This is a genomic window from Taklimakanibacter lacteus (genome assembly GCA_003576695.1).
Lineage (GTDB): Bacteria > Pseudomonadota > Alphaproteobacteria > Rhizobiales > Aestuariivirgaceae > Taklimakanibacter > Taklimakanibacter lacteus.
In genome coordinates, this window is sequence record QOZQ01000005.1 from 111806 (window position 1) to 168046 (window position 56241).

Sequence of the window (56241 nt, forward strand, 5' to 3'; positions counted from 1 at the left end):
CGGCATGATCTTCAATTTCGGCGGCACGGCGATCAACAGCCTGGTCGCCGTCTTCTCCGGCGGCATCGGCGCCAAGCTCAGCCAAAGTCCACGCATCGCCCGCGGCTTCGCCATCGCTTCGGCGTCGCTCTTCCTGGTGCTCGCGGCGCGCCTCGCCTTCGAAAGACGCTGAGATGAGCGAAACCCCGGCAAGCCGTTCCTTTATCCCGGTGCGCATCGCGGTGCTCACGGTTTCCGATACGCGCACGCTCGAAACCGACAAATCTGGCGACACACTGGCAGGACGGATCGCCGAGGCGGGCCACAAGCTCTCCGACCGCCAGATCGTCAAGGACGATGTGCGCGCCATCCGCGCGCAAGTGCGCAAGTGGCTGAAACGCGACGATGTCGATGTCATCATCTCGACCGGCGGGACCGGGCTGACCGGCCGCGACGTGACGGTCGAGGCGATGCGGGCGCTGTTCGAGAAGGAAATGGAAGGCTTCGGTGTTGCCTTCCACATGATCTCCTTCCAGAAGATCGGCGTCTCGACGGTGCAGTCGCGTGCCACCGCGGGCGTCGCCAAGGGCAAATACATCTTCTGCCTGCCGGGCTCGCCCGGCGCCTGCCGCGACGGCTGGGACGGCATCCTCAGGAGCCAGCTCGACTACCGGCACATGCCGTGCAACTTCGTCGAGATCATGCCGCGCCTTGACGAGCACCTGCAGCGGCGCAAGGGCTGACCGCTCGCGACCGCGTCTGCCGCAATATTTTCATCCGCCCGCATCTCGGCCGGGCCGCGGCATCAAGGACCGGAGGCAAGCGGAACTGAGCGTCTTGCTCTCGGGCGCCATCCTGCGCGGCCACAACGCCTGCAACTGATCATCCGTTCGAAACGATCATCGCAAAGGCTCGCCACTCGATCATGGTCAATGAATTCTGAAGGCTTCGATTTAACCACCCGTACAGATACTGCCATATACAAGCGCGCATATGGCCTATGATGAACCCCGATCACCGGGAAACGCGTGATCGGGGCGGCCAATCTCCTGACCAGATCGCGCGGAGTCGATGATGCAGAAGTTGTTGAAAGCCCTGGTCCTGGCGTTAGGCCTCACGGCCCTGCAGGCCGGACTTGCCCAAGCCGATCTCAAGATCGGGTTCGCGGCCGAGCCTTTCCCGCCCTTCAGCTCGAAGGATGCATCGGGCAAATGGGTCGGCTGGGAGGTCGATGCCATCGACGCCGTCTGCAAGGCCATGAACGAGAAATGCGAATATGTCGAAGTGGCCTGGGACGGCATCATCCCGGCGCTGCAGTCGAACACGATCGATGTGATCTGGAGCGCCATGTCGATCACGCCAAAGCGCCGCGAGGTCATCGATTTCTCCGACACTTACTACCGCACCACCTTGTGGGTCGTCGGCCCCAAGGACGGCGACCTCGATGTCGGTCCTCAGCATCTCGCCAGCAAGTCGATCGGCGTCCAGGGTGCCACCGTCTCGGCCAAGCATGTCGAGGACACCTACGCTCCGGCAGGCTCGCAAATCAAAACCTATGCCACGCAGGATGAAGCCAACCAGGACCTGGCTTCCGGCCGCATCGACTACACGATCGGGAGTGCGGCAGTGATGAGCGGCTTCCTGGCGACGGACAACGGCAAGGCCTGCTGCGAATACAAAGCGAGCATCACCGACGCCAAGGTGCTGGGTGAAGGCATCGGTGCGGGCATACGCAAGGGCGATGCGGCGCTCAAGGCCAAGCTCGATGCCGCTATCAAGGAAGTGGCTAAATCAGGCGGATTTGACGCCATCACCGCCAAATATCCCGAGCTCAAGGACGCGATCACGACGCCCAAGCCATAGGGAATTTCTCAAAAACTGTTCTTGATTTGTTCATGGAGAACGACTAGATTTTCTCCATGACCACGTTGATCGACAGGCGCCAGGCGAGCGGGCTTGACCCGTCTGCGCTCGGAGCAGGCCGCTACGCGACCCTGCCCCAGCAGCAGCGCGGCCGCGGCGCCCGTCTCAACATGCCGGGCCGCTATGAGCGGCATGGCACGGCGCTGTTCGACGATGGCTGGCAGACGCTGGAAGACCTGCCGCCGCTCAAGACGACGGTATTCGAAGAGACGCCGAAGAAGATCATCACCACCAACGACTCGCCCGATATCTCCTTCCGGCAGTCGATCAATCCCTATCGCGGCTGCGAGCATGGCTGCTCCTACTGCTATGCCAGGCCCACCCACGCCTATATGGGCCTGTCGCCCGGCCTCGATTTCGAAAGCAAGCTGTTCGCCAAGACCAATGCGGCGGAGCTGCTGCGGGCGGAATTGTCGAGCCCGCATTATGAGCCGATGACCATCGCGCTCGGCGCCAATACCGATCCCTATCAGCCGATCGAGCGCGACTACCGCATCACGCGCCAGGTGCTGGAAGTGCTGGCCGAGTACGGCCATCCGGTCGGCATCGTCACCAAATCAGCGCTGGTGCTGCGCGACATCGACATCCTCAAGGACATGGCAAAACGCAACCTGGTGAAGGTGGCGGTCTCGGTGACGACGCTCGATCCGAAGCTGGCGCGCGCGATGGAGCCTCGGGCGGCGACGCCGACGAAGCGGCTCGGCGCGCTCGAAGGGCTTTCGGCCGCCGGCATTCCCACCGTCGTGATGTCGGCGCCGATCATTCCCGGCCTCAATGACAGCGAGATCGATAGTATCCTGAAGACCGCCTATGCCGCGGGAGCGCGCGAGGCAGGCTATGTGGTGCTGCGTCTGCCGCTCGAGGTGAAGGATATCTTCCGCGAATGGCTCACAACCCATTTCCCCGACCGCGCCGCAAAGGTCATGTCGCTGATCCGGCAAGTACGTCAGGGCAAGGAGAACGACGCGACCTTCGGGCGTCGTTTCACCGGCACCGGGCCCTATGCCTGGTCGATCGGGCGGCGCTTCGAAATGGCGGCGCAGCGCCTGGGCTTCAACCGGGAGCGGCTCCAGCTCGCTACTGACGCGTTCCGGCGCCCGCCCATGCCAGGAGAGCAGCTCAAGCTGTTTTGAGAGGGGGAACCATGATCTCGCAGAAAGAAAAAGGAAAGGCGTTCGCCGCGCTCCACGAAGAGCAAGGTGCCTTCGTCATCCCCAATGCCTGGGATGCGGGCAGCGCGCGGCTTCTGCAGCATCTGGGCTTCCAGGCGCTGGCGACGACCAGTGCCGGCTTTGCCTTTTCCATCGGCAGGCCCGACGGCGCCGATGCCGTCACGCGCGAAGAAACGCTCGGCAATGCCGGAGCCATTGCCGATGCTTCGAGCCTGCCGGTCTCGGCCGATCTCGAGGGCGGTTTCGGCGATGCGCCGGAAGAATGCGCCAAGACCATCAAGCTCGCCGGGCAAGCGGGCCTCGTCGGCGGATCGATCGAGGATGCGACGGGACGCAAGGACAATCCGATCTATGAGTTCGAGGCGGCGGTCGAGCGGGTTGCCGCTGCCGCCGAAGCGGCGAAGAGCCTGCCTTTCCGTTTCATGCTGACGGCGCGCGCGGAGAATTTCCTGCACGGCCGACCCAATCTCGCCGATACGATCATGCGGCTGCAGGCCTTCCAGAATGCCGGCGCCGATGTGCTCTTCGCACCGGGCCTCACCAGTTCCGAAGATATCGCAGCAGTCGTTCGGGAAGTCGACCGGCCGGTCAATGTGGTAATGGGCCTGAAAGGAAACCTGCTCACGGTCGAGGAGCTGAGCCGCCTCGGCGTCAGGCGCATCAGTGTCGGCGGCGCTTTTGCCCGCGCGGCGGTCGGCGCCTTCCTCGCCGCAGCGCGCGAGGTGCAGAGCAAGGGAACCTTCACCTTCGCCAAAGACGCCGTGCCGCATGGCGAACTCAATGCAATCTTCTCGGCCTGGCCGAAGAATTGACGAAACTTCTCCCTCCCCGCTTGCGGGGAGGGTGGCCGCCGAAGGCGGACGGGTGGGGTTCATGAGTGATCCTATTTCTTTCGCACGCGCGCTTCGCAAGCGCATGACGCCAGAGGAAGTAAAACTTTGGGTCAGACTGAGAACCTGGTGCAGCAAAGGCTATCATTTTCGCCGACAAGCTCCGATCGATGGATATGTTCTCGACTTCCTATGTAAAACTCACAAGCTGATCGTCGAAGTGGACGGTAGCCAGCACGGCGAGAAGCGGGGCCTCGCCCATGACGAGAGGCGCGATGCGCATTTCCGCGCCAAGGGTTACCGAATTGCGCGTTTGTGGAATACAGATATCAATCGCGATCCTGACGCTTCTGCTGATACGATCTGGGCCGTGCTGCAAGGCGAAGACCCTTTTGTGAAACCAATACCCCACCCGGTCACGGCAAAGCCGTGACGTCCCTCCCCGCAAGCGGGGAGGGAGGAATTGGAATATTGACCCCCACGGACTGAAGCCGCCACACTGGCGGCATGAGACGTGCTGATTCGGACCTGCCGCATTTCAACTTCGAACGCGATGCCTTTGCGCGCGGGTTCTCGCTCGTGGCGGGCGTCGATGAAGCGGGGCGTGGGCCCCTGGCAGGACCCGTGGTCGCTGCCGCCGTGATCCTCGATCCCGCCGCGCTGCCGGATGGTCTCAACGATTCGAAGAAGCTGACGCATGAGCGGCGCGTAGAGCTCTATGACGTAATCTATGCACGGGCCGAGGTCGGCGTCGGTATTGTCGATGTCGAGGTGATCGACCGCGATAATATTCTTCAGGCGACTTATGCGGCGATGATCCAGGCAGTCTCAGGCCTGAAGCGCATGCCGGTGCTCGCTCTCATCGACGGCAATCGCGCGCCCAAGCTCTCCTGCTCGACCCAGACGATCATCGAAGGCGACGGAAAATGCCTTTCGATCGCGGCAGCCTCGATCATCGCCAAGGTGACGCGTGACCGGATCATGATCGCTCTCGACCAGCAATGCCCCGGCTATGGCTTCGCCCAGCACAAGGGCTATGGCACGCCCGATCACCAGGCGGCGCTTACGCGTCTTGGACCTTCGGCGCATCACCGGCGCTCCTTCGAGCCCGTTCGCGCCTTGTGCGAAAACGCTGCAAATCGAGCCGCTTAACGGCACCCGTTAACCATTTCCCCAGAAGCCGATTCACCCGTGAATCCCTTTGATTCATAAAGGATTCGTAAGTTCGTTGCGTAGGCGTTGGGGTGTTTCATGGGGTTCGAGTCGCGGCCTGATCTTAAGCCGCTTTACGATACGATTCTGATCGGCGACTGCCTTGAGCAGCTGGCCAAGGTGTCGGCCGGATCTGTCGATCTCGTCTTCGCCGACCCGCCCTATAACCTGCAGCTCAATGGCGACCTGCACCGGCCCGACCAGAGCAAGGTCGATGCGGTCGATGACGACTGGGACAAGTTCGCCTCCTTCACCGACTATGACAGCTTCACCCGCGCCTGGCTGAAGGAATGCCGGCGCATCCTCAAGCCCGATGGCGCCTTGTGGGTGATCGGCTCCTATCACAACATCTTCCGCGTCGGCGCGCTGCTGCAGGATCTGGGCTACTGGATCCTCAATGATGTGATCTGGCGCAAGACCAACCCGATGCCGAATTTCCGTGGCCGGCGTTTCACCAATGCGCATGAGACGCTGATCTGGGCGGGCCGCGATCAGGACTCGCGCTACACTTTCAACTATGACGCGATGAAGGCGCTCAATGAGGAACTGCAGATGCGCTCCGACTGGCTGCTCCCCATCTGCTCGGGCGGCGAGCGGCTGAAGGACGGCAAGGGCGACAAGCTGCATCCGACGCAGAAGCCGGAAGCGCTGCTCAGGCGCGTGCTGCTGTCGTCATCCAAGCCGGGCGACCTCGTGCTCGATCCCTTCTTCGGCTCGGGCACCACCGGTGTCGTCGCCAAGCAGCTCGGGCGGCATTTCATCGGCATCGAGCGTGACAAGACCTATGCCAAGGCGGCCAAGGCCCGCATCGGCGCCACCGAAACCTTAGCCCCCGAGGCGCTCAAGGTCTCGACCGGCAAGCGCGCCGAACCCCGCATCCCCTTCGGCTCGCTGATCGAGCGCGGCCTTGTGAAGGCGGGCGACACGCTTTACGACCCGGCCCAGCGGATCGCCGCCAAAGTGCGCGCCGACGGCTCGATCGCCTGCCGCGACGCCTCGGGCTCGATCCACAAGATCGGCGCCCATGTGCAAGGCGCGGAAGCCTGCAACGGCTGGACCTTCTGGCACATGCGCAAGGGCAAGGCCCTCATCCCCATCGACCTCCTGCGCCAGCAAGTGCGCCAGGAAATGGGCAGCGCGGACTAAGCCCCCTGTTCCCAAATCGGGAACGTCCTATATGTTGGACGATGCAGGTCATTGCCAAGCGACCCCTGAAACAGTTCTGGGAGCGACACCCGCGGGCGGAAATTCCCCTGAAGAACTGGTATCAGGTCGTAGACAAGGCAAGCCGGAACACACCCGCCGATGTCAAACGGATGTTCGGCACGACAGTTGACTTCATCGGAGACAACCGCCGCATCTTCGATATAGGCGGCAACAAGTACAGACTGGCGGTGCATGTCGCTTATGCTTTCAAACGTGTCCTGATCAAATTTGTCGGCAAGCATGTACAAGTATGACGCCATTGACCCGGAGACCGTGTGATGAGGAATATCCGTGCCATACGCAACGAGGCCGATTACGATTGGGCGCTTGCCGAGATCGCGCACTACTTCGAAAATCAACCAGCCCCTGGGACCGAGGCTGCAAATCGCTTTGATGTTCTGGCCAGCCTGATCGAAACCTATGAAAGCAGGCATTGGCCCATAGAGGCGACCGATCCAATCGAGGCAATCGAGTACCGGATGGAGATATCGGGATATACGCAGAAAGATCTCAGCGAGCTCATCGGGTCGCGATCACGCGCATCGGAAATACTGGGGCGAAAACGACCTTTAACGATGCAGATGGCGCACAAGCTCTCAGTAGAGTGGAACATTCCCGCCGAGGTGCTGTTGAGACCGTACCATCTCGACAGCCGGTAATCAGCTCATCACCGCGACGATCTTGCGCATGACGCTGGGCAGCGCCTCGCCGGCAAGATCTTCGCGCTTCACCCAGCGCGCCCTTCGATCCGGAACATCGGCATGTGCCGGTACCTGCGCCGACCAGATGTCGAGCTCGACATGGAAATGGGTGAAAGTGTGCTCGATCCTCCGGCCGGTCCTGCGCCATGCCGCCTTGAGCGGCGCTTCGGCCGCGGGATCGGACGGACTCCCGGTGGTCCATCCGGTCGAGGGCACTTCCATCATGCCGCCCAACAGGCCCTTGTCGGGGCGTTCGCGCAGCAATACGGCGCCATCGTCGCGCTCCACCCAGAAGGCGACACCCTTGCGGTGAGGCCGTTCGGCCTTCTCCCGCTTGCGCGGCAGCTCGTCGGCAATGCCGGCCCGCCGTCCGGCGCACTCATCCGTCCACGGACAGATCATGCAGTTGAGGCGCTTCGGCGTGCAGATGGTGGCACCCAGATCCATCAGCGCCTGGGCGAAATCGCCGGCGCGCTCCTGCGGCACGAGAGCCAGCGTCTTTTCCCGGATCTCCGGCTTGGCGTCGGGCAAGGGCGCCTCAATGGCATAGAGCCTCGCCATGACCCGCTCGACATTGCCGTCGACGGCTGCCGCCCGCCGGTCGAAAGCGATGGCGGCAATGGCGCCCGCGGTATAGGGGCCGACGCCCGGCAGAGCACGCAACCCCTCTTCGGTATCGGGAAACCTCCCGCCCAGCTCTTCCGCCACCATCCTGGCGCAGGCATGGAGATTGCGCGCCCGTGCATAGTAGCCAAGCCCGGCCCAGGCCTTCAGCACATCCTCGCGCGGGGCGGCCGCCAGAGCCTCGACCGTCGGCCAGAGATCCAGGAACTTGCGGTAATAGGTTCCGACCGTCGCCACCGTCGTCTGCTGCAGCATGATCTCGGACAGCCAGACATGATAGGGATTGGGTGACTCGCCCGGCGCCGCCCGCCAGGGCAAGGCGCGGCGATGACGGTCATACCAGGCGAGAAGCCGACCAGATTCCGGTTCACGCTTCGGTGAAAGCCCTTGTTCCGCCATGGTTCGCGGCGACATGATCCCTCATATGAAAACGCTCGACAAAGACTTCCGCGCCCTGACGCGCGCTGCCTTTGCGCGCTATGGTTTTGCCTATGCCGACCTCATCACGCAATGGCCGGCCATCGTTGGCGACGGCCTGGCGCAATGGAGCGAGCCCGAGCGGATCAGATGGCCGCGCGGCCAGGACGATGAGCGCAAGCAGGGCGGAACCCTGGTGATCCGGGCGGTTCCCGGGCGCGGCCTGGACCTCCAGCATGAGACACCCCGGATCATCGACCGGATCAACAGTTTCTATGGCTATGGCGCCATTTCCTCGGTCAAGATCACGCAGGGCCGGCTGAGCGGCCGGAAACCCGAGCCCCGCTTGGCCCCCGAACTCGCTCCCGAGCAGGCCCGGGCGCTCGATTCCCGCCTCGAAGCGGTCGCCGACCCCGCCCTCAAGGAGGCCCTGCGCCGGCTGGGAACCGGGGTCCTAAGCCCCCGTTCTCCACAGGCAAAATGACCTCTTGGTCACAACCCCCAATATCTAGTAGTCAGGAGCCAATATGTACCTAGATCGCCGCCAACTGATTCTCGGGGCCACTAGCCTGGCTGCCGCGACGGGATTTGCCTCGACCGGCCAAGCCGCCGTCGATATTGCCGCACTGCATGCGCCGCCGGCCGAAGGCGACATGGCCATGGGACCCGAGACCGCCAAGGTCGTCGTGGTCGAATATGCCTCAGCGTCATGTCCGCATTGCGCCAACTTCCACAACACGACCTTCAAGGACCTCAAGAAGGAATATATCGACACCGGCAAGATCCGCTTCATCTTCCGTGAGTTCCCACTCAACCAGCCGGCACTTGCGGCTTTCATGCTGGCGCGCTGTGCGCCCAAGGAAAAGTATTTCCCGCTGCTCGATATGTTTTTCGAACAGCAGGACGCGTGGCTTCAGGCGCCAAAAGACGGATTGGAGAAGATCGCGAAGCTCGCTGGCTTCACGAAAGAGAGCTTTGAGGCCTGCCTAAAGAATGAGGACGTTAGGAAGGGCATCATCGAGGTGGCAGAGAAGGCCAACAAAGACTTCGGTGTTGATTCCACTCCGACTTTTTTCGTGAATGGCGAGCAACTGCAGGGTGAGACATCAATCGAGGAATTCCGCAAGGCGATCGATCCGCTCCTCTAGGAACGGACATCGCCTTGCGCTTTTTGGACTGCAAGGGGTGGGGTTATGAAGTTCTCGCGACTCAGGCTTTCGGGCTTCAAGTCGTTCGTCGAGCCGACGGAGCTGGTCATCGAAAAGGGACTGACCGGTGTCGTCGGGCCCAATGGCTGCGGCAAATCCAACCTGCTCGAAGCGCTGCGCTGGGTGATGGGCGAAAACTCATACAAGAGCATGCGCGCTTCCGGCATGGACGACGTCATCTTCTCCGGCACCGCCCATCGCCCGGCGCGCAACATGGCGGAAGTGCTCGTCACCATGGACAATGCCGAGCGCACCGCCCCTGCGCAGTTCAACGACAATGAGACACTTGAAATCTCGCGCCGCATCGAGCGTGAAGCGGGCTCGGCCTATCGCATCAATGGCCGCGACGTGCGCGCCCGCGACGTGCAACTGCTGTTCGCCGATGCCTCGACCGGCGCCCGCTCGCCCGCCCTGGTCCGGCAAGGCCAGATCGGCGAGATCATCAGCGCCAAACCGCAGGCGCGCCGGCTGATCCTCGAAGAGGCGGCCGGGATCACCGGCCTCCATACCCGTCGCCACGAGGCCGAACTCAAGCTCAAGGCGGCCGAGCAGAATGTGGCGCGGCTCGAGGACGTCATCGGGCAATTGCAGGCGCAGCTGTCGAGCCTCAAGCGCCAGGCGCGCCAGGCGGCGAAATACAAGTCGCTCTCGGCCGAGATCCGCAGGCTCGAAGCGGCCGGCCTCTATCTCACCTGGAAGGACGCCGCCGACCACGCCGAGCGCGACGCCAAGGCGCTTGATGAGGCAACCCGCCTCCTCGCCGAACATACGCAGGCGGCATCGGAAGCGCTGCGCCATCGTGACGATCTCGGCGACAAATTGCCGGGCCTGCGCGAGCAGGAGACGGTGCGCGCCGCGGTGCTGCAGCGCCTCTCGATCGAGCGCTCCAGTCTCGACGAGGAAGAGAAGCGCGCCGAGGCGCGGCGCAAGGAATTCGAAGCCCGCCTGGTGCAGGCGGTGGCCGATCTCGGCCGCGAGGAAGAAACGATCCGCGATACGACCAGCGTGCTGGAAAGGCTTGGCGGCGAAGATGCCGAGCTGCGGATGGCCGAGGAGAGCGATGCCGAACATCGCGCCGAGGCAGCCCTCAAGCTGCAGGAGGCCGCCGAAGCCCTCGCCCGCGCGCAGGAGGTGCTGGACGAAGCAAATATGCGGCTCTCGGATCTCACCGCCAAGCGCAATGCCGCGCAGCGCGTCATCGACGAGCAGCGCCAGCGCATTTCCCGCTTCGAGCGTGAGGCCCAGGATATCGGACAGCGCTTCCAGGCGCTCATTGCGCAGATGGCTCCGCCATCTGAAGGAGAAAGATTGGTTCAGGCGGTGGAGACCGCCCTTCTGGTCGTCGCCGAAGCCGAGCAGGCGAGCAACGAGGCGGAAGCGCAATTGCGCCAGGCCCGGCAGAACGAGACCGACAGCCGGCAGGCCTATGACGACGCACGGCGCGCGTCGGAAAGCCTGACCACCGAGGTTCGCACGCTCAGCAATCTGCTGCGCGCCAATGACGGCGACCTGTGGCCGCCGCTGGTCGATGCCCTGAAAGTTCAGCGCGGCTATGAAACCGCTTTGGGCGCCGCCCTGGGCGAAGACATCGATGCGTCGGCCGATGAGGCCGCGCCGGTGCACTGGCGCGGATTGCCGCCTCTTTCCGAAACTCATCCCTTGCCCGATGGCGCCGAGCCTCTCACCCGCTTCGTCGATGCGCCGCCGGCTTTGGCGCGCCGGCTCTCGCATATCGGCATCGTCAGCCGGGCACTGGGCCAGGCACTGCAGAGCGAATTGAAGCCCGGCCAGCGCCTCGTCAGCGTCGAGGGCGATGTGTGGCGCTGGGACGGCTTCACCGCCGCCGCCGATGCACCAAGTGCCGCGGCAAAGCGGCTCGCCGAACGCAATCGCCTGGTGGCGCTCGAGGCCGAGATGGTCGACGCGCAGCAGGCGATGGAGCGCGGCAAGAGCCTGTTCGATCAGGCCAAGGGCGCCGTCGAAGCCTCGGTGCGCGCCGAGCGCGAGCGTCGCGAAGCCTGGCGCGCCGCCACATCGGCGGTCGAGGTGGCGAGGCGGGCGCTCAGCCAGCATGAGCGGCAGGTGGCCGAGCGCCTGCAGCAGACGGGCGCCCTCGATGAAGCCAAGCGGCGCGTCGAAGCGACTTTGGCCGAGGCGCAATCGCGCCTCATGGCCGCCGAAACCGAGCTTGCCGACCTGCCGGCGCTCGACGGGCTCACCCAGGAAATCGGGGGCTTGCGCGACAGCGTCAATCGTGAGCGCGCCGTCTATGCCGAAGCCCGCGCCCGCCATGACGGCGTCGAGCGCGAGGCGCAAAACCGCGCCGATCGCCTTAAGACCATCGCGGCGGAGCAGGCGCAGTGGCAGGAGCGCGCCCGGCGCGCCGCCACCCAGATCGAGGCCCTGACCAAGCGTGCCGACGAGACGCGGGCGGCCATTGCCGAAATGTCCGACCTGCCGCAGCTCTTCGCCGACAAGCGCCTGAAGCTGTTGAACACGCTTCAGCAGGCCGAAGGCGAACGCAAGGCGGCGGCCGATGCCCTCGCCGAAGCCGAGAACAATGTGCGCGCCGCCGATCAGGCCCTGCGCGCCGCGCAGGATCAGGCGTCGAATTCGCGCGAGGAACATGCGCGGCTCGAGGCGCGGCTCGAATCATCGCGCGAGCGCCATGCCGAGGTCGAGCGACGCATCGCCGAGACGCTCAATTGCGCGCCGCAGGAGATCGCACAGACCGCGGGCCTCGAAGACGACAAGATGCCGCCGCTCGAGGATGTCGAGCGCAAGCTCATAGCACTCCGCGACGACCGCGAGAGGCTGGGCGGCGTCAATCTCAGGGCCGAGGAAGAGGCCGAGGAGGTGGCCAAGCAGCTCGAAGGCCTCACCAAGGAGCGCGACGACGTCGTGCAGGCCATCGCCAAATTGCGCGGCGGCATCCAGAGCCTCAACCGCGAAGGCCGCCAGCGCCTGCTCGATGCCTTCGGCACGGTGAACGAGAATTTCGGCCAGCTGTTCACCACTTTGTTCGGCGGCGGCAAGGCGGAATTGCAGCTCATCGAATCGGAAGACCCGCTGGAAGCGGGCCTCGAGATTCTCGCCCATCCACCCGGCAAGAAGCCGACCGTCCTGTCGCTGCTCTCGGGCGGCGAGCAGACGCTCACGGCCATGTCGCTCATCTTTGCGGTGTTCCTCACCAATCCCTCGCCGATCTGCGTGCTGGACGAGGTCGATGCGCCATTGGACGACCACAATGTCGAGCGCTTCTGCAACCTGCTCGATGCAATGCTGGATCGCACCGAGACGCGCTTCCTCATCATCACCCACCACCCGCTCACCATGGCGCGCATGAACCGCCTGTTCGGCGTCACCATGATGGAGCGCGGCGTGTCGCAGCTGGTGTCGGTCGATCTCGAAACCGCCGAGCAGCTGGTGGCGGAAGCGGGCTGATCGGCAATCCGATCAATGCCGGTTACCGTTCCGCCATTCATCCTGCCGAGCGGTGTTACGGGGTTCAGTGGCCAGAAGCCGCATGATCTGTTCAAAGGGCTCAAGGCGCTGAGTCATGAGGTTGCGCGCAGCGTTCACGGTGCTATCACCGGCAGCGCGGCGGATGACCTCGTCGGACGGAATTTCCATTCGTTTCGTCTCGAGGGGCGCGGATTGCGCGTTGTCATTCTTCTAAACGCGTTTCACCCGCTTGTCGGCTTCGCCGAGACGGAAGCACACGAGCCCATTTTCGCGGACATACCTGACAGCTTCCACGGCCAGAATCGTGGAGCATTCACCTTCCTCGGCAAGGAGATCCTGACGTCGCCTCCGGACCACGCGTCAGTGCGGGAATTGGCCTCGACCGAAATGGAGCAGATGGGCTATTGGCGCCCGCGCCGCCTCGGCGACATCATCTTCAATCACTGGGACTAGGCGCTGCTGCGCTTAACCACCGCGCCCGACGGATAGAGTCGCATGATCCGCAGCAGGAGCAGCAATCCCGGAATGGCCAGCAGAGCGGTCAGGCTCCAGAAGGTGAACCAGTCGGTGTGGTCGGCGAGCCAGCCGCTGCCCGATGACAGCCAGGTGCGGCCAAGCGCCATGAAAGATGTCAGCAGGGCATATTGCGTCGCAGTGAAGGCGACATTGCACAGGCCCGACAAATAGGCGACGAGTGCTGCGCCCGCGGCGCCGCCGGCGATATTGTCGGCCGTGATGGCGAGCGTCAGAGCGGGAGGAAAGGCCGTGCATAGAGTGCTGGCGGCTTCCCCGGCGCACAGAGCACTGTCGCCTCCGGCTCCCTTCAGCGCGACATAGGCGAAGGCGAAATTGGTGAGGGCCTGCAGGACGCCGCCGATCAACAGGGCCTTGAACACGCCCCAGCGGGCCACCGCGATGCCGCCGATCAGCGCGCCGACGATGGTCATCCATATGCCCCACACTTTGCTGACGCTGGCGATCTGGACGCCGGTATAGCCCATCTCGATATAGAAGGGGTTAGCCATGGTGCCGCCGAGCGCGTCGCCGAATTTGTAGAACAGGACGAAGAGCAGGATGATGAACCAGCCGCGGCGGCTAATGAAATCGGCAAAAGGATCGATGATGGATTCCTTGATCCATTGGATGTAATCGCGCTTGCCGTGCACGATGGCGACCTTGGGCTCGGGCACGAACAAGGTCAGCAGCGCACAGACGAGCATCGCCGCGGCCAGCACGGCAAATACCACCGACCAGGGATAGAAATCCGACAGCCCGACCGCGCCGGCGCCGGCGAGCAGAAGACCGAAGCGATAGCCGATCTGCGTGGCGGCGGCGCCATGGCCCTGTTCGTCCTGGGGCAGAAACTCGATGCGATAGGCATCGATGACGATGTCCTGGCTGGCGGACAGGAAGGCGACGATGACGGCGATGAGGGCCGTCATCCACGGTTCGACGGTCGGATCGACCTGGCCCATGGCGAAAATGGCGGCCGCCAGCAGCAGTTGCGTCAGGAGGAGCCAGCTGCGCCGCCGTCCCAGTAGCCGGGTGAGAATCGGTAGCGGCACCTGGTCCATGATGGGCGACCACAGGAACTTGAAGGTGTAGGGCGTGCCGACCAAAGCGAAGAGGCCGATGGTGGTCTTGTCGACGCCGAGCTTGGACAGCCAGTAGGAGAGGGTCGAGAGCGTCAGCAGCAGCGGAAGCCCCGAGGCGAAGCCCATCGCCAGGATGATGAGCATGCGAGGGGTGAGATAGGCCGAGACCGCCGACCACCAATCCTTCTTCACGGCAACAGATTCAGCCATTGCGGGCCCTCATTGCATCCGCCGACTCAGGAATCGATCGACGCAGCAAGCGCCATGGTTACGCACTCAGCCGAACCGCGTCAGCCTATTTTTCACCCACCGAACCAGCCACATCGGGTGCCTGGAGAATCTCATTTTCCCCAGCGCTTCGCGCAATCCGCCGCGCGAATCGCCGCATCGTTACAGGAGCGCTGAAAACCAAAGCAAATCAAAGGCTTGAATCGCACAGGCGTTGCTTGACACGTTTTTGCCCAAACTCTATGGTGCGCGCGATTTTTGAGGGGCGTTTACGTCGCATCAGCCATTTTTTCGAGCGGGATCATGAACTCATCTGGTGATGATCGGCTCAAGGATCTGGAAAAGCGGCTGGACACCAGTCTGAGCCAGCGCAAGGGGGTTGGGCCCGACACGACCGAAGGGTCGGCCGCGGGTCTTGCGATGCGCGCGGTGACCGAGCTTATGGTCGGTCTCCTCGTATGCATGGGCCTGGGCTGGATGGCGGACAAATATTTCGGCACGGCGCCGTGGGTCATGCTGGCCCTCATGCCGTTCGGGATCGCTGCGGGGGTCGTCAATGTGATGCGGCTCTCAAAGAGCAAACAGGCCGAGGAAGTGCTGGGCGGCAAGGGCCCGGTGGCGCCGTCGGTCAAAGACGATGACGAGGATTGAACGTGTCAACGAGCACAACGGAAGCGGCAGCGGGTGCGGCGCCTGAGCATGGCGAGAAGATCATCGACCCGATCCATCAGTTCCAGATCAACAACATCATCGATCTCGGCCCCTTCTCGCTCACCAATTCCGGCCTCTGGGCCATCATCGCGGTGGTGTGCGTCGCCCTCCTCTTCCTGCTCGCGCCCAAGAACCTCATCCCGACCCGCCTGCAATCGGCCGCCGAGAGCATCTACGAATTCATCGAGAACATGACGAAGGAAGTGCTGCATGAGAATGCCCGCACCTATTTCCCCTTCGTGCTGACGCTCTTCACCTTCATCCTGTTCTGCAACGTCCTCGGCCTCATCCCCTATTCCTTCACGGTGACGAGCCACATCATCGTCACCCTGGCGCTGGCGCTCGTCGTCTTCATCGGCGCCACCATCATCGGCTTCATCCGCAACGGCTTCGGCTATCTCAAGCTGTTCGTGCCGTCCGGCGTTCCGGTCTATCTGCTGCCGCTGGTCGTCATCATCGAGATCGTATCCTATTTCATCCGCCCGCTCAGCCTCTCGATCCGTCTCTTCGCCAATATGATGGCCGGCCACATGATGCTGAAAGTCATGGGCGGCTTCGTCGTCATGCTCGGCGTCACCGCCGGCTGGCTGCCGCTCATCGCCATGGTCGGCCTCTATGGCCTCGAGCTGCTGGTGGCGGCGCTGCAGGCCTATGTCTTCGCCCTTCTCACCTGCATGTATCTCAGCGATGCCATGCATGTGGACCACTAATTATTAATCCATCCATTCAACAGGAGAAGTCAGATGGAAGTTGAAGCAGCAAAGATGATCGGTGCGGGTATCGCGGCCATCGCTCTCGGTGGCGCCGGCGTCGGTATCGGCCACATCTTCGGCAATTATCTCGCGGGTGCGCTCCGCAACCCGGCGGCTGCCGCCGGCCAGCGCGGCACGCTGTTCCTCGGCTTCGCCTTCGCCGAAGCGACGGGTCTCATCGGCTTCGCCGTCGCCATGCTCATCCTCTTCGGCTGATCCTCAGCCGAAGCCTCGCCAAAGGCAGGGCTCAAGCCTTGCCGGCGGCCGGATACCAATAAGGCGCTGGAGCCATGCCGCAACTCGACGTCAACACCTGGCCGCCGCAGCTCTTCTGGCTCGCGGTGACCTTCCTTGTCCTCTATTTCATCATCTCGAAGATCGTGATCCCGCGCACCGGCGGCGTCATCGAGGGCCGCAAGAACCAGATCGACAGCGATCTCAATGCCGCCCAGCGCTTCAAGGCGGATACGGACAAGGCAGTCGCCGACTATGAGAAGGCGCTGGCCGATGCGCGCGGCAGGGCGCAGGCAATCGCCAAGGAGACGCGCGACAAGCTCAATGCCGAGGTGGACAAGGAGCGCAGCAAGCTCGACGGCGAACTCGCCGCCAAGATCGCCGCGGCCGAGAAGACCATCCAGGAGACGCGCAGCAAGGCTTTGGCCAGCGTCACCGAGCTTGCCACCGATATCGCGACCGATATCGTCGGCCAGCTCACCGGAACCAAGGTGACGAAGGCCGATGCCGCCAAGGCCGTCGCCAAGGCGCAGGGGAACTGAGCATGTTCGGAAACAACGCGGAAACCTGGGTTGCGGTCGCCTTCGTCCTCTTCGTGGCGCTGCTGATCTATCTGAAGGCGCCGGCCAAGATCGCCGCCATGCTGGATGAGCGCGCGGCGCGCATCGCCAAGGAGCTGGCGGAAGCCAAGAAGCTGCGCGAGGAAGCGCAGGCGCTTCTCGACGAATACAAGAAGAAGCGCGCCCAGGCCGAGAAGGACGCCGAGGACATCGTGGCGCTGGCGCGCAAGGAGGCGGAAGCCTTCGCGCATGAGACGCGCGCCAAGCTGGCCGAGACGCTGGAGCGCCGCACCCGGCAGGCCGAGCAGAAGATCGCCCAGGCCGAGCAGCAGGCGGTCAAGGATGTGCGAACCGCTGCGACCGATGTCGCCATCAGTGCCGCTTCCGAGCTTCTCGCTTCGGCCTCGGAAGGGGCGAAGGGCGCCGCGCTGATCGAGGAATCGATCGCTGCGGTCAAATCGCGCCTCAACTGAGCGGACACCCATTCGACATTCAAAAGCCCGGCCAAGCGCCGGGCTTTTTGTTTCAGCCCTGACGGTAAGTTGATCCGCCTGCTATTCCAGCGACGCTACGGAAGCCGCTAAGCTCGGGCCATGAGCACCCTGCGGCTGCTTGCAATCCTGCTGGCCCTCCTTATGCCTCTGACGGCGGCGCGCGCCCAGACGGCGGTGAGCGAATGTCTCGCCATGGCGCAAGCGCCCGCCCGCTATCAACCGGCACAAGCCTTGGCCGAAGCCCTGGAAGCCGATCAGGTGCGGTTCACCTTTGTCGGCCATTCCACCTTCCTGATCGAAAGCCCGGGCGGCGTGCGGATCGCCACGGATTATTCAGGCTATGCCAACGGCATCATCCCCGATGTCGTCACCATGAACCGCGCCCACAGCACCCACTACACCGAGTTTCCCGACCCCGCCATCAAGCATATGCTGCGCGGCTGGAATCCGGATGGCGGTCCGGCGCGCCATGACCTCACGGTGGGCGATGTGCGCATCCGCAATGTCACCACCGACATACGCGGCGGGGCCATGGGACGGATCCCGGATGGCAATTCCATTTTCATCTTCGAGATTGCCGGCCTGTGCATCGGCCATCTGGGCCATCTGCATCACGAACTCAGCCCAGAGCAAATGGGCGCCATCGGCCGGCTCGACATCGTGCTGGTGCCGGTCGACGGCACCTATACGATGGCGCAAGCCAATATGCTGAATGTCCTGAAAGAGCTCAAAGCGCGTGTGGTCCTGCCGATGCATTATTTCAGGCCGGAGACGCTGGCGCGCTTCATCAGGGGCATGAGCGGCTCGCTCGATGCCGAATTCAACAAGGATGCCACAATCGTCCTGTCGGCCGCCAAATTGCCGGACAAGCCCAAGCTCATCGTGCTGCCCGGGTACTAGATATCTGTTGTAGCCTGCCAACATTTCGTCATTGATCCGCCGGCGCCTGACATGCTACGCCTTCCCATTGAGCGACACAGAATTACAACCACAGGTTAATGGGACGGACAAATGGCACTTCATCTCCTTCGTGTCCTGACGACGCTTGCCTTGCTTGCGGCAAGCGGGACTTCCGGCGCGCTGGCGCAGACGGATCAATCCACCACGCCGAGCGAACTGCAACTGGCCTATGAGACCGCCATCAAGGCGGCGACCAACGGCCCGGCCGACGTCGCCTTGCGCGACCTAGCGACCATCCGGCTCGATGACCCCTACAGCTTCATCCCGGTCAAGGAAGGTGCGGCACTCATGCGCGCCTTCGGCAACTCGACCCATGAGAGCTTTATCGGCCTGATTATTCCGAAGCAGGACCCCTTCTGGTTCGTGACGATCAACTACACCGACAGCGGCCACATCGCCGATAGCGAAGCCAAGACCTGGAATGCCGATGAACTTCTGCAATCGCTGAAGGATGGCACCGAAGCCGCGAACAAGGAACGGATGGAGCGCGGCGTTCCGGCGTTCGATGTCGTCGGCTGGGCCGAGAAGCCCACATATGACGAGGCAACCCATCGCCTCGTCTGGTCCATCATCGGCAAGGATCGCGGCGTGCCCCAGAATGGATCGACGATCAACTACAACACCTATGCGCTGGGCCGGCAGGGCTATTTCGAGCTCAACCTGGTGACGAGCGAAGAGGCCATCGCCACGGACAAGAAGCATGCCGGCGTGCTGCTGGCCGCGCTCGACTACAAGCCGGGCCAGCGCTATTCGGACTTCGATGCCTCGACCGACCGGGTTGCCGAATATGGCATCGCGGCGCTGATCGGCGGTATCGCCGCCAAGAAGCTCGGCCTCCTCGCCGTCATCGGCGTGGCGCTGGCGAAATTCTGGAAGATCATCCTGATCGCCGTCGCGGTTGCCGGCGGCGGCGTGTTCAAGCTGTTCGGCCGCAGGAAATCGACTCCCGAGGCCTGATCATTCCGACAAGGAGAGTGAGGCGGCAGACGCGTCACCCTATTCCGCCGCCTCCTGATAGGCCTCCATCGGCGGGCAGGTGCATACCAGGTTGCGGTCGCCGAAGACATTGTCGACGCGCCCCACCGGCGGCCAGTATTTGTCGGCATTGATGTATTTGAGCGGGAAGAAAGCCTTCTCCTTGGAATAAGGATGGGTCCAGTCGCCGAGCAGCAGCTGATGGGTGTGCGGCGAGTTCTTCAGCACATTGTTGATGCGGTCGGCCTTGCCCTCCTCGACCTCGGCGATCTCGCGCCGGATCTCGATCATGGCGTCGCAGAAGCGGTCGAGCTCACGCTTGCCCTCCGATTCGGTGGGCTCGATCATCAGCGTGTCGACCACCGGGAAAGACATGGTCGGCGCATGGAAGCCGTAATCGACGAGGCGCTTGGCCACGTCCTCGACGGCAAGGCCGGTACGCTCCTTGAGCCAGCGCAGATCGATGATGCATTCATGCGCGATGAAGCCGCCCGGTCCTGAATAGACGATGGGAAAGTGCGGCGCGAGGCGCCTGGCGATATAATTGGCGTTGAGGATCGCCATGATCGTCGCTTCGGTCAGGCCTTCGCCGCCCATCATCGCGATATAGGTCCACGAGATCGGCAGGATCGAAGCCGAGCCCCAAGGCGCGGATGAGACCTGGCCCTGCGACTGGTCGCGCCCGGCCGCCGGATTGACGCCATGCACCACCTTGTGGCCCGGCAGATAGGGGGCGAGATGCGCCCTGACGCCGATCGGTCCCATGCCGGGGCCACCGCCGCCATGCGGGATGCAGAAGGTCTTGTGCAGGTTCATGTGGCAGACATCGGCGCCGAGCTCGGCCGGCCTGACGAGGCCGACCTGCGCGTTGAGATTGGCGCCGTCGAGATAAACCTGGCCGCCATTCCTGTGGATGATCTCGCAGATGTCCTTGATGCTCTCCTCGAACACGCCGTGGGTCGAGGGATAGGTGATCATCAGCGCCGCCAGGTTGTCGGCATGCTGCCTGGCCTTGGTTTCGAGATCGCCGACATCGACATTGCCCTTGTCGTCGCAGGCGACGACGACGACCTTCATGCCGGCCATCACGGCGGAAGCCGGATTGGTGCCATGCGCCGAGACGGGGATGAGGCAGACATCGCGATTGATGTCGCCCTTCGCATGATGGTAGCCGCGAATGGCGAGCAGCCCCGCATATTCGCCCTGGCTGCCGGCATTGGGCTGCAGCGAGACCGTGTCGAAGCCGGTGATCTCGGCCAGCATCTCCTCAAGTTCCTCGAAGAGCTGCTGATAGCCCTGCGCCTGCTCGAGCGGCGCGAAGGGATGCATCATGGCGAATTCCCGCCAGGTGACCGGGATCATCTCGGTCGTGGCATTGAGCTTCATGGTGCAGGAGCCGAGCGGGATCATCGAGCGGTCGAGCGCCACGTCCTTGGCCTGCAGGCGGCGCAAATAGCGCAGCATCTCGGTCTCCGAATGATACATCTCGAAGACGGGATGGGTGAGATAGGGCGACTTTCGGATAAGGGCCGCAGGGATCGCCTCGGCGGCCGTCCGGTCGAGCTTGTCGATATCGACCTTGTCCAGCGCATCGGTCTTGAAGACCGTGAGCAGGCGCTCAAGCTCCTGGCGGCGCGTCGACTGGTCGAAGGAGATGCCGACATGATCGGCATCGACGAAACGCAGATTGATGCGCTTCTCCTTGGCGCGGGCCATGATCGCATGGGCGCGGCCGGGTGCGGTGATGGTCAGCGTATCGAAGAAGGCCCTGGTCTGAACCTCGTAGCCGAAGCCCTTGACGGCCTCGGCGAAGATGGCGGCAAGACGATGGGTGCGCTCGGCCGTCTTGCGGATACCCTTTGGTCCGTTATAGACCGCGAACATCGAGGCGATCACGGCAAGCAGCACTTGCGCCGTGCAGATATTGCTGGTCGCCTTCTCGCGGCGGATATGCTGCTCGCGCGTCTGCATCGCCATGCGCAGAGCGGGGTTGCCATGCGAATCGACCGACACGCCGATGATGCGGCCGGGCATGGCGCGCTTATATTCATCGCGCGTGGCGAAGAAGGCGGCATGCGGGCCGCCATAGCCCATCGGCACGCCGAAGCGCTGGGCGGAGCCCAGGGCAATGTCGGCGCCCACTTCGCCGGGCGGGGTCAGCAGCGCCAGCGCCAGGAGGTCGGTCGCCATGATGGCGAGCGCGCCCGCGCCATGCAGCTTGTCGATGACGGCGCGATAGTCGCGGATCTCGCCGGACGAGCCCGGATAGGAGAGCAGCGCGCCAAAGACCTTCGCCGGATTCAGATCATTGAGCGGATCGCCGATGACCAGCTCATAGCCGAAGGCCTGGGCCCGCGTTTCCAGCACGCCAATGGTCTGGGGATGCGTATCGCGGTCAACGAAGAATATGTTGGCCGATGTCTTGACCACGCGTCTCGCCATGGCCATCGCTTCCGCCGCCGCGGTGCCCTCATCGAGGAGCGAGGCGCTGGCAAGCTCAAGCCCGGTGAAGTCGACGATCATCTGCTGGAAATTGAGCAAGGCCTCGAGGCGGCCCTGGCTCACTTCCGCCTGATAGGGTGTATAGGCCGTGTACCAGCCCGGATTCTCGAGGATGTTGCGCAGGATGACCTTCGGCGTGACGGTGCCGTAATAGCCCATGCCGATCATCGAGGTGAACACCTCGTTGCGCGACGCCATCTGGCGCAGATAGGACAAGGTCGTGCGCTCGGCCTTGCCCTTGGGCAGATCGAGAGGCCTGGCCGCGCGGATCTTCCTGGGGATGACCTTGCCGATGAAATCCTCGAGCGAGGTGCTGCCCAGGACCTTCAGCATCTCCGCGGTCTCGGCGGCATTGGGACCGATATGGCGGGGCACGAAATTGGCCTGCGGCTCGAGCTCGGCAAGTGTTGCGCGTCTGGTCGACATGGGAAACGTCCTGTGCGGAATTTACTGCGCGGCTACAAATTTGTCGTAGGCGGCCTTGTCCATCAGATCGGCAAGCTCGGCCTTGTCCTTGAGCTTCACCTTCATGAACCAGGCGGCGCCCTCCGCCTCGCGGTTGACGAGGGCGGGATCGCCTTCGAGGTCCTTGTTCACCTCGACGACTTCGCCCGAGACCGGCGCATAGACCTCGCTCGCGGCCTTCACCGATTCGACCACCGCGGCGTCACCGCCCTTGGTGACGGCCTTGCCGATCGCCGGCAGTTCGACGAAGACGACGTCGCCCAATTGCTCCTGGGCATGGTTGGTGATGCCGATGGTCGCGATATCGCCAGCGATGGAGATCCACTCATGTTCCTTGGTGTAGTGCTTGCTCATCGAAGACTCCCCTGGGGTTAGCGCTTGTAATTGTGCGGTGTGAAAGGCAGGGCCACGACCTGGGCCGGCATGGGCTTGTCGCGCACCACCAGATTGATCTTGGTTCCCGGTGCGGCATAGGCCGTCTCCACATAGCCCATGGCGACGGGCCCGTTGACGGTCGGCCCGAAGCCGCCCGAGGTCACGAGGCCGATGGCGCGGCCTTCCTCATTGATGACGACCGTATTCTCGCGCGCCGGTGCCCGGCCTTCCGGCCTGATGCCGACGCGCTTGCGCTTCGGCCCTTCGGCGATCTCGCGGGTGATGCGCTCGGCCCCGGTGAAACCGCCTTCGCTGCGGCGCTTCTTGCCGATCGACCAGACGAGATCGGCCTCGACCGGGCTCGTTTCTTCATCGATGTCATGGCCATAGAGGCAGAGGCCCGCTTCAAGGCGCAGCGAATCGCGGGCGCCCAGCCCGATCGGCTTGACCTCGGGATCAGCAAGCAACGTCTCGACCATGGCCTCGACCTTGTCCGCGGCAACCGAGATCTCGTAACCGTCCTCGCCCGTATAGCCCGAGCGGGCAACAGCGCAAGCAACGCCGTCGAACTCGGCCTGGGCGGCGCTCATGAAGGCCATATCGGCGACCTTGGTGCAATAGCGCGCCAGGACCTGCGCGGCCTTGGGGCCTTGCAGTGCCACCAAGGCGCGATCCTCGATGGGCTCCAGCGTGACTCCCTTGGGAAGATGCCCGCTCAGCCACGCATAATCGACATGCTTGCGCGACGCGTTGACGACAATGCCAAGCTTGCCGTCATCGCCGGGTGCTGCGGGGCGGGTGATCATCAGGTCATCGATGATGCCGCCCTCGGGATTGGTGATCTGGGTGTAGCGGATGCGGCCGGGAGCGAGCCCCGCGACATCGCCCGGAACCAGCTTCTCGATCGCCCGCGCCGTCGTTGCGTGATCGGGACCGACCAGCAGGGCCTGGCCCATATGGGAGACGTCGAAAAGGCCGGCGGAGCTGCGCGTCCAATTATGCTCGGTCAGGATGCCGGTCGGATATTGCACCGGCATCTCGAAGCCGGCGAAGGGCACGATGCGGGCGCCCAGTTTCACATGCAGATCGTAAAGAGGGGTGCGGAGAAGCGTCTCAGGGGCCGTTGCCATTCAATTTCCCGGTTCCGACAAGATTGAGCAAGACCCGGCAACAGCCAAGCCTGCCCCCTCTGTCAGAGAACCTGAGAGATTTCACCCATGTCGCTCCGACACATGGGCTTGGCTCCTTCGGTGAGGGGTTTTCCCCTGCTCTCCAGAGTCGGCGAATACATGCGGTCCTTTTGCCTGAGAGTTTCCGGGGCGGTTGCTCCTTCGGCGCCGGATCGAACCGGCCTCTCCCGCGTGCATTCTTCGCGCCCGGAACCTAATAGCCCCGCCCCGGAAAGGCAAGGGCCAGGTTTTCAGCCCTGCCTTCCGGCGCAAAACTGCTCAAAGTCTCGCCGACACCCCGATCTTGATCGTCGTTCCCGGCCCGTTGACATTGTCGGTCGTCATGGCCGGGACATATTTCACGTTGGTGATGTTGTCGGCATTCAGGAACACATCGAGATGATCATTGACCTTGGCTGAGGCAAAGAGGTCATAGAGCCGATAGGCCGGATAATAGGTATCGGGAATCGTGGGATCAAAGCTCTTGTAATTGAGCGTCTCGGAAATATCGCGGATGCGTCCGCCAATGGTGAACCTCTCCTCGAACAGGCGGATGCCGCCGGTCAAGGTCCATACTTCCTCGGGCTGATAGGAGAGATAGCCGAGGCCGGGCAGCTGCGCGGTGGCGATATCGGTCTTGATGTCGTGATAGCCGAGGCCGGCGAAGAAATAGCCCAGATCGAGACTGGCCTCGACCTCAAAGCCCTCTACTTTGCTCACCCCGTCGGCATTCACGTAGAAATAGCACAGGCGGAATCCGCACAGGCCGCCGACGCCGACAATATAGTCCTCGACTTCATTGGAAAAATAGCTGGCCTTGATCCTGACCTTGCTCGCTTCGCCGAATACATCGTCGATCGCGATATTGGCGCCCACTTCCCATCCTTGCGAGCGCTCGGGGTCGAGAAAGGGATTGGGGAAGAACTTGACGAAGCCGCCTGGCCCGCCTGGATGCTGGCCGGCCGTCAGCACCTCGGTGATCGCCGGCGGGCGGAAGCCCCAGCCATAGAGCGCATAGAGCTGCATCCAATCGAAAGGGGTCACGGCGGCGGTGAATTTGGGACTGACCGCCGTCTCGGATTTGTCGACCTCGAAGGGACCTACCGGCACATCGGGGATGCCCGGCAGGCTCGGATTGGGCTGGCCGCCGCCACCCGTGACGTCGTTCACGCCCTTGCCGGTCAGCGAATAGTGATCGACACGCAGGCCGCCAATGAGCTCGAGCAGTTTCCAGCTTGCCGTCACCTCGGAGAAGAGGCCGCCCACACCCCGCTCTCCCTCAGGCGTCAGGCCGGGCGCGGTCTGGTCCGACCCTTCATCCTCGGTCTTCACCCAATCATAGAAACCCTCGGCGCCATATCTGGCGGCGATATCGAAGGCGCCCAGCCTGAAGCGCGAGGTGTTGGAGCCATCGAGACCGACAGTGTCGGTGTTGTAGTGGATTTTCTCGCCGGTGATGAAGGCGAAGAAGTCCTGTTTCAGATCGGTCTGGTTATAGAAGCCATTGACCTTGAGATCGACGAGCTCGCTCGCCGGGTCGTAGTGATATTTAGCCGTGGTGGTCAGGACATTGACCTTGTAGTCGGCTGAGGCCTTGGCGAATTTGCTGTCATAGGCGACGAGCCCTACATCGAGCTGCTGGTCTTGCGTCAATGCCATGCCGAACTTGGCGAGGGCGGACTTGGTCTTCTGCCAGGTCTGCGGAATCTCCATGGGCTCCTCCCACCAGACATCGCCATCCTTGTAATTGTCCGAATCGCGGTTGCTCACCGCGCCGAACAACCGGAAGCGCTCATCCTTGACACCCGCCGACAGGACCTCGGACCAGTTGTAGCCATTGGTGCCATAAACCACGGTCGTCTCGGCGCCGTAGCTCTTGCCTTCGGTCAGGATGTCCTCAAGCTCGAGGGTGCGGAAATTGACCGCTCCGCCAATGGCGCCCGCCCCGCCTTCGGTCGCAACGAAGCCTTTGGCGACATCGACCGAACGAATGAGCGCCGGATCGACAAAGACCGTGCCGTTCGGACCGTGGCCCGAGAACTGGAACGTCTGGCGCGCGCCGTCGATCATCACATTGACGCGGCCGAAATCCTGCATGCCGCGGATATTCACCGACATTCCGGGGCTGTTCTGCTGACTCTGGGCGGAGACGCCGGGAATGGTGCGCAAGATGTCATCGGCCCGGCTGGCACTCTCGCGCTTCAGCTCCTCGGGCGTCACCGTCGTGACCGATGCCGGGGTGCGGTAGTTTTCATCGCCCTCCTTCTTGGCGCGGATGACTATCGGGTCGAGCAGTACGCCGCCATCGGCTTCCTGCGCAGCGGCACTGTCCTGCTCAGATTCCTGGCCATGGGCCATGGATGCGGCCGCCACGAGCGCCATTGCGGCGGTGGTCAAGGACAAAGCGCGCGCAATTTCCCCGCGCCGGGATGTGATGAACATGAGGTCCCCCGTTCCGTCTGTCTGTGGGCTGGATTGGCTGGCGACATGACAGAAGGAGGTCGAGGCGACGCACCGCATGCGGCTGGCTTGCATGCTCAGGCGGCATGCGTGATCAGGCCTTAGCCACAAAGGCCGCCAGGCTCAATCACGCGGGGGTTGTGCGTCCAAAAATTCTCGCACCAATCACGACCAATAAGCCCTTGATTCGACTTGTTATTTCCCCTGCGTAATAAGTGACGATCGGCCGCTCGGTGGCGCGCTTGACAATCACCGCCCTGCCTCGCCATCTAGCCCGCATGACCAAGCCCGCTCTGACCATCCTGCTCGCGGCCCCCCGGGGGTTCTGCGCCGGCGTGGTGCGCGCCATCGACATCGTCGAGCGGGCGCTCAAGCTCTATGGCGCGCCGGTCTATGTGCGCCATGAGATCGTGCACAACAAATTCGTGGTCGATGACCTCAAGGCCAAGGGCGCCGTCTTCGTCGATGAGCTCGATGAGATTCCCGACGGCGACCGCCCGGTGATCTTCTCCGCCCATGGCGTGCCCAAGGCCGTGCCGCAGGCGGCGCGCCAGCGGCAGATGTTCCAGATCGACGCCACCTGCCCGCTGGTGACCAAGGTGCATATGGAAGCGCAGCGCCACCACAATGAAGGCCTCGACATCGTGCTGATCGGCCATAAGGGGCATCCGGAAGTGATCGGCACTATGGGTCAATTGCCCGCGGGCGCCATCACGCTCATCGAGACGGTGACCGAGGCCGAGAATTTCACGCCGCATGATCCGGCGAAGCTCGCTTATGTGACGCAGACCACTTTGTCGGTCGACGACACGCGCGACATCGTCGAGACGCTGAAGCGGCGCTTCCCGCAGATCCGCGGACCGTTCAAGGAAGACATCTGCTATGCGACGACCAACCGCCAGGAAGCGGTGAAGTCGATCGCCGCCGGGATCGACCTGCTGCTGGTGGTGGGCGCGCCCAATTCGTCGAATTCGAAGCGCCTGGTCGAGGTCGGCATCAAGAATGGCTGTCCCAAAGCCGAGCTGGTGCAGCGGGCGAGCGATCTCGACTGGTCGAGGCTCAAGGATCTCAAGACCATCGGCCTCACCGCCGGCGCCTCGGCGCCCGAGGTGCTGGTCAACGAGATCATCGATGCGTTCCGCGCACATTACGACGTGACCGTCGAGAAGGTCGTGTTGCGTGAAGAAAACGTGTCCTTCAAGCTGCCGCGGGAACTGCGCGAAGCGAAGCCCGCCGCATGACGGCAAATACCGTCGTGATCCATACCGATGGCGCCTGTTCCGGCAACCCGGGACCGGGCGGATGGGGCGCGATATTGCGCTATAACGGACATGAGAAGGAATTGAAGGGCGGCGAACGCCTCACCACCAACAACCGCATGGAGCTGACCGCGGCGATCATGGCGCTCGAGGCGCTGACACGCCCCGCGACCGTCGAGCTCCATACCGATTCCGTCTATGTGAAGGACGGCATCGGCAAATGGATCCATGGCTGGAAGCGCAATGGCTGGAAGACATCCGACAAGAAGCCGGTGAAGAATGCCGAATTATGGCAGCGCCTCGATGCCGCCCTGCAACGTCACCAGGTGAGCTGGCACTGGGTCAAGGGCCATGCCGGCCATGACGACAATGAGCGCGCCGACGAACTGGCGCGCGACGGCATGGCGCCGTTCAAGAGGTGAAACCTCCTCCCGAGAAATCGGGAGGAGCTTCCATCACAGCTGCTTCAGGATCGTGTCGGCGCCGGAGACATTGACGCCCGGCTTATCCTCGACATTGAGCGACTTCACCACGCCGTCCTCGACGATCATCGAATAGCGCTTGGAGCGGTGGCCCATATTGTTGGCGGTCAGGTCGTTTTCGAGGCCGACCGCCTTGGCGAAAGTGCCATTGCCGTCGGCGAGCATCAGGACCTTGCCATCGGCGCCGGAATGGCGGCCCCAGGCATTCATGACGTGCACGTCATTCACCGACGTGCAGGCAATGGTGTCGACGCCCTTGGCCTTGATGGCTTCGGCCTCCTTCACGAAACCCGGCATGTGGTTCATGCTGCAGGTCGGCGTGAAGGCGCCCGGCACCGCGAACAGAACCACCTTGCGGCCGGCAAAGACCGTGCCGGTGGTGAATTTCTGGGTACCATCCGCCGTCATGGTGATGAATTCGGCCTCGGGCAGACGATCGCCAACCTTGATCATGATTGCTCCTCACAATTCAATCGGGAAAGGCGAAGGCTTAATCGACCACGACGTCCTGTTCAAGGCGAATATCGCCGGCGACCATGGTGAGGGTGAGAGCCTTGCCGCGCAATTTGGCCGGGTCTTTCAGGCCGTCGATCGGCAGATGGATATTCGCCGCATCGCCCGCCATCCGCGGCGCACGGAAGTAAGCAAAATCGCTGCCCTCGACAAAGACATCGAGCCCCCTGTCAAAGCCCTGACCTTCAAGATGCAGCGCCAAGGCCGGCTTGTCCGCCTCTTCCACCAGCGATGCCCGGGCGACACGGAAGCGCGCTCGGGCATCGACCTTCTCCGGCACGCGCGCGGCGAAGGCGGCGATCAGGCTCGCATCGGCGGGTACCGGAGCAGCCTGGAGGAGAGCTTCCTCAAGCTTAACCGGTATGCAAATGACCTCGCAGACGCCGAGAAACACATTCAGCCGGAGATCGACGGGCTCACCCCCATCCGCCGGCGTGACATCGAGTGGAAAAACAACACGGTCCTTGTATCCCACCGTCTCGCCGCTTTCATCGTTGAAGCGCGCCGGCGCCGGCCACAGAACGGTGAGGGATCTGACATTGCGGGAACCCGACCAGTCGAATTGCGGCGGGACGCCCGCGTCGCCCGGCATGCGCCAATAGGTTTTCCAGCCCTTGTCGAGGGCGATGTCGAGCGCCGCACGCCACACGCCGCCTTGCGTCTCGCCGCCAATGAGGCGGGCCCGGTAGCGCGTCTGCGCTCCCGCCCATGACGCCACCGAAAGGCCGGGCAGGCTCAAAGCGGCAAAAATGAACTGGCGTCTTCGCATGCTGTGCTCGATTTCATATTGGTCCTAGACCTGGCCTTTATCATGGCCAAATCAACTTCCAGTATAGGCCCATCAACTTAATGTCAGATTGACCGCTTTGCGCCGGGGCCAAATCGCATTAACCTAGGCCTGGAAGCAAAGGGTGGAGTTCCATGAAAAGGTCATCCTTTCTCGACGGCCAGATGCTGATCGCCATGCCGGGCATGAGCGACCCCCGCTTCGACAGATCGGTCATCTTCATGTGCGCCCATTCCGACAACGGCGCCATGGGCATCATCGTCAACAAGCGGGCGCCCATGATCTCCTTCAGCGAGCTTTTGGAGCGGCTCGACATCATGCCGCAGGAAAACCGCATCCGGCTGCCTGACGACGTGCAGACGATGCTGGTGCAGTTCGGCGGCCCGGTCGAGCCTGGGCGCGGCTTCGTGCTGCACACATCCGATTATTTCTCCGCCGACACGTCATTGCCCATCGACGAGCGCGTGGCGCTGACGGCGACGCTCGACATATTGCGCGCCATTGCCGGCGGCCAGGGGCCCAGGCGCTCACTGCTGGCGCTCGGCTACGCCGGCTGGGCACCGGGCCAGCTCGAGGATGAGATCCAGCGCAATGGCTGGCTGTCCTGCACCGCCGACGAGGAGCTCCTGTTCGGCAATGACCTCGACAGCAAATACCTGGCCGCACTGCACAAGATCGGCGTCGATCCGGCGATGCTGTCGTCGGAAGCCGGGCATGCGTGAGGATCTGAGTCAGCGCCTGCCCTTGGCCAGCCGCAGGCTGGCCGGACTTCTCCGAAGCAGGAGCATGGCCACCATGCCGACCAGCGGACCCGGCACCAGCATCAGGAACGCCCACTGCCAGGAGCCGATGGAGCCTGCAAACAAAGGAATGAGCCAGACCGCCAGGGCCGTCAAAGCGAAGCCGATGCCCAGCTGAGCCGACAGGGCGGTGCCGACAAATCTCTGGTCCGCCAGCTCCGAAACCGCGGCCGAGAACTGCGCCGAGTCGCCGACGATCGATATGCCCCAAACAAGGATCACCAGGACAAACAGCCAGGGGGGGCCGTCAAACGTAAGGCCCACCAGCAGCGCGCACAGGCCCGACACCGCCATCATTCCGGCCGTCGTCAGGGTGCGGCCAACAAGATCAGACAGGACGCCGCCAAGGATGCAGCCCAGCGCGCCAACGGCAATGGCCGCGAAAGTCACGAGGGAGGCGATCGTGGGAGACGGAAGCGCCTGGGCCGCGAAGCCATTCTTCACATAGATAAGGAGCCAGGCCCACATGGCATAGAGTTCCCACATATGGCCGAAATACCCGAGATTGGCGAGCAGCAGATCACGGTTGCGGAAGACGGGACCGATCTGGCGCGGGTCGAAAACGGCGCGGCCAAAGGGACAAGGCCCCTCCTGCGCGAACAAGGCAAAGAGGACGGCACCGGCGAGCGCCGAAAGTGACGAGGCCGCGACCACGACATGCCAGTCGATGGTATGCGCGAGGCCGCGGAACAGATGCGGCAAGGAGGAGCCCAGCGTCAGCGCGCCGATCACCACGCCGAGCGCCAATCCGCGATCGCGATCGAACCAGGTTGAAACCAGCTTGAGCGCCGGAGGATAGACGCCGGCCAGCGCAACACCCGTCATCACCCGCAGCGCAATGGCGCCGACAGGGCCGGGCTCGAGCAGCAGCAAGGCGTTGCTCAGCGCCGCGAGAGCCGCGCCGCTCGCCATCAACCAATTGAGCCGCGCAACGTCCGGGAGAATGACGAGACTTGCCGTCAGCGCGCCGCAGACGAAGCCGATCTGAACACCATTGGCAAGCCAGGAGACGGCATGGGGCGACAGCTGCCACTCGCGCTCCAGCTCCGGGATTACCGCAGCCGCCGAGAACCAGGTCGTCAGGGTGAGCACGATGGCAAGCGCGAGCAGCGCCAGGATGCGCCAGCGACGCGTGTCGAGCCGATGCTCCGCCTGCGGCATCGCTCACTTCTTCTTCAGGGGAACCGTATAGACGGTGGCCGTGCCCGAGAGGCAGATGTCGCCGGCCTCGTTGCGCACGCTCGTTTCGATCTTGCAGATCGGCTTGTCGGGGCGCACATCCTTGATTTCCACCCGGCCGGTAATCAGCTCATCGATGCCCACCGCCTTCACGAATTTCCATTCGACCGACAGGAAGACCGTGCCGGGCCCCGGCAGATCTTCCGCCACCAGCGCATTGAGGATGCCGGAAGTCACGCCTCCCTGCACGATCAGCTTTCCGAAGACCGACTGTTCCGCTAGGTCCCTGTCATAGTGCAATGGGTTATAGTCGCCGGTGATTTCCGAGAAGGCCACGATGTCCTTCATGGTGGTGCGCCGCGACCGCTCGGCGAAAGCACCCACGGCCGGGCGACCCTTGAGGACCCCTGCCCAGCCATCTGCCGTCTTTGCTTCGCTCATCGCTTTCCTCCTGTCAGTCAGTTGTTTTGCGGAATGCCGGCAGCGTCCGCCCGCCGAATCGTGTTGGCGACAGTTCCAGGCAATCGCCTATGGCGATGTTTTCAGCCGCATGGATGAAGCTCAACATGGTCGGGCTCTCTTCAAGCTCGACGAGGCCGACGATGTAAGGCGCTGCCGGCTCCCAGGCCGGATGGCCGGGCTTGTGGATGCGCGAATAGGACTTGAGCGTGCCGCGGCCGCTCGCTTCCACCCAGCCCAGGCGGCTGCTCCAGCACCGCGGGCACAGCGCACGCGGGTAGAACACATATGACCGGCAGTCGCCGCATCGCTGGATGATGAGCTTGCCCAGCGCCGCCGCCTGCCAGAACGGCGCCGTCACCGCCGTGATGGTCGGACCCGGCAGAGCAAGACCGTCAAGGTCGATCGTCATCATGCAGCTCCCAGCACGAGGGCGGTCGCCTCGCTCATGGTCGCGCCATTGCCGGTGGCGAGCGCATATCTTGGATTCCTGATCTGCCGCCCGTGGGCGCTGCCGCGCAGCTGACGCACCGCCTCGACGATGTGGGTCATCCCACCGGCGAGATCGGGCTGGCCGAAACCGAGCTGTCCGCCATGCGTGTTGACGGGCCTGTCTCCCGTGAAACCCAGATCGTGATCGCGCACCCACTGGCCAAACTGGCCCGGCGCGCAGAGACCGAGATCCTCGATCGTCGTCGCCACCATGATGGTGTAGCAGTCGTAGAGGGAAAGAAGGTCCATTTCCGCAGCCGGCAGTCCCGCCTGGTCGAGCGCACGCGCCATGGCGGGCTTGAGCGGCCCCGAGGTGAGCGACGGCGCCTGCGAGACGGCGCGATGCGTTACCTTCTCGCCGCCGCCCAGGACATATACCGGCTGTCCCCTCAGGCTCTTCGCACGGTCCGCCGATACAATCACGAGCGCATCGCCGCCCGCCACCGGCATCACGATCTCGAGGAGATGCAGGGGCGAGGCGATCATCGGCGAGGCGAGCACATCATCCAGCGTCGCGGGCCTGCCATGGAAGATCGCGTCCGGGTTGACCTGGGCATTGGCACGCGCCCATACCGCGATGCGCGCGAAATCCTCCGCCGTCGAGCCATAAATGGCCATGTGAGCCTGCATCAGGAGCGCATAGGAGACATTGGCGCCCGATGCGCCGAAAGGCACATCGAACTCCCTTATGGGATTGCGATTGGTCGAGCGCGCCGGCACGTCCTCGCGCGTATTGGCGAGCACGCAGAGCACCGCCTCGCACATGCCAGCCGCTACGGCGGCGGCCGCCCGCCACACCATTCCGGCACCCGAGGCGCCGCCCAGATCCACGACATTGGCCATCGTCGGCTTGAGGCCCAGATATTCGGCCACGGTCGCCGGCACATGCTGTGGCGTTTCGCCAACCTGCGGGCCGACCAGGAGGCCGTCGATGGCGCCGGGCTCCAGGCCCGCATCCATCACGGCGAGGCGCGACACTTCGGCGATCATGTCGAGCGTCGTTCGCCCGGATGTCCGGCGTTGCGGCTTCAATTCACCGATGCCGGCAATGGCTGCCTTGCGGCGCAGCGACCTCACAGCGCCTGCCCCGGATCGAGATTGCGATACTCATCGAGACAGTGCGCATTGGCGAGCGACCCCAGGTTCTTGACGATGCCGCCCTGCAGGACCGTGCGCGCGGCACCTTCCACCCGCTTGCCGTTCAACGTGTAGGGAATCTCGCGCACCACATGTATCCGGTGCGGAACATGACGGGGCGAAGCCTGATCGCGGATGCGGCCACGAATGGCGCTCGCCAGCTCGGGCGTCAGTATCAGGCCGTTCTTGAGCTTGAGGCACAGCACCACTTCCTCATCTCCGGCCACTGGCGTCCCGAACACCAGACAATCCTCAATGCCCGGCACGGTCTCGCAGGCGGCATAGATTTCCGCCGTGCCGATGCGAACGCCGCCGGGCTTGAGCGTCGTGTCGGAGCGCCCGTAGATGACGGCTGAGCCATGTATCGTCATCTCCGCCACATCACCATGGGTCCAGATCTCCGGGCGGGCGGCAAAATAGGTGGCGTGATAGCGCTCGCGGCCGCTCTTGCCCCAGAATGTAACCGGCATCGACGGAAAGGGCTCGGTGCAGACGAGATCGCCCTGCAGACCGATCACGGGCGCATTGCGCTCGTCGAGGACATTGACCGCAAGACCCAGCCCCTTCACGGTCAAGGCGCCGCGCCTGACGCAATGAAGCGGTGAGCCCAGCATGAAGCAACCGATGATCTCCGTGCCTCCCGATATGGAAGCGAAGATCATGTCCTTCTTGATGTTGTCATAGACCCAATCGAACTGAACGGGCGACACCGGCGCTCCCGCCGACAGGACGCTGCGCAGGGCAGAAAGATCGTGCTGGTCCTTCGGCCGATAGTCATCATCGGCAAGCGTCGCCAGATATTTGGGGCTGGTGCCGAAATGGGTGATGCCTGCTCTCTCGGCGAGCCTCCACAGCGGCGCCACATCCCGGCCCGTCGACGTCTTGAGCACAGGAGCCCCATCATAGAGGACGACGGCCGCCCCGCAGGCCAACCCCGAGATCAGCCAGTGATACATCATCCAGGCGGTGTTGGTGTACCAGGAGAGAACATCGCCCGGCCGCACATCGCCGTGCAGCATGTGCTCCTTCACGTGCTGCAGAAGCACGCCACCTGTCGAGTGGACGATCGCCTTGGGTGCGCCCGTGGTGCCCGACGTGTAGAGCACGTAGAGCGGATGCGAGAAAGCGACACGCTCGAAGACAAGCGGCAATTCCTCGCCAAGATCGCCCATGGCGACGCATTCGATTGCAGGAGCGAGCGCCAGCCGGGCTGTTTCACCGCACTGAACCACAAGGCGGAGCTTCGCCATGCCGGCGGCGACTGCACTTATCCGATCGGCGATATCGTGTTCCTTGCCGCCATAGCGATAGCGCGGCGAGACGAAGAGGGCCCTGGGCTCGATCTGGCCGAGCCGATCGAGGATGGCCGGTACACCGAAATCAGGCGAGCAGGACGACCAGATCGCGCCGATCGCGGCCGTCGCCAGGAGCGCCACCAGAGCATCGATCCGGTTGGCGAGGATACCGCCCACCGCATCGCCCTTGCCTATGCCCGCCGCGCGCAGGCCGTTCGCCGCACGTGCTGTTCGGGCTTTCAGATCACGGAGTGAGATTTCGACATAGCCACCCGTCTCATCCGCCGCGATGACGGCAACCCTCCGGTCGGGGCCTTTGAGGAGGTTTTCCGCGAGATTGAGGCTGGCCTCCGGAAAGAAGGCAGCTCCGGTCATGGGTGCCGCGACATCGGGAACGAACCACCGGTCGCCGGCTTCACCGAGGATGCCGGCAAAATCCCACAGGGCCTTCCAGAACGGCCCCTTCTCGCTGACCGACCAGCGATGCAGCGTATCATAGTCGTCCGCCGCAAAGCCGTTCTGCATGGCGAACCGGGCCATTGCGCTCGTCTCGAAAGCGTCCGGCCAGGGTCTCCATAAAATGTCCCGTTTCATCATCGACCTCAGGCCCGACCGGTCTGGCGCTCAGTGGAAATAGATGCCCCCGCACACATTCAGGGACTGGCCCGTGACAAAGGCCGATTCGTCAGACGTGAAGAAACGGACCGGTCCAACAATGTCTTCAGGATTTCCCAAGCGTTTCAGCGCCGCGACATTTTCCCAGTGACGGATGGCTTCCTCGCTGCCGAGATTGTTCTTGCCCATCTCGGTCAGGATGATGCCGGGGCAGATGGCGTTCACGGTGATGCCGTCCATGCCCACTTCCTGGGCGAGCACCCGGGTCAATGTGATGACCGTCGCCTTCGTCGCGGCATAGTGACCCTGTGTCGCGACACCCTGCCGCCCGGCGATGGAGGCGATATTGATGATGCGTCCGGATTTCCGCGCGCGCATCTGCGGCAGCACCGCCTGACAGGCCAGAAGCACACCCCTGGCATTCACATCGAAATGGCGATCCCAGCTATCGACCGTCAGATCCTGAAGCGGCGACGGGACAAGGATGCCCGCATTATTGACGAGGATGTCGATCCGTCCCGCCTCGCGCAACACCGCATCGACGGCCCGTTGCACACTCTCCGGGTCGCTGACATCCATCGGCTGAAGGTAGGCGCGCCTGCCCGCCGCCTCGATGTCCTGTGCGACCTCCGCCAGCAAGGCCGACTGGGACGGCAGATCCACGATGGCGACGTCGCAGCCTGCCTCGGCCAGGCCGGCCGCAATCGCGCGGCCAATGCCGCGGCTCGCACCGGTGACCAGCGCCACTTTCATCGATTCGCCTGCCATTGCCTTCTCCTCACGTCCGCTTGACGGCCAGGCTGCTCATCGCCGCCATGGTCTCATCGAAAGACACGAGCTTGCCGACCGAGCCCAGTCCCATCGCGACTTTCGCGGCGACCGCATTGGCAAACCGCGCCGCGAAGTTCAGATCCCAGCCCTTGATGATCCCGGTGATGATGCCGGCGGTAAAGCTGTCGCCGCATCCGGTCGTATCCGACACCCGGATGTCGAAGGCCGGGACATGGAAGTCCTCACCGTTCTCCGGTGAAACGAATACGCCGTCCGCCGCCAAAGTGATGACGCAGTTCCTTACGCCCTGGCTCTTGAAGAAGCGCGCGACGGCATCCGGCTCGTCAACTCCCGCCATTTCACGGGCCTCGTCGATGCTGGGCACGAAGTAGTCGATATAGGGAAGACAGGGTGTCACGAGAGCGATCGTCTCGGGGTTGGCCTGGATGAGATCAAAGGTCGTGATGCGGTCACGCGCCTTCGCCTCCTTAAGAAGACGAACCGTCGGCTCGCCGTCAAAGGCCTTGAGGAGACCGGTGCCGCCCATATGAACGACCCGGGCGTCGAGGGCGGCATCCAGATCGGCCGGAGCGAGCGTGAAGGCCGCAGCTGTGCCCGGTACGTGCAGCGCCGGGCGCTCGCCATTCGGGCGCACGGGCAGGATGGTCGAAGAGGTCGGGATGCCTTCGGCGCGGCGAACCAGCGCGCAGTCGACGCCGAATTTCTCCATCTTGGCAACCATGAAGTCGCCCATGTCGTCCTCGCCGACCGTGGTGACGGCGCGGGTTCTCAGGCCCAGTATCGCGCAATCGACAGCGGTCCCGCCGGCGGTGCCGGCGACGGTCATGGTGATTTCCTCGATGAAGTCGGCGCGCCCGCCCGGCGGAATGCGGCTCACCGGGCGACCGAGGATATCAAGCACGTAAAAGCCGATCGAACTCACATCGAAGGTCATCGTCATCTCCGCAGATGGTCAATTCAGGTGGCGGCGCAGGCCGAAGCTTACGGCCAGCACAAGGAAGACCAGCACGCCGACGCCGACCTGCTGCCAGTAAAAGTTCCAGCCGATGAGGAGCAGGCCGTTCTTCACCACCGCGAGCAGAACGACACCCAGCAAGGTGCCGAGGACGGAGGGCCGGCGCTCGCGGCTGAGCGTCGTGCCGATGAAGGTCGCGCCGATCGCATCAAGCAGGAAAGCATTGCCGGAGAGCGGCACATAGGACTTGACCGTGGCCGACAGGATGATGCCGGTTATCCCGGCGAGGAAGGCACAGGCGACATAGACCCAGGAAATGTGCTTGCTGACGCGGATGCCGGAATACCACGCCACGCCCGGCTGGATGCCGAGCGCCAGGACATAGCGTCCGAACACCGAGCGATGCAGCGCCACATAGACGGCGGCGATGCCCAGGACAAGGATGACGACCGGTGTCGGAATGCCCGCGAGCGATGTGCGGGCAATGAGGTTGAACTGCTCGGCGGGATAGCCCGATGTCATATAGATCGGCAGTCCGCCGCCGGTCGACAGCTGCTGGGTGCTCTGGCCGATGAAGAGGACGCCGAGGGTGGCCAGGAAGGGGCTGATCCTGAGCCGCGTCACCAGGATGCTGTTGAGCACCCCGACGGCAAGAGCCGCAGCCAGGCCGATGACGACACCGGCCGGCCCGGCAAAGCCCGCTGCCAGCAGCATCACGAAGACCATGCTGGCCATATCGACGGCGACGCCGACCGAGAGATCGATGCCGCCCGACGATACGACCAGCGTCATGCCAAGCGCCACGATCGCCAGCATCACGATGTTGTTCACGAGGACGTTGTAGAGGTTTGCGAATGTCAGGAAGGTCGGCGTTGACAGCGAGAAGAAGGTGACGACCGCGAGAAAGGCGATTATCACGCTGTAGCTTGCGGCCAAGCCTGCGAGACGTGAAATCGTGTCGGGTCGGATCAGGGACTTCTCCATCATCACGCCTCCTGGCCGCGGGCAAAGGATGTCGCGGCCACGACAAGAAGAATGAGGGCGCCCTGTACGCCATTGACCCAGTAACTCGACACATTGAGCAGCTGGAAGCCGTTGGACAGAAAGCCGATGAACAGGACGCTGAGCAGCGTTCCGCCGACCGTCGGCACGAAACGCCGGGAGAACACGGTGCCGAGAAGGGCGGCGGCGAGGATCGACAGCAGCATCTCGTTGGAACCCGGCGTGCTGGCACTGAGGCGCGAGACGGTGAGCACGCTGGCAATCGCCGCACAAAGACCGGCAAAGACATAAGTGAGCGACACATAGCGCCGCACGCCCAGGCCCGCGGCACGCGCGGCTTCGGGATGCCCGCCGACGGCGTATAGCCGCAAGCCGACGCCCGTATAGTGGATCGCGACCGCCATGAGTCCCGAGAACAGGATCAGGAACCAGGCCAGGACAGAGACATCAAGGAAACGGCCGGTCATGAGGAATGCCAGGAGCGGCGAAGATGCCGGTACCACCGTGTTTTCGGTGAGCGTCAGCTCCGCGCCGCCGGCGATGTTCATGACGGCGAGAGTCGCCAGAAGTGGCAGGATGCCGAGCCCCACGACCGCCAGGGCGTTGACGGCTCCGACAACAGCACCAACCAGCAGCACCGCGGCGACCGAAACCAGATCGGAATATCCCGCCTGCAGCAGGCTCGCATAGGCGGCGGCGCACAGGCCCATATTCGCCGCCATCGAAAGATCGATGCCGCCTTCGGTTATGTTCGAGCCGCCGCCAATGATGACGATCGCCATGCCGAAAGCCAGCACGCCCAGAATTGCGGATTGCTCGACGACATTGAAGATGTTGAAGGGTGAGGTGAAACCCGGTGCAAACAGGATGAAATAGACGATCACCGCGACAAAGGCCCCAAAAGCGCCAGCGCGCACGGCAAAGGTCGCGATTCCCCGGCCGGCGAGGCCCTTTGGCCCGGACGCGGAAGCCGATGCCATCGTCATGCGGCCTCCATTTCGGATGGCCGGGACGCGCCGGAGGATGCGGCGAGCAGGAGATCGCTGTCGAGCCTGGCTCCCGAGAACTCACCGGTGAGCGCGCCGCGATAGACCACGAGCACCCGGTCGCACATGCCAGTGAGCTCCAGGAGATCGGAGGAGAGCATCAATATGGCTGCGCCCCGTTCAGCCAGACGGTTCAGCAGACCATAGATCTCGACCTTGGCCGCTATATCCACCGCGACCGTCGGCTCATCGAGCACATAAATACGCGACTGGCAGCTCAACCACTTGGCAATCGACACTTTCTGCTGGTTGCCACCCGACAGCTGGCGCACCAGGACGTCCTTGCCGGGCGTCTTGATCGTCAACTCCCGGATGAGCGCGTCCACTTGCCGCCCCTCTTCCGCCCTCTTGATGAGGCCCTTGCTGCTGTAGCGGCCAAGGCTTGCGAGGCTGACATTCTCGCGGACCGAGAGGTCGAGCGCGATGCCGTGGGCACGCCGGTCTTCCGGCAGAAGCGCCAGCCCGGCGGCCACCGCATCATAGGGACCGGATGGGTGTACGGACCTGCCCTCGACGGCGATCGTCCCCTTGTCGGCGGTCTGAAGGCCGAACAGGCAGTTGACGATCTCCTTGGCGCCCGACCCCAGAAGCCCGGTGATGCCGACAATCTCACCCTGGCGGATGGTGAAGCTGATATCCTCGAACCGGCCGGCAAGACCCAACTGCGAGACATCGAGGACCGGCGCGCCGATCGCAGCCTTGCGCTTGGGGAACATGGCGCCAACATCGCGCGCGATCATCATCGCAATGATCTTGTCGATGGAGGTCTCGGCGGGGCGGACAGTTCCGACATCGGCACCGTTGCGCATCACGGTCACGACGTCGCACAGCTGGTCGATCTCCTGCATGTAGTGCGAGATAAAGATGATCGCGATGCCGTCGGCCTTCAGGCGGCGCAGAACGGCGAACAGACTGTCAACCTCGGTTTTGACCAGCGATGCCGTGGGCTCATCGAGCACCAGCACCGCTGTCTTCTGCGCCAATGCCCGGGTGATCTGCACGATTTTCTGCTGGGCCGTCGTCAGGTCCTTGATCAGCGCCCCGGCCGGAAGTTCGATGCCGAAATATCTTTTCAGGAGTTCATTGGCCGCTGCCGCCATGCGTCGGCGGCTGATGAAGGCCCCGAAACCGATCTCATGGCGTAGAAAGACAGCCTCACCTACCGTGGCGGTGGGAACCAGAAGCCGATCCTGGTGAATGAAATGTATCCCCAGCCTTTCAACCGACGCCGGCGTCAACCGGCCGACCGGACGACCGCCGATCTCGATCGATCCCGCATCCGGCGCAATGATGCCGGCCAGCACCTTGATGATCGTAGACTTGCCGGCGCCATTCTGACCGACAAGTCCATGAATGGTTCCGGGCATGACTTCGAGACTGGCGTCCACCAGCGCCTTGACAGGGCCGAATGCCTTGCAAATGCCCTTCATGCGCAAAGACGGTGTCGTCATGGGCTGGCTTTCTGAAACATGAGGGCAGGACCGCCGCCAATGCCCGGCAGCGGTCCCGCCAGCTAGAGCTATTTTACGCCCGCCGCTTCGGCGGCATCCAGGAAGGGCTTGCCCTTTTCGGCGGCGTTCTCCTTGTTGATGAGAACGGCCGGAACCATCGTGAAGGGCGGCACCACCTGGCCAGCCAGGTGCTTGGCGACATTCTGAACGGCCGTCCTGCCGATCTCGTAGGGCTGCTGGGCGGCTACGGCGGCGGCCGTCGATTTCGGGTCCATGACCATCTTGATCACTTCCGGACTGCCGTCGATGCCGTAAGTCCTCACCTCCGTGCGACCAGCCGCCTCGGCCGCCTGCGATGCGCCGATCTGCGGCACATCCCAGCAGGCCCATACCGCCTTGACCGAGTCCTTTTCCGGCATCTTGGTGAGCATGTCGGTGACGTCCGAATAAGCCTTCTGGACCGTGTTCGGAATCACATCGCGCAATTCCGGCTCGATGATCTTGACCTCCGGAAACGAGGTTAGGACATATTTGAGCTGATCGTAGCGGATCTTGCAGACAGGCACGCTGTAGAAGCCGTTGAACACGAGCACATTGCCCTTGCCGCCCATGTCTGCGACCATCTGCAGGGCGATCTCGGCACCGATATTATAGTTGTTCGATGTCGTGTTGTTCAAAGCATGCGGCGTGACCGTGTCGACCGTGAACAGCGGAATGCCGGCTTCCTTGATCTTCTGCAGCCAGGGATTGAGAACCTCGATATTGCCGAGCACCTCGACCACGGCATCGGGCTTCTGCGCCAGAAGCGTCTGGAGGTGGGCAATCTGCTGCTGGTCTTTGCGGCCGGCGTCCAGCGCAATGGCTTCGCCGCCCAGCTTCTGGATTTCCTCAGTGATGCCCTTGAAGGCCATCAGATCCCAATAGTGATCCGTACCGACAATCGACACACCGATCTTCTTGCCCTTGAGCGAGAGCTCATCCGCCCGGGCATCACCTGTCGTGTAGGCGGCGCACAACAAGGCACATGCGGCAACTGCCATTTTCAGCATGTTTCCGCTTCGCCCAAACAACTCCTCCATCGGATCTTCCTCCCATTTTGCAGTTTCATATCCCCCTTCGGGGCGGCTTGCCGCGCTCTTTTCGCGCGGCAATTCGATGCGCGGATCATGCCGCGGCAGTTGTCTCCTTGCGACCATAGCCAGCCGCAGCAATGCGGTTGATGACATTCTGGATTTCGTCTTCCGCCAGAAGCGGCACCTTTCCGAGCTGAAGACAGCCATGATACTGGCGCGCCAGCGTCTCGACCTCGACGGCAAGCCACATGGCCTTGTCCAGCGTCCTGCCGCAGGCAATGAGCCCATGGTGCTGGAGAAGACAGGCAAGCCGCCCTTCCAGCGCCTTGACCGCATTGGCGGACAGCTCGGCGGTGCCGAAGGTTGCGTAGGGCGCGCAGCGGATGGTGCTGCCGCCCGCGACCACGATCATATAGTGAAGGGGCGGAATGTCGTGACCCATGATTGCGATCGTCGTGCAGTAAAGCGGATGAGCATGCACAACGGCATTCACATCCGGGCGCGCCTTCTGGATGTCGAGATGGAAGCGCCATTCGCTCGACGGTCCGAGCGGTCCCTCCCAACTTCCGTCCCAGCGCATGAAGACGATGTCTTCCGGCTTCAGCGACTTGTAGGGAACGCTGGTCGGCGTCAGCAGAATGCCCTCACCATGGCGCACACTGATATTGCCGGATGTGCCCTGGTTGATCCCCACCGCATTCATCTCGATGCAGGCGTCTATGATCGATTGTCTCTTCTGACGTTCGTCTTTGTCCATCAGTTTCAGCTTCTCCATGTCGGGATCACCACGCGGTATATCCGCCGTCGATCGATAGGATGGATCCGGTGATGTATGATGACGCGGCCGATGCCAGGAACACGGCGGCAGCGGCGATTTCCGACGGCTCGCCGCAACGGCCCATCGGCGTCATGTCGAGCCACACATTGAACAGCTCGGGCCGCTCACGCATCTTGAGCGTCATGTCGGTGCCGACATAGCCGGGCGCCAACGCGTTCACGCGCACGCCGGACTTGGCCCATTCGGCGGCGAGCGCCTTGGTCAGTTGATGGACGGCACCCTTGCTTGCCATGTAGGACGGGGCCGTCTGTGGGCGGTTGACGATGATGCCCGACATCGATCCGAGATTGACGATGCTGCCCTTGCCGCGCGCAATCATGTGACGACCAAAGGCCCGACAGCACCAGAATGTGCCGTTCACATTCACATCCATGACGAGGCGCCATTCGTCGTCTGGCGTTTCGAGACCGCCGTTCAGGCGGGCGATACCGGCGCTGTTGACGAGGACGTCGGCGGCGCCGAACTGCTCGAACAACCGGTCTGCCATCGCCGTCACCGCCGCGGACTGGGTGACGTCCAGCCGTTCGGCCGCACCTACGGCGATGCCTGCGGCGCGCAGGGCGCTTGCAGCCCTGGCGAGACTCTCTTCGTTCTGATCGAGAAGAATGATGGTCGAACCGCAGGCGGCCAAGGCGCGCGCCGTCTCAAGCCCAATGCCGCTTGCACCGCCGGTCACAACCGAAACGGTATCCGTCATATCGAGCAGGTCGCGATAGCCCACGCAGTCCTCCCATGTCCTGTTACGGCAGAGGCTGCCTTGCGCGGAACAGGTGATTGCCTACCGTCTCTTGCGGCGTTGGCGCTACGAATATCTGATCATAACCATATTGTCAATCTGGTTATGATCAGAAAGATGTCTTGAGCAATTGGCCGGCGGGAGAATGCCCTACCGCCATGTGAATGCGGGCCAGCGATGAATTGTACACTGCCTCATAGTATTCGAGCGGCATTCCCTCAGTATCATAGGCGAGCGACTCGATAGCGATGAGCGGCGTGTGCGCCGATATGCCCATGCGATCAACCTGCTCCGGCGTCGGAAGAGCCGCCGTCAACCAGCGGTCGGCACGCGACAGGGTAATGCCATAAATCTCCCGGAGCGTTTGAAAGACGGACATGTTTTCGCCAAGGCGGGTTTCGAGCCCCGGCACCCGGTGGCCGGGAAGCGAAATGTGGGTCATGGTGATCGGAACATTGTCGGACATGTAGACCCGCCCGATGCGCACGACATCGCCTTCCGGCGGGAGCCCGAATATGCGGCGCTCCTTCTCCGATGGTTTCGCACGTACGAATTCGAAAGTCCTGGTCGAGACCTTGTGGCCCTTGGCGGTCAGATCTCCGAACACGCCGAGATTGGTGGCCATGAAGTCGACATGCTCGCGCGGCGGAGCGACGAACATGCCCTTTCTCGGCATCTTGATGATCCGGCCATCCACCGACAGGGCACCCAGAGCGGCGCGCACAACAGGCTTGGAGACACCGAATATCTCGCAGAAGGCCTGCTCGGAAGGTATCCGCGAATTCGCCGCAAGAACCCCCTTGTTCATCGCGTCCTCTATTCGATTGCGCAGTTGCACCCATAGCGGGGCCACGTCCTCGCGCTCGAGAGTGGTCTTGGCGCCGAGTTTCCGGAAGGCGGCCGCGGCTTTGGCATCCTCCGCATCATATCGGGGCCTTCCGCGCCCTCGCGATTTGGCTTTTGTCACGGCACTCCTTCCCACAGGCTTCTCCATCAACAGATTATTGGTTATAAGTAGAAATGCAAGGGCGCCCTGTCGGAACAGCGCGCGTGAAGTGGCGAAGATGACCGACGTCTATATTGTTGCAGCCAAACGATCTCCGATCGGAAAATTGAACGGCTCCCTCTCCGGCCTCCCGGCAGCGATGATCGGCAGCCAGGTGATTGCAGGCATGCTCGATGACGCGGCCCTCGATCCCGGCGCCGTGTCGGAAGTCATCCTCGGGCAGGTCCTGACGGGTGGAGCCGGACAGAACCCTGCCCGTCAGGCCGCACTTCGTGCCGGACTGCCGGTCACCACGCCGGCCCTGACCGTGAATCAGGTCTGCGGCGCAGGTCAAAGGTCCATACATCTCGCCGCGCAAGCCATCCAGTGCGGTGACGCGGAAATCATCGTGGCCGGCGGCCAGGACAGCATGACCGAGGCTCCTCACCTCGTTTATGGCGTCCGCCGGGGTTGTCGCATGGGAGAGCAGACGGTGCGGGACTCCATGCTTGTCGATGGCCTGACCGATGCCTTCCACGACGTGCATATGGGGGCGACGGTGGAGCGCCTCGTCCAACGCTATCAGATCACCCGCGACTCCCAGGACCGCTTTGCCTTGCATTCCCAGCAAAAAGCCCAAGCAGCGCAAGGAGCCGCAATCTTCGATGCGGAGATAGTCCCGATCACAGTGAAGCTGCGCTCCGGAGAAGCCATCATCGCCCGTGACGAGCATCCGCAGGCAGATGCATCGCTCGAACGCCTTAGCCGTCTCAAACCGGCTTTCGCATCTGACGGCACCATTACGGCAGGCAACTCGTCCGGCCTCAATGACGGCGCCGCCGCGGTGCTTGTCGTGGCGGAGGGAGCGCTGCAGCGACACGGCCTCACGCCGCTCGCGCGCATCGCGGCCTACGCATCGGGCGCGGTCGAGCCCATGGACATGGGGCTTGGTCCGGTCGCCGCCAGTCGCAGAGTCCTCGCAAAAGCCGGATGGAGAGCGGATGATCTTGATCTGCTCGAGATCAACGAAGCCTTTGCGGCCCAGGCGATCATCGTCAACCGCGAGATGGGGTGGGACAGCGCGCGCATCAATGTGAATGGCGGCGCCATCGCGCTTGGTCATCCCCTGGCCGGCTCAGGATGCCGTATCGTCGTCACGCTGATACACGAGATGGTCAGGCGGAACGTCAGGAAGGGGCTCGCTTCACTCTGCATCGGCGGGGGACAAGGGGTTGCCATCTGTCTCGAGCGATAGCGCGGCGCGACCTTTCAGGCCTGTCTCCGCGTGGCAATGCTTGCCGCCGGCGCCGCTTCCAAACGCCTCAAGCTTCGGCCGGCGGCTGCTCCTTGGCGGCAACCTTGCGGCGCAGCTTGCGGCCAAGACGCGCTTTGGCCTCCTGGGTCGCCTCGCCATTCTGCGCCGGCGGCTCCGCGGGCTCGGCATCCGGCTCTGCCTGCTCTTCCTCAGCCTCCGGCACAACCTCGTCGGCCGCGATATCCTGGGCCAGACTCTCCTCGGTCACCGGTTCGTCCTTGGCTGCCATATTATCCGCGGGCTCATCCGTTGCCGCCCGCGCCGCGGCACGCGGCGCCATCGGGGCGATGCCCGGCAAAGGCGGCGCCGGCACAGCGGGATCCGATTTGACGAGATCGCTTGACTCGGCGGGCGGGGGTGGCGGCGGTACTTTCAGGGCGCGATCGAACACCGGCGGCGTCAAAGGCGGCAACAGCACGACCGGACGTTTTGCCGTCTTTGCGTCGTCGGGCAAGGGTGGCGGCGCCGCGGGGGGACCTTTCATGCCGTCCGGTTGCCTGACTGCCACAGGCTCCTTCGCTGCCATGGGCTCCTTCGCGACCTTGAGGTCTTTCGCGACAATCGGCTCGGCCAGCGGCCGCTTGACCGGCGCGGGCCTTTCTTCCTCGACGGGCACAGGTACGGGCTCGCGCACATTGGACGTGCCTGCCATGCGCTCCCACAGCGTGTCGATGGCGGTCTTGTGCTTGGCGGCGCCGATCGGCACGCCGCTCAGGACGTCGACGACCTGCTTCGCCGTCATCGGCTCGCCAATGAAATAGCCCTGGCCGAAATCGCAAGCGAGCGCTCCCACCCGGTCGACGTCTTCCTGCGACTGGATGCCTTCCGCCACGACCGCCAGACCGAGGTCGTGAGCGAGCAGAATGATCGATTCGAGAATGAGCGCCGCCTTGGCATCATCGACATCCGCCTCGATGAAGCTGCGGTCGACCTTCAGCGTGTCGAAGGGCAGGCGGCGCAGATTGGACAGGGACGAATAGCCGGTGCCGAAATCATCGCAGGCGAGGCCGATGCCCATCTGCTTCAGCCGGTCAAGAATCTGGATCACCAGCTCCGGATTCTCCATCACGACCGATTCCGTGACTTCGAGCTTCAGCGTGTCGCGCACCAGCCCCTCACGGGTGAGCAGCGACTTCACATCATCCAGCAGATCGGCGGCGAGGAACTGGCTGGAGGAGACATTGACGGCGACGAAGAGCGGATCATGCGGGCGGAAGGCGCGCTGCCATATGCCAAGCTGCCGTCCAGCCTCGTTGAGCACATGCCGGCCGATGTCCTTGATGATGCCGGTGGTCTCGGCAACCGCGATGAAGCTTTCGGGCGCGAGCAGACCCAGGCTTTTGTGGCGCCAGCGCACCAGCGCCTCGAATCCCGCCAGCTCCATGTCGGCGATCCGGGCGATCGGCTGATAGAGCACTTCGATCTCGTTGCGCTCGAGCGCGCGGCGCAGCTCCGCTTCCAGTACCACGAGCTCATTGCGGTCATCGCGCATCGCCTGGCGGAAGAATTCGACCGTGTCCTTGCCGCGCCGCTTGGCTTCATAGAGCGCCACCGCCGCATCCTTGACCAGGCCCTCGGCCGTGAGGCTGCCTTCGCGCAGCGCCGAAACACCGATGCTGGCGGTAAGGAATATCTCCTGCGGGCGCATATTCACCGGCTTCGAGACCGTGGCACGCACCTTGTCGGTGAAGGGCAGGATGTCGCGCTTCGGCCGGTCGCCATGGAAGAGAATGGCGAACTGGTCACCCGGCATGCGCGCCACGGTGTCGTGCTCGCTGGCTATGGCCGCCAGCCTGCGCCCGACGATCTTGAGCAGCCCGTCCCCCGTCTCGTGACCGAGCCCGTCATTCACCGCCTTGAAGCGATCGAGATCGATGAGCATGAGATAGAGATTGTTGACCGGCGCACGGCCCGAGGCGCTGATCTCGCGCTCGATACGATCGAGAAGAAGTGCCCGGTTGGGCAGGCCGGTGACGCGGTCATGCACCGCGTCGCTCAACAGCTGGTCCTGGGCACGGCGCGTCGCGGTGATGTCGCTCAAGGTGCCGATGCAGCGGGCGGCGCGTTGCTCGGGCCCCGGAATGGCACGTGCCCTGAGCAGGAACCAGCGGTAGGTGCCGTCGCCGCGACGCAGGCGGAATTCCTGGCTGAAGCCGCCCTGGCCGCGCCGCTCGGCCTCTTCGACGGCGGCAAGATAGGCGCTGCGGTCGGCGGGATGGACGAGATCGATCCAGGCTTCCGGCGCATTGTCCTTCAGGCTGCCGCGGCGCAGCCCGAGTGTCTTCTCGATATCCTCGCCGACATGGAGATGGTTCGCCTCAACCTGCCAGTCCCATACGCATTGCTGCGAGGCGGCCAGCGCCAAAGCGCGCCTGGCATCCTCGGCGAAGAAGCGCTGGGCGAGAAAACCCTGGGCGAAGGCGAACTGCGCCAAGGCAAAGCCCATGGTGAGCAGGACGAGCAGCAACCCGGCGGAAAGCCCGAGCTTGGCCATGCTGTCGGCGGCCGGCGTCAACGCCGCAATGGCGGCGAGCAGCGTCCAGACCACGATCATCGCCCAGGACAGGAGCGAGACGCGGGCGCGCGCCGCACCTTCGCGCCACATGGCGAAAACGACAAAGAAACCGGCGAACGCCACGATGGCGAAGCCGATGCGGGCAATTCCCGAGGCGCGCGCCGGCTCGAACCAGCCATAGACCGGAAGGGCCAGCAGCAGGGCCGCGGTCAGCAGCAATATGTTGCCGGCGATCGGCCGGCGCTTGCGCAGGTCGGCAAAGGATACCAGGCACAGGATGAGACCGATCAGCATCAGACATTCGACCACCGCGCGGATTTCCGGACCGAGCTCGAAATTGTCGGGCAAGAGGTCGTTGATCTGCGGCAGGTAACCGGATTCGAGCGCCAGAAAGGCGATCGCCGACCAGATGAAGACCGACGCGAAGGGGAAGACGGCAAGGGTGCGTACCGCATAGAGCGAGATGGCGATGATGCCGAGCAGCATCGCGATGCCCAATATCACGCCGCGATAAAAGCCGCTCTGCTCGGCCTTGGCGTCGAAGGCGATCCGCTGCCACAGCCCGATCTCATCGAGGCCGGTGCGGGTCAGCTCCATGGCGACCGTCACCTTGCCTCTGGGCTCGATGCGCAGCGCAAAGGCATCCGCATTGACGACCCGCAAAGGCGCGATCGTGGCGGCACCCGCGCCAATGACATTCTGGATGCGCGAGCCCAGGGGCTTCGGCCACAGCACGCCCGATCCGGCAAAACCCTGATGCGGGGTCGCCACCACGACATCGCGCGCCGCGGCACCACTGTTGGTCAAGGTCACCACGATCCAGCGGTGAACGGCCTCCGGCCCCTTGGCCTGGAGCTCCATGAGGATGCCGTCCGCTTCCTCGGACGTCTTGATCGTCACCTCCCTCTTGTCGGTATCGACCGACAGCAGATAAGGCAGGATATCGATACCGGCGCCGTCAAAGGCCACATCCACGGTCTTGTCCTGCGCGCTGGCGACCACGGCGAGGAAGAGCGCCATGAACAGGGCTATGGATATGCGCAAAAGCGCCATTCGACCGGCCTCAAATCCGATAAATGCGAATCAATTCCTTGGCAAACGCGACCGCCCAATATGACAAGTTTGGCGCGTTTTATCTATCGTCGGCAAGACGGCCAAAAAGCAGGTGATCCTCCCAGCGCCCGTTGATCTTGAGATAGCGCCGCGCCAGCCCTTCCTGGCGGAACCCGCATTTCGTCAGTAGTCTGATCGACGCCTGATTGACGGGAATGCAGGCCGCTTCGAGCCGGTGCAGGTGCAAATGGCCGAAAGCGAAGGGAAGCAGGGCGGTCAGCGCCGCGGTCATGTGGCCCTGGCGCACGAAGGGACTGCCGATCCAGTAGCCGACCGAACCCGCCTGGGCGACGCCGCGGCGGATATTCGACAGCGTGATGGCGCCCATCAGCACGTCATCGGCCGCATGATAGACGAAGAAGGGATAGGCGCTGTCGCTCTCGATGTCTCGGATATAGCGCTTCACCCGGGCGCGGAAGGCGGTGCGGGTCAGATCGTCCTGCGGCCAGGCCGGCTCCCAGGGGGTGAGAAAGGCCCGGCTTTCGAGGCGCAGCGCCGCCCAGCCCTCATAATCGGCCATCTCAGGCACGCGCAGCTCGACCGCTCCGTGGGACAGGAGGGGCGGCAGATCGCGGGCGAAGGGGCTGCGCAGGAAAACCATGGACGCCCTCTCAGGTGAATTGGGCTTTGATCTTGGCGTAGGGCGTGAGCGTCGAAAGCTGGCCGACGGCGCTCAAGGCCGGGGACTGCCCCCTGAACAGGGACGCCGCCAGGCCGGCGACATGATCGGCGGTTACCGCATCGATCTTGGCGACCAGGGTCTCCATGGCCGGCACCTCGCCAAAAGCCAGGAACTGGCGGGCGATCTGGTCGGCCCGGCCAGCGGCGCTTTCAAGGCTCATCACCAAGCTCGCCTTGAGCTGCGCCTTGGCGCGCGCCACCTCGATCTCGGTGACGCTGCTCGCCGTCGAAAGCATGACATCGGCCGTCACATCGACCAGCTCCGGCGTGTCATCGGGCGATGTCGCGGCATAGACGCCGAACTGTCCGGCATCCTCGTAAGCCGAGGCAAAGGAGAAGACGCTGTAGCAAAGGCCGCGCTTCTCACGCACTTCCTGGAACAGGCGCGAGGACATGCCGCCGCCCAGAAGGCTCGACAGGACCTGCAGCCGGTAGATCTCGGGATTGCGATAGCCGGGTGCTGCAAAGGACAGCACCATGTGGGTCTGGTCGAGCGGCTTCTGGGCAAGCTCGGTATGCGAGACGAAATCGGGGCGGTTGCGGCCGGGCGGGGTGCCGGAGCTCAGATTCCCTAAGAGCTTCTCGGCTTCCCGGCGCAAGGCCTGATGCTCGATATTGCCGGCCGCCGCCACCACCATGCGCGACGCCCAGTAATTGCGGTTGCGCCAGGCGAGGATCTCGTCGCGCGATACTTTGGCAATGAGATCATGGATGCCGAGGATGGGCCGGCCGAGCGGATGCGTGCCGAAGGCAGCACTTTGGGCCAGATCGAAGACCAGATCGTCCGGCGTGTCGCCGGCAGCGGCGATCTCCTGCAGGATGACATGGCGCTCGCGCTCTAGCTCGTCGGCGTCGAAGACCGATTCCGTCAGGATGTCGGCCAGAATGTCGAGCGCCTGCGGCCAGTCGTTCTTGAGGACGCGGGCGTAATAGGTGGTGGTCTCCATGCCGGTCGAGGCGTTGATCTCGCCGCCGGCGGATTCGATCTCCTCGGCTATGGCCTGGGCGGTGCGCCGCCTGGTGCCCTTGAAGGCCATGTGCTCGAGGAAATGCGCAATGCCGTTCTCTTCCGGCAATTCATCGCGGGAACCCGCCTTCACCCATATGCCGAGCGCCACCGTCTCGAGATGCGGCATGCTGTGGGTGACGACATGAAGCCCGTTATCCAGACGCGAGATTTCAACGCTCATGTCGTGACTAACTCAACCCTTGACCCGTTCGCGGATGAAGGCCTTGACCGCCTCGGCGTCGTTGTCCAGGACACTCACCCTCTCCTCGGCCATCATGAGGGGTGCAAGGCGCGGCGGCAAGCCCGGTCTTACATTGGCCGCCTCGGCGACCGCGTCCGGAAATTTGGCGGGATGGGCCGTCGCCAGGGTGATCATGGGGCCGGAATAGCCCCTTTCCTGACGCGCCACCTTGTAGCCGACGGCTGTGTGGGGATCGAGCAATTCGCCCGTCTCGGCGAGGGTACGGGCGATCACGCCTGCGGTTTCCGCCATGTCGGAAGTGCCCGAGGTGAATTCCGACCGGATCGCCGCCAGCGGGCCTGCCTCGATGGTAAAGGCACCCGACTGGGAGAGACCCGCCATCAGGCCGCGCACGGCGCCCGCATCGCGGCCATAGGCCTCGAACAGCAGACGCTCGAAATTGCTCGACACCTGGATGTCCATGGAGGGCGAGGAGCTCGGCTTGACGCCCCTGACCTCATAGCGGCCGGTCTTCAGCGTGCGGTCGAGAATGTCGTTCTCATTGGTCGCGATGACGAGCCGGCCGATCGGGGCGCCCAGCCGCTTCGCCACCAGGCCTGCAAAGATATCGCCGAAATTGCCAGTGGGGACGGTAAAATTGGCGGGGCGGCCGGCGGAAGCGAGCGCCAGGGCGGCAGCCAAATAGTAGACGATCTGCGCCATGATGCGCGCCCAGTTGATCGAATTGACCCCGGCAAGCGCCACCTCGTCGCGGAAGGCGTGGTCATTGAACAGCACCTTCAGGATCGCCTGGCAATCATCGAAGGTCCCGCGCAAGGCGATATTGTGCACTTGCGGCGAGAGCACCGTCGTCATCTGGCGGCGCTGCACCTCGCTGACCTTGCCCTGCGGATGCAGGATGAAGATCGAGGTGTTGCGGCTCGATTTGAAGGCCTCGATAGCGGCTCCGCCCGTATCGCCCGAGGTCGCGCCGACGATCGTCGCGCGCCGGCTGCGGCGGGCAAGCGCCCAGTCCATCACGCGGGCCAGGAACTGCATCGCCACGTCCTTGAAGGCGAGCGTCGGTCCATGGAAGAGCTCGAGCAGCCACTGATCGGCATCGAGCTGCTTGAGCGGCGTCACCGCCTTGTGGCCGAAGCTTGCATAGGCGTCGGAGATCATGGCCTTGAGATCGTCATGCGGCACCGCCTCGCCGGTGAATTTCGCCATGACCGCAAAGGCCAGATCGGCATAGGGCTTGCCGCTGAGGGCCACCAGCTCCGCCGTCGAAAAGCGCGGCCATTGCGCCGGAACATAGAGACCCCCGTCGCGGGCGAGGCCGGTCAGCAGCACATCCTCGAAATCGAGCTCCGGGGCTTCGCCACGGGTGGAAACATAACGCAAAGCGGGGAATTCCTTATATGGGGGCGGGCACCTTAGCGTGCTTCAGGGTGAAGGGGAATCACGACCGGTCCGGTCATGCCGCGTCCTTGCGGACCGTCTGGCGGATCAGGAAACCGGCCATGACGACCAGAACGGCGGCGAGAGAAAACCAGGTCAGGGCATATTGCAGATGGTTATTGGTGAGAGATGAATCAACGGTCACCGGTGCCGGCAAAGTCTTGGCCCCGGCGCCCGGCTGGACATGGAGCACGAAGGGGGCCACCCGGGCATCGGGCGCCACATCGGCATAGGCCAGCATCGCGGGAATGTCCCACCAGTACCAGATATTGCCGTCCGGATCGTTGTCCGGCGTGAAAGGACCGCGGCCACCGACATGGCGGCGCACGATGCCGTTGACCTGGACCTCTCCCGGAGGCTGGCTGTCGGGCCGCTTCGCCGGATCCTTCAGGGGCTCGGGAACGAAGCCACGATCGACAAGGACGACAATGCCGTCGGCGCTGGCGAGCGGCGTCACCACCTCGAAGCCCGGCACGCCCCCTTCCGTGGTCAGCATGAAGGCTTCGGCCTTGTGCTGGAATATGCCGTCAGTCTCGACCTTGAGGAACTCAACGGAATGGTCGGCATCGAATTCCTTGAGCGCCTGATCGAGCGGCACCGGTGCCGCGGCAACCCTCAGGTCGCGCTCGGCGATCAAGGCTTCCTTCCAGGCCAATCGCTGCAACTGCCAGACGCCGAGGCCGACAAGCACGGCAACGCCCAGGATGGCGGCGAGCAGTATCTGCCAGACCCTGCCGCTCATCAGTGATTGAGCCGGCCTTCGCTCGCCTTCGTCTTCCACTGCTGGCACAGCAGCACGCCCTTCGCCGGACGCAGAAGAAGCAAAGGAAGAAGAACGATGACCGGAATGGCGATCAGCAAATGAACCCAAAAGGGCGGCGAATAGGCCACCTCGATGCCGAGGATCGATCCCACACCGAAGATGCAGACAAAGAGCATGACGAACCATGCCGCGCCGTCACCGGAATCGGCGAAATCGAAGGACAGGCCGCAGGAGCTGCAGCTTTTCGCGACGCTGAGATAGCCCTGGAACAATCGGCCGCGGCCGCAGCGCGGGCATCTGCCGGAAAGGCCGGTCTTGATCGGCGAAAGATTGGGATAATAGGGCTCGGTCATGTCTGGGCTTTCCGCCGGCTCCCTCTCACCCTGCCCTCTCCCCGCGGGGGAGAGGGTATGGTCGCGTATCAATGCTCGACGAGTTGGACGCCGGCTGAGCCCCACACATAGATGCAGGCGAACAGGAACAGCCAGACGACGTCGACGAAATGCCAGTACCAGGCCGCTGCCTCGAAACCGAAATGCTTCTCGGGACGGAAGTGGCCTTTCAGGGCGCGGAACAGGCAGACGATCAGGAACAAGGTGCCGATGATGACATGGAAGCCATGGAAGCCGGTCGCCATGAAGAAGGTCGAGCCATAGATATTGCCGCCATTGTCGCGATTGAAGGCGAAAGCGGCATGGGCATATTCATAGGCCTGGACCGCGGTGAACAGGAGGCCGAGACCGATGGTCAGCGCCAGGCCCCATTTCAGCCCCTTGCGGTCGTTGTTGAGCAGCGCGTGATGCGCCCAGGTGACCGTGGTGCCCGAGGTCAGCAGGATCAGCGTATTGATGAGCGGCAGATGCCAGGGATCGAAGACGTCGATGCCTTTGGGCGGCCAGACGCCCGAAGTCGCATCGACGCGCGAGGGCTGCATGACGTCACCCGCGAACAGGCTCGCATCGAAGAAGGCCCAGAACCAGGCGACGAAGAACATGACCTCGGAGGCGATGAACAGAAGCATGCCGTAGCGCAGATGCAGCGAGACGACATCGGTGTGATCGCCCTTGTGGCTCTCCTTCACGATATCGCGCCACCACATGAACATGGTGTAGAGGACACCGAGGAGACCGACCACCATGACGGCCCATGTCGATCCATGCATCCACATCACCGCGCCGACGGCCATGATGAAGGCCGCGGCGGCGCCGACCGCCGGCCATGGGCTCGGGTCTACCAGATGGTAGTCGTGGTTCTTTGCGTGTGCGTCGGCCATGTCCCCTGCTCCTCGGTCGGTCAGTTCAGATTGGTTTCGGTTGATGTCTTCCCGCTCGACGAGACGCTGTCCGGCTTGTCGACGGGATAGAAGGTGTAGGACAGCGTGATGGTCAGCACCTTGTCCATGCCGTGATCGTCCATGATCGCCGGGTCGATGAAGAAGGACACCGGCATCTCGACGGACTGGCCCGGCTTCAGCGTCTGCTCGGTGAAGCAGAAGCATTCGATCTTGTTGAAATAGGCGCCGGCTGTGTCGGGCGCCACGTTGAACACGGCGCTGCCGGTTATGGTGTGATCGGAGGTGTTGGTGGCGCGATAATAGGCGAAGTTCTCCGCCCCGACCTTCACATCGAGCGAACGCTGCACCGGCTCGAAGATCCAGGGCAGGCTCGGCGCCGTATTGGCATCGAAGCGGATCGTCATGTGGCGCTCGGCGGTCTTCTCGGGCGCGGCTTCAGCGCGCTGGGTGGTGCCGCCGAAGCCCGTGACCTGGCAGAAGATGCGATAGAGCGGCACCGATGCGTAAGCGAGGCCGACCATCGAGGCAACGAGCAGCGCCGACAGGATCGCCACCTTGCGGTTCTTGGCTGAATCGGGGGTCACCGGCCGGCGCTGCATGTCAGAGGTTCCGCAGGGCCACGTCGCCGCCCAGGCGCACGACGGTGGTCACGAAAAACAGCACCACGAGGCCGGCCAGCACCAGCGCCAGCGCGACCGAGCGCTTGCGGCGGCGGCTCATGTCCTCGGGCGAAAACGGCTTCTGGCTCATGGCGCGGCTCATCCTATGACCGGCGCGAAGGGGGCGACGCCGGCGATGCGCTCGGCGATGATGAGCGCAAAAATGACGAAGAGATAGAGGATCGAGAAACCGAACAGACGCTTGCAGGCGCGCCGCGCCGGATCGCCGTCGCGCAGCCTGTAGACATCGACGGCATGCCAGATGAAAGCGACGCCGAGCAGCGCCGTGACGATGGTGTAGAGCAGCCCGGTGGTGCCGAGAAGCGACGGCAGGAAAGTGGTGGGCACCAGGATGAGGCTGTAGAGCAGGATCTGCCGGCGCGTTTCCTGCTGGCCGGCGACATTGGGCAGCATCGGCACGCCGGCGCGGGCATAGTCGCCCTCGCGGAACAGCGCCAGCGCCCAGAAATGCGGCGGTGTCCACATGAAGATGATGAGGAAGAGCGCGATCGAGGCAAGCGTCACGGAACCGGTCGCCGCGGCCCAGCCGATCATCGGCGGAAAGGCGCCGGCGGCGCCGCCGATCACGATGTTCTGCGGCGTCGAGCGCTTCAGCCACATCGTATAGATGACGGCATAGAAGAAGATCGTGAAGGCGAGCAGTGCCGCAGCCACGAGATTGACGAGAAGACCGAGGATCAGCACCGAGCCTATGGCGAGAGCGACGCCGAAGCCGAGCGCCTCGCCCGGCAGGATGGCGCCGCGCGGCACCGGCCGGTTGGCGGTGCGCGCCATGACCGCATCGATGTCGGCGTCATACCACATATTGAGCGCGCCCGACGCACCGGCGCCGACCGCGATGGCGAGCAGCGCCACCAGCGCCAGCCAGGGATGGAGATCGCCCGACGCCGCGACCAGGCCCGCGAGAGCCGTGAAGATGACGAGCGACATCACCCTGGGCTTGAGCAGGGTCCAATAGTCCTTCACTGTGCCCTGGCCACCAAGAGCGACGGCGCTGCCCGTGTCGGAGATATCGGCGTGAGTATCGCTCATTCCTGTCCTTCAATCGGACAAGGCCGCCAGATTTGGGCGGCCTCGCCTTGCCTTACCGGATGACCGGCAGCGTGTTGAACTGGT

The 56241-nt window shown here is 63.4% G+C and carries 57 protein-coding genes, 1 pseudogene and 2 riboswitches (2 of these 60 only partly in view); of the genes and pseudogenes, 25 read left to right on the top strand and 33 right to left on the bottom strand.

From position 1 onward, the window contains the following. The 10 genes and pseudogenes from DT068_RS11100 to DT068_RS11145 all read left to right on the top strand — a co-directional run. Window positions 1-172, top strand: the 3' portion of a protein-coding gene (locus tag DT068_RS11100; protein WP_119389907.1) for a LysE family translocator. Its footprint begins 455 nt before the window's first position; only the last 172 of its 627 coding nucleotides appear in the window; the start codon falls outside the window, past its left edge; the stop codon is at window positions 170-172. Window position 173: 1 nt separating this feature from the next. After that, entirely contained in the window at window positions 174-722 is a 549-nt protein-coding gene (gene moaB, locus DT068_RS11105) for a molybdenum cofactor biosynthesis protein B (RefSeq protein ID WP_119389908.1), read from the top strand. 328 nt (window positions 723-1050) lie between these two features. Continuing rightward, entirely contained in the window at window positions 1051-1842 is a 792-nt protein-coding gene (locus DT068_RS11110; protein WP_368904663.1) for a transporter substrate-binding domain-containing protein, read from the top strand. A gap of 56 nt (window positions 1843-1898) precedes the next feature. After that, window positions 1899-3035, top strand: a complete 1137-nt coding sequence (locus tag DT068_RS11115) for a PA0069 family radical SAM protein (protein ID WP_119389909.1) — start codon at window positions 1899-1901, stop codon at window positions 3033-3035. Between the two features lie 11 nt (window positions 3036-3046). Further along, the gene (locus tag DT068_RS11120; protein WP_119389910.1) at window positions 3047-3886 is read left to right on the top strand and encodes an isocitrate lyase/PEP mutase family protein; all 840 of its coding nucleotides are present in this window, start codon (window positions 3047-3049) and stop codon (window positions 3884-3886) included. Window positions 3887-3947: 61 nt separating this feature from the next. Next, the gene (locus DT068_RS11125; RefSeq protein ID WP_119389911.1) at window positions 3948-4337 is read left to right on the top strand and encodes an endonuclease domain-containing protein; all 390 of its coding nucleotides are present in this window, start codon (window positions 3948-3950) and stop codon (window positions 4335-4337) included. Window positions 4338-4411: 74 nt separating this feature from the next. Next, entirely contained in the window at window positions 4412-5056 is a 645-nt protein-coding gene (rnhB, locus tag DT068_RS11130; RefSeq protein WP_119389912.1) for a ribonuclease HII, read from the top strand. Window positions 5057-5155: 99 nt separating this feature from the next. Beyond that, complete coding sequence (locus tag DT068_RS11135) at window positions 5156-6262, top strand: site-specific DNA-methyltransferase (RefSeq protein ID WP_119389913.1); 1107 nt, start codon at window positions 5156-5158, stop codon at window positions 6260-6262. Between the two features lie 41 nt (window positions 6263-6303). Continuing rightward, window positions 6304-6601 (top strand): annotated as a pseudogene (locus DT068_RS11140) (type II toxin-antitoxin system HigB family toxin). After that, on the top strand, window positions 6601-6981 hold the full coding sequence (locus tag DT068_RS11145) for a helix-turn-helix domain-containing protein (protein WP_119389914.1): 381 nt from the start codon (window positions 6601-6603) through the stop codon (window positions 6979-6981). The pseudogene DT068_RS11140 and the gene DT068_RS11145 overlap by 1 nt, the downstream one beginning before the upstream one ends. Here DT068_RS11145 and mutY read toward each other — a convergent pair whose 3' ends face one another. Continuing rightward, window positions 6982-8061, bottom strand: a complete 1080-nt coding sequence (gene mutY, locus DT068_RS11150; protein ID WP_368904666.1) for an A/G-specific adenine glycosylase — start codon at window positions 8059-8061, stop codon at window positions 6982-6984. A 10-nt stretch (window positions 8062-8071) separates the two neighbouring features. Between mutY and DT068_RS11155 the strand changes: the two genes are divergently transcribed. Genes DT068_RS11155 through DT068_RS11170 form a run of 4 tightly spaced genes read left to right on the top strand, consistent with a single transcriptional unit; the run spans window position 8072 to window position 13190 of the window. After that, window positions 8072-8548, top strand: a complete 477-nt coding sequence (locus DT068_RS11155) for a DUF721 domain-containing protein (protein ID WP_162914142.1) — start codon at window positions 8072-8074, stop codon at window positions 8546-8548. A gap of 43 nt (window positions 8549-8591) precedes the next feature. Next, entirely contained in the window at window positions 8592-9212 is a 621-nt protein-coding gene (locus tag DT068_RS11160; RefSeq protein WP_119389917.1) for a DsbA family protein, read from the top strand. Window positions 9213-9257: 45 nt separating this feature from the next. Then, the gene (smc, locus tag DT068_RS11165) at window positions 9258-12716 is read left to right on the top strand and encodes a chromosome segregation protein SMC (RefSeq protein ID WP_119389918.1); all 3459 of its coding nucleotides are present in this window, start codon (window positions 9258-9260) and stop codon (window positions 12714-12716) included. 15 nt (window positions 12717-12731) lie between these two features. Continuing rightward, window positions 12732-13190, top strand: coding sequence for a hypothetical protein (locus DT068_RS11170; protein WP_119389919.1), 459 nt, complete (start codon window positions 12732-12734; stop codon window positions 13188-13190). Here the strand turns inward: DT068_RS11170 and DT068_RS11175 are convergent. Further along, window positions 13187-14542 carry an AmpG family muropeptide MFS transporter gene (locus DT068_RS11175; protein ID WP_368904667.1) on the bottom strand — a complete coding sequence of 452 codons (1356 nt, stop codon included), beginning with the start codon at window positions 14540-14542 and terminating at the stop codon, window positions 13187-13189. The genes DT068_RS11170 and DT068_RS11175 overlap by 4 nt on opposite strands. A gap of 321 nt (window positions 14543-14863) precedes the next feature. On the opposite strand from DT068_RS11175, the gene DT068_RS11180 reads away from it, so the two are divergent. The 7 genes from DT068_RS11180 (at window position 14864) to DT068_RS11210 (ending at window position 19228) form a co-directional block, all read left to right on the top strand. Beyond that, the gene (locus DT068_RS11180) at window positions 14864-15211 is read left to right on the top strand and encodes an AtpZ/AtpI family protein (protein ID WP_119389920.1); all 348 of its coding nucleotides are present in this window, start codon (window positions 14864-14866) and stop codon (window positions 15209-15211) included. Window positions 15212-15270: 59 nt separating this feature from the next. Continuing rightward, entirely contained in the window at window positions 15271-15981 is a 711-nt protein-coding gene (locus DT068_RS11185) for a F0F1 ATP synthase subunit A (RefSeq protein ID WP_119390251.1), read from the top strand. 33 nt (window positions 15982-16014) lie between these two features. Continuing rightward, window positions 16015-16239, top strand: a complete 225-nt coding sequence (locus DT068_RS11190) for a F0F1 ATP synthase subunit C (RefSeq protein WP_119389921.1) — start codon at window positions 16015-16017, stop codon at window positions 16237-16239. Between the two features lie 74 nt (window positions 16240-16313). Beyond that, window positions 16314-16799, top strand: a complete 486-nt coding sequence (locus DT068_RS11195) for a F0F1 ATP synthase subunit B family protein (RefSeq protein ID WP_119389922.1) — start codon at window positions 16314-16316, stop codon at window positions 16797-16799. Window positions 16800-16801: 2 nt separating this feature from the next. Next, window positions 16802-17290 carry a F0F1 ATP synthase subunit B family protein gene (locus tag DT068_RS11200; RefSeq protein ID WP_119389923.1) on the top strand — a complete coding sequence of 163 codons (489 nt, stop codon included), beginning with the start codon at window positions 16802-16804 and terminating at the stop codon, window positions 17288-17290. Window positions 17291-17410: 120 nt separating this feature from the next. Beyond that, window positions 17411-18211, top strand: a complete 801-nt coding sequence (locus tag DT068_RS11205; RefSeq protein WP_119389924.1) for an MBL fold metallo-hydrolase — start codon at window positions 17411-17413, stop codon at window positions 18209-18211. 111 nt (window positions 18212-18322) lie between these two features. Next, window positions 18323-19228 (top strand): DUF2167 domain-containing protein, encoded by a 906-nt coding sequence (locus tag DT068_RS11210; protein ID WP_119389925.1) that lies wholly within the window; start codon window positions 18323-18325, stop codon window positions 19226-19228. Window positions 19229-19267: 39 nt separating this feature from the next. Here the strand turns inward: DT068_RS11210 and gcvP are convergent, their stop codons facing one another. The 4 genes from gcvP to DT068_RS11230 form a co-directional block, all read right to left on the bottom strand. Next, a complete protein-coding gene (gene gcvP, locus DT068_RS11215; RefSeq protein WP_119389926.1) occupies window positions 19268-22174 on the bottom strand; it encodes an aminomethyl-transferring glycine dehydrogenase in 2907 nt (968 codons plus the stop codon). 21 nt (window positions 22175-22195) lie between these two features. Continuing rightward, window positions 22196-22567: a glycine cleavage system protein GcvH gene (gene gcvH, locus DT068_RS11220; protein WP_119389927.1), complete on the bottom strand. Its 372-nt coding sequence runs from the start codon at window positions 22565-22567 to the stop codon at window positions 22196-22198. A 17-nt stretch (window positions 22568-22584) separates the two neighbouring features. Next, window positions 22585-23718 carry a glycine cleavage system aminomethyltransferase GcvT gene (gene gcvT / locus DT068_RS11225; protein WP_119389928.1) on the bottom strand — a complete coding sequence of 378 codons (1134 nt, stop codon included), beginning with the start codon at window positions 23716-23718 and terminating at the stop codon, window positions 22585-22587. 49 nt (window positions 23719-23767) lie between these two features. Then, window positions 23768-23870, bottom strand: a riboswitch (glycine riboswitch). Beyond that, window positions 23871-23958, bottom strand: a riboswitch (glycine riboswitch). Window positions 23959-24036: 78 nt separating this feature from the next. Continuing rightward, complete coding sequence (locus DT068_RS11230; protein WP_162914143.1) at window positions 24037-26199, bottom strand: TonB-dependent receptor domain-containing protein; 2163 nt, start codon at window positions 26197-26199, stop codon at window positions 24037-24039. 296 nt (window positions 26200-26495) lie between these two features. Here DT068_RS11230 and ispH point away from each other — a divergent pair, with 296 nt between their 5' ends. Both ispH and rnhA read left to right on the top strand, forming a co-directional pair. Next, window positions 26496-27458 (top strand): 4-hydroxy-3-methylbut-2-enyl diphosphate reductase, encoded by a 963-nt coding sequence (gene ispH / locus DT068_RS11235; protein WP_119389930.1) that lies wholly within the window; start codon window positions 26496-26498, stop codon window positions 27456-27458. Further along, window positions 27455-27898, top strand: coding sequence for a ribonuclease HI (gene rnhA / locus DT068_RS11240; protein ID WP_119389931.1), 444 nt, complete (start codon window positions 27455-27457; stop codon window positions 27896-27898). Before ispH ends, rnhA begins: the two co-directional genes overlap by 4 nt. A gap of 33 nt (window positions 27899-27931) precedes the next feature. On the opposite strand, the gene DT068_RS11245 is transcribed toward rnhA, so the two are convergent. Together DT068_RS11245 and DT068_RS11250 are read right to left on the bottom strand one after the other, a co-directional pair. Then, complete coding sequence (locus tag DT068_RS11245) at window positions 27932-28414, bottom strand: peroxiredoxin (protein WP_119389932.1); 483 nt, start codon at window positions 28412-28414, stop codon at window positions 27932-27934. A 34-nt stretch (window positions 28415-28448) separates the two neighbouring features. Continuing rightward, complete coding sequence (locus DT068_RS11250) at window positions 28449-29240, bottom strand: protein-disulfide reductase DsbD domain-containing protein (protein ID WP_119389933.1); 792 nt, start codon at window positions 29238-29240, stop codon at window positions 28449-28451. A 152-nt stretch (window positions 29241-29392) separates the two neighbouring features. Between DT068_RS11250 and DT068_RS11255 the strand changes: the two genes are divergently transcribed. Beyond that, window positions 29393-29980: a YqgE/AlgH family protein gene (locus DT068_RS11255; protein ID WP_119389934.1), complete on the top strand. Its 588-nt coding sequence runs from the start codon at window positions 29393-29395 to the stop codon at window positions 29978-29980. A 9-nt stretch (window positions 29981-29989) separates the two neighbouring features. Here DT068_RS11255 and DT068_RS11260 read toward each other — a convergent pair whose 3' ends face one another. The 14 genes from DT068_RS11260 to DT068_RS11325 all read right to left on the bottom strand — a co-directional run bounded on the left by DT068_RS11260 (window position 29990) and on the right by DT068_RS11325 (window position 44095). Then, complete coding sequence (locus DT068_RS11260; protein WP_119389935.1) at window positions 29990-31219, bottom strand: MFS transporter; 1230 nt, start codon at window positions 31217-31219, stop codon at window positions 29990-29992. 3 nt (window positions 31220-31222) lie between these two features. After that, window positions 31223-31678, bottom strand: a complete 456-nt coding sequence (locus tag DT068_RS11265; protein ID WP_119389936.1) for a MaoC family dehydratase — start codon at window positions 31676-31678, stop codon at window positions 31223-31225. Window positions 31679-31691: 13 nt separating this feature from the next. Further along, window positions 31692-32111: a Zn-ribbon domain-containing OB-fold protein gene (locus DT068_RS11270; protein ID WP_368904668.1), complete on the bottom strand. Its 420-nt coding sequence runs from the start codon at window positions 32109-32111 to the stop codon at window positions 31692-31694. Further along, window positions 32108-33265 (bottom strand): thiolase family protein, encoded by a 1158-nt coding sequence (locus DT068_RS11275; RefSeq protein ID WP_119389937.1) that lies wholly within the window; start codon window positions 33263-33265, stop codon window positions 32108-32110. The genes DT068_RS11270 and DT068_RS11275 overlap by 4 nt, the downstream gene beginning before the upstream one ends. Next, window positions 33262-35160 carry an acetoacetate--CoA ligase gene (locus DT068_RS11280; RefSeq protein WP_438816426.1) on the bottom strand — a complete coding sequence of 633 codons (1899 nt, stop codon included), beginning with the start codon at window positions 35158-35160 and terminating at the stop codon, window positions 33262-33264. Before DT068_RS11280 ends, DT068_RS11275 begins: the two co-directional genes overlap by 4 nt. Window positions 35161-35244: 84 nt before the next feature. Next, on the bottom strand, window positions 35245-36003 hold the full coding sequence (locus DT068_RS11285; protein ID WP_119389939.1) for an SDR family NAD(P)-dependent oxidoreductase: 759 nt from the start codon (window positions 36001-36003) through the stop codon (window positions 35245-35247). A gap of 10 nt (window positions 36004-36013) precedes the next feature. Continuing rightward, window positions 36014-36961, bottom strand: coding sequence for a carbohydrate kinase family protein (locus DT068_RS11290; protein WP_119389940.1), 948 nt, complete (start codon window positions 36959-36961; stop codon window positions 36014-36016). An 18-nt stretch (window positions 36962-36979) separates the two neighbouring features. Beyond that, the gene (locus DT068_RS11295; protein ID WP_368904669.1) at window positions 36980-37969 is read right to left on the bottom strand and encodes an ABC transporter permease; all 990 of its coding nucleotides are present in this window, start codon (window positions 37967-37969) and stop codon (window positions 36980-36982) included. Beyond that, window positions 37969-38970, bottom strand: a complete 1002-nt coding sequence (locus tag DT068_RS11300) for an ABC transporter permease (protein ID WP_119389942.1) — start codon at window positions 38968-38970, stop codon at window positions 37969-37971. Before DT068_RS11300 ends, DT068_RS11295 begins: the two co-directional genes overlap by 1 nt. Further along, window positions 38967-40481 carry a sugar ABC transporter ATP-binding protein gene (locus tag DT068_RS11305; RefSeq protein ID WP_119389943.1) on the bottom strand — a complete coding sequence of 505 codons (1515 nt, stop codon included), beginning with the start codon at window positions 40479-40481 and terminating at the stop codon, window positions 38967-38969. Before DT068_RS11305 ends, DT068_RS11300 begins: the two co-directional genes overlap by 4 nt. Window positions 40482-40549: 68 nt before the next feature. After that, complete coding sequence (locus DT068_RS11310; RefSeq protein ID WP_368904671.1) at window positions 40550-41521, bottom strand: sugar ABC transporter substrate-binding protein; 972 nt, start codon at window positions 41519-41521, stop codon at window positions 40550-40552. 124 nt (window positions 41522-41645) lie between these two features. Continuing rightward, the gene (locus DT068_RS11315) at window positions 41646-42311 is read right to left on the bottom strand and encodes a class II aldolase/adducin family protein (RefSeq protein WP_119390253.1); all 666 of its coding nucleotides are present in this window, start codon (window positions 42309-42311) and stop codon (window positions 41646-41648) included. Window positions 42312-42336: 25 nt separating this feature from the next. Continuing rightward, window positions 42337-43113: an SDR family NAD(P)-dependent oxidoreductase gene (locus tag DT068_RS11320; protein ID WP_438816427.1), complete on the bottom strand. Its 777-nt coding sequence runs from the start codon at window positions 43111-43113 to the stop codon at window positions 42337-42339. A 124-nt stretch (window positions 43114-43237) separates the two neighbouring features. Then, the gene (locus DT068_RS11325) at window positions 43238-44095 is read right to left on the bottom strand and encodes a GntR family transcriptional regulator (RefSeq protein ID WP_368904672.1); all 858 of its coding nucleotides are present in this window, start codon (window positions 44093-44095) and stop codon (window positions 43238-43240) included. A gap of 97 nt (window positions 44096-44192) precedes the next feature. Between DT068_RS11325 and DT068_RS11330 the strand changes: the two genes are divergently transcribed. After that, window positions 44193-45368 (top strand): acetyl-CoA C-acetyltransferase, encoded by a 1176-nt coding sequence (locus DT068_RS11330; RefSeq protein WP_119389946.1) that lies wholly within the window; start codon window positions 44193-44195, stop codon window positions 45366-45368. A 67-nt stretch (window positions 45369-45435) separates the two neighbouring features. Here the strand turns inward: DT068_RS11330 and DT068_RS11335 are convergent, their stop codons facing one another. The 11 genes from DT068_RS11335 to ctaD all read right to left on the bottom strand — a co-directional run. Continuing rightward, complete coding sequence (locus tag DT068_RS11335) at window positions 45436-48996, bottom strand: EAL domain-containing protein (RefSeq protein WP_119389947.1); 3561 nt, start codon at window positions 48994-48996, stop codon at window positions 45436-45438. A gap of 79 nt (window positions 48997-49075) precedes the next feature. Next, window positions 49076-49657, bottom strand: coding sequence for a GNAT family N-acetyltransferase (locus tag DT068_RS11340; protein ID WP_119389948.1), 582 nt, complete (start codon window positions 49655-49657; stop codon window positions 49076-49078). Between the two features lie 10 nt (window positions 49658-49667). Next, window positions 49668-50927, bottom strand: coding sequence for a M16 family metallopeptidase (locus DT068_RS11345; RefSeq protein WP_119389949.1), 1260 nt, complete (start codon window positions 50925-50927; stop codon window positions 49668-49670). A gap of 12 nt (window positions 50928-50939) precedes the next feature. After that, entirely contained in the window at window positions 50940-52331 is a 1392-nt protein-coding gene (gene thrC, locus DT068_RS11350; protein WP_119389950.1) for a threonine synthase, read from the bottom strand. A 73-nt stretch (window positions 52332-52404) separates the two neighbouring features. Beyond that, entirely contained in the window at window positions 52405-53130 is a 726-nt protein-coding gene (locus DT068_RS11355; RefSeq protein ID WP_119389951.1) for an SURF1 family protein, read from the bottom strand. Beyond that, entirely contained in the window at window positions 53130-53504 is a 375-nt protein-coding gene (locus DT068_RS11360; RefSeq protein ID WP_119389952.1) for a DUF983 domain-containing protein, read from the bottom strand. Before DT068_RS11360 ends, DT068_RS11355 begins: the two co-directional genes overlap by 1 nt. Before the next feature lie 68 nt (window positions 53505-53572). Next, entirely contained in the window at window positions 53573-54424 is an 852-nt protein-coding gene (locus tag DT068_RS11365) for a cytochrome c oxidase subunit 3 (protein ID WP_119389953.1), read from the bottom strand. A gap of 20 nt (window positions 54425-54444) precedes the next feature. Beyond that, window positions 54445-55044, bottom strand: a complete 600-nt coding sequence (locus DT068_RS11370) for a cytochrome c oxidase assembly protein (RefSeq protein ID WP_119389954.1) — start codon at window positions 55042-55044, stop codon at window positions 54445-54447. 1 nt (window position 55045) lies between these two features. Then, window positions 55046-55195, bottom strand: coding sequence for a cytochrome c oxidase system small membrane protein (locus tag DT068_RS27990; protein ID WP_162914128.1), 150 nt, complete (start codon window positions 55193-55195; stop codon window positions 55046-55048). An 8-nt stretch (window positions 55196-55203) separates the two neighbouring features. Continuing rightward, window positions 55204-56157: a heme o synthase gene (locus tag DT068_RS11375; RefSeq protein ID WP_119389955.1), complete on the bottom strand. Its 954-nt coding sequence runs from the start codon at window positions 56155-56157 to the stop codon at window positions 55204-55206. Between the two features lie 52 nt (window positions 56158-56209). Then, window positions 56210-56241, bottom strand: the 3' portion of a protein-coding gene (gene ctaD, locus DT068_RS11380) for a cytochrome c oxidase subunit I (RefSeq protein WP_119389956.1). The gene runs 1618 nt beyond the window's last position; only the last 32 of its 1650 coding nucleotides appear in the window; its start codon lies beyond the right edge, outside the window; the stop codon is at window positions 56210-56212.

What these genes read in the sequence shown, in the direction of transcription:
- moaB (WP_119389908.1), top strand. Translation starts at nt 174, where the DNA reads ATGAGCGAAACCCCGGCAAGCCGTTCCTTTATCCCGGTGCGCATCGCG.
- DT068_RS11110 (WP_368904663.1), top strand. Translation starts at nt 1,051, where the DNA reads ATGATGCAGAAGTTGTTGAAAGCCCTGGTCCTGGCGTTAGGCCTCACG.
- DT068_RS11115 (WP_119389909.1), top strand. Translation starts at nt 1,899, where the DNA reads ATGACCACGTTGATCGACAGGCGCCAGGCGAGCGGGCTTGACCCGTCT.
- DT068_RS11120 (WP_119389910.1), top strand. Translation starts at nt 3,047, where the DNA reads ATGATCTCGCAGAAAGAAAAAGGAAAGGCGTTCGCCGCGCTCCACGAA.
- DT068_RS11125 (WP_119389911.1), top strand. Translation starts at nt 3,948, where the DNA reads ATGAGTGATCCTATTTCTTTCGCACGCGCGCTTCGCAAGCGCATGACG.
- rnhB (WP_119389912.1), top strand. Translation starts at nt 4,412, where the DNA reads ATGAGACGTGCTGATTCGGACCTGCCGCATTTCAACTTCGAACGCGAT.
- DT068_RS11135 (WP_119389913.1), top strand. Translation starts at nt 5,156, where the DNA reads ATGGGGTTCGAGTCGCGGCCTGATCTTAAGCCGCTTTACGATACGATT.
- DT068_RS11145 (WP_119389914.1), top strand. Translation starts at nt 6,601, where the DNA reads ATGAGGAATATCCGTGCCATACGCAACGAGGCCGATTACGATTGGGCG.
- mutY (WP_368904666.1), bottom strand. Translation starts at nt 8,061, where the DNA reads ATGTCGCCGCGAACCATGGCGGAACAAGGGCTTTCACCGAAGCGTGAA.
- DT068_RS11155 (WP_162914142.1), top strand. Translation starts at nt 8,072, where the DNA reads ATGAAAACGCTCGACAAAGACTTCCGCGCCCTGACGCGCGCTGCCTTT.
- DT068_RS11160 (WP_119389917.1), top strand. Translation starts at nt 8,592, where the DNA reads ATGTACCTAGATCGCCGCCAACTGATTCTCGGGGCCACTAGCCTGGCT.
- smc (WP_119389918.1), top strand. Translation starts at nt 9,258, where the DNA reads ATGAAGTTCTCGCGACTCAGGCTTTCGGGCTTCAAGTCGTTCGTCGAG.
- DT068_RS11170 (WP_119389919.1), top strand. Translation starts at nt 12,732, where the DNA reads ATGCCGGTTACCGTTCCGCCATTCATCCTGCCGAGCGGTGTTACGGGG.
- DT068_RS11175 (WP_368904667.1), bottom strand. Translation starts at nt 14,542, where the DNA reads ATGGCTGAATCTGTTGCCGTGAAGAAGGATTGGTGGTCGGCGGTCTCG.
- DT068_RS11180 (WP_119389920.1), top strand. Translation starts at nt 14,864, where the DNA reads ATGAACTCATCTGGTGATGATCGGCTCAAGGATCTGGAAAAGCGGCTG.
- DT068_RS11190 (WP_119389921.1), top strand. Translation starts at nt 16,015, where the DNA reads ATGGAAGTTGAAGCAGCAAAGATGATCGGTGCGGGTATCGCGGCCATC.
- DT068_RS11195 (WP_119389922.1), top strand. Translation starts at nt 16,314, where the DNA reads ATGCCGCAACTCGACGTCAACACCTGGCCGCCGCAGCTCTTCTGGCTC.
- DT068_RS11200 (WP_119389923.1), top strand. Translation starts at nt 16,802, where the DNA reads ATGTTCGGAAACAACGCGGAAACCTGGGTTGCGGTCGCCTTCGTCCTC.
- DT068_RS11205 (WP_119389924.1), top strand. Translation starts at nt 17,411, where the DNA reads ATGAGCACCCTGCGGCTGCTTGCAATCCTGCTGGCCCTCCTTATGCCT.
- DT068_RS11210 (WP_119389925.1), top strand. Translation starts at nt 18,323, where the DNA reads ATGGCACTTCATCTCCTTCGTGTCCTGACGACGCTTGCCTTGCTTGCG.
- gcvP (WP_119389926.1), bottom strand. Translation starts at nt 22,174, where the DNA reads ATGTCGACCAGACGCGCAACACTTGCCGAGCTCGAGCCGCAGGCCAAT.
- gcvH (WP_119389927.1), bottom strand. Translation starts at nt 22,567, where the DNA reads ATGAGCAAGCACTACACCAAGGAACATGAGTGGATCTCCATCGCTGGC.
- gcvT (WP_119389928.1), bottom strand. Translation starts at nt 23,718, where the DNA reads ATGGCAACGGCCCCTGAGACGCTTCTCCGCACCCCTCTTTACGATCTG.
- DT068_RS11230 (WP_162914143.1), bottom strand. Translation starts at nt 26,199, where the DNA reads ATGTTCATCACATCCCGGCGCGGGGAAATTGCGCGCGCTTTGTCCTTG.
- ispH (WP_119389930.1), top strand. Translation starts at nt 26,496, where the DNA reads ATGACCAAGCCCGCTCTGACCATCCTGCTCGCGGCCCCCCGGGGGTTC.
- rnhA (WP_119389931.1), top strand. Translation starts at nt 27,455, where the DNA reads ATGACGGCAAATACCGTCGTGATCCATACCGATGGCGCCTGTTCCGGC.
- DT068_RS11250 (WP_119389933.1), bottom strand. Translation starts at nt 29,240, where the DNA reads ATGCGAAGACGCCAGTTCATTTTTGCCGCTTTGAGCCTGCCCGGCCTT.
- DT068_RS11255 (WP_119389934.1), top strand. Translation starts at nt 29,393, where the DNA reads ATGAAAAGGTCATCCTTTCTCGACGGCCAGATGCTGATCGCCATGCCG.
- DT068_RS11260 (WP_119389935.1), bottom strand. Translation starts at nt 31,219, where the DNA reads ATGCCGCAGGCGGAGCATCGGCTCGACACGCGTCGCTGGCGCATCCTG.
- DT068_RS11265 (WP_119389936.1), bottom strand. Translation starts at nt 31,678, where the DNA reads ATGAGCGAAGCAAAGACGGCAGATGGCTGGGCAGGGGTCCTCAAGGGT.
- DT068_RS11270 (WP_368904668.1), bottom strand. Translation starts at nt 32,111, where the DNA reads ATGATGACGATCGACCTTGACGGTCTTGCTCTGCCGGGTCCGACCATC.
- DT068_RS11280 (WP_438816426.1), bottom strand. Translation starts at nt 35,160, where the DNA reads ATGGCCCGGTTCGCCATGCAGAACGGCTTTGCGGCGGACGACTATGAT.
- DT068_RS11285 (WP_119389939.1), bottom strand. Translation starts at nt 36,003, where the DNA reads ATGGCAGGCGAATCGATGAAAGTGGCGCTGGTCACCGGTGCGAGCCGC.
- DT068_RS11290 (WP_119389940.1), bottom strand. Translation starts at nt 36,961, where the DNA reads ATGACCTTCGATGTGAGTTCGATCGGCTTTTACGTGCTTGATATCCTC.
- DT068_RS11295 (WP_368904669.1), bottom strand. Translation starts at nt 37,969, where the DNA reads ATGATGGAGAAGTCCCTGATCCGACCCGACACGATTTCACGTCTCGCA.
- DT068_RS11300 (WP_119389942.1), bottom strand. Translation starts at nt 38,970, where the DNA reads ATGACGATGGCATCGGCTTCCGCGTCCGGGCCAAAGGGCCTCGCCGGC.
- DT068_RS11305 (WP_119389943.1), bottom strand. Translation starts at nt 40,481, where the DNA reads ATGACGACACCGTCTTTGCGCATGAAGGGCATTTGCAAGGCATTCGGC.
- DT068_RS11310 (WP_368904671.1), bottom strand. Translation starts at nt 41,521, where the DNA reads ATGGCAGTTGCCGCATGTGCCTTGTTGTGCGCCGCCTACACGACAGGT.
- DT068_RS11315 (WP_119390253.1), bottom strand. Translation starts at nt 42,311, where the DNA reads ATGGACAAAGACGAACGTCAGAAGAGACAATCGATCATAGACGCCTGC.
- DT068_RS11330 (WP_119389946.1), top strand. Translation starts at nt 44,193, where the DNA reads ATGACCGACGTCTATATTGTTGCAGCCAAACGATCTCCGATCGGAAAA.
- DT068_RS11335 (WP_119389947.1), bottom strand. Translation starts at nt 48,996, where the DNA reads ATGGCGCTTTTGCGCATATCCATAGCCCTGTTCATGGCGCTCTTCCTC.
- DT068_RS11340 (WP_119389948.1), bottom strand. Translation starts at nt 49,657, where the DNA reads ATGGTTTTCCTGCGCAGCCCCTTCGCCCGCGATCTGCCGCCCCTCCTG.
- DT068_RS11345 (WP_119389949.1), bottom strand. Translation starts at nt 50,927, where the DNA reads ATGAGCGTTGAAATCTCGCGTCTGGATAACGGGCTTCATGTCGTCACC.
- DT068_RS11355 (WP_119389951.1), bottom strand. Translation starts at nt 53,130, where the DNA reads ATGAGCGGCAGGGTCTGGCAGATACTGCTCGCCGCCATCCTGGGCGTT.
- DT068_RS11360 (WP_119389952.1), bottom strand. Translation starts at nt 53,504, where the DNA reads ATGACCGAGCCCTATTATCCCAATCTTTCGCCGATCAAGACCGGCCTT.
- DT068_RS11365 (WP_119389953.1), bottom strand. Translation starts at nt 54,424, where the DNA reads ATGGCCGACGCACACGCAAAGAACCACGACTACCATCTGGTAGACCCG.
- DT068_RS11370 (WP_119389954.1), bottom strand. Translation starts at nt 55,044, where the DNA reads ATGCAGCGCCGGCCGGTGACCCCCGATTCAGCCAAGAACCGCAAGGTG.
- DT068_RS27990 (WP_162914128.1), bottom strand. Translation starts at nt 55,195, where the DNA reads ATGAGCCAGAAGCCGTTTTCGCCCGAGGACATGAGCCGCCGCCGCAAG.
- DT068_RS11375 (WP_119389955.1), bottom strand. Translation starts at nt 56,157, where the DNA reads ATGAGCGATACTCACGCCGATATCTCCGACACGGGCAGCGCCGTCGCT.